The following is a 57671-nucleotide window of genomic DNA, read 5'->3' as shown; positions in this document are numbered from 1 at the left end:
AGGAAGACTTTGGTGGGGGCTGTGGCCCGAATCTTTGATCCGGGCTGCAAGGTGGACACGGCACTAATCCTGCAAGGTGCCCAGGGGTTTGGTAAGTCGAGTTTCTTTAGGGTTCTGGCTGGCCAGCCGTGGTTCGATGATTCGATGGGCGCGGCTACCAGCGAGAAGGACGAACGGCTCAAACTTCACCAGTTTTGGTTTCTGGAATGGGGAGAACTTGAAGCTGTCTTTAAACGGAAAGACATCGCGGCGGTTAAGGCGTTTCTAAGCTGTCAGATAGACACTGTCCGCCCGCCTTATGGCCGTAACGCCATCAGCCTTAAGCGGCGGTCAATTATCGTCGGCAGCACCAATCAGGATGAGTTTTTGACGGACAACACCGGCAACCGGCGGTTTTGGGTGGTGCCTGTACGCAAGCGGGTAGACCTGGGGCTACTGGCTCAGGAGCGCGATCGCATTTGGGCGGCGGCGGTTGCTCTCTACCATGCGGGCGAGGCTTGCTACCTCAGTGCCAACGAAGAAGCGATCGCGGCTGAGTTTAACGAGTCATATAAAACTGATGACCCATGGACAAGCACGATCAGCCTCTACCTAAAGGAAAACTCACGGGGCGAAATTACCACAGCAGAAATCCTAACCCACGGGCTACGGATCGAGGTTGGGCAGCAAAATCGCTCTCATGAAATGCGTGTGGGTGAAATCCTAAAAACGCTGGGATGGTTACGGACAGAACGACGTACTGAGTTTGACGGACGACGGCGGCGGGTTTGGGTAGAGCCAGATCCCGTCCCACATCAGATCCCAACCTCTGAGGTTGGGCCAGGTAGGGACAACGTTGGGACAGCTCCAAAATCCCCAGCTTATATAGGGTTTTCGGATTCGTCCCAACCTACCCAACCTCAAACCCCGAACTTAGAAGTTTGTTCTAACGGACACTCTCCCCCTCCTCCCCCAGACAAGTTTGAACCGCTGACCGACCAGGAGTATGCAGAGCTGATAGGGGGCAACTATGGCCAAACATGACCCCGCCGAAATCTGCTCCGACATCCACCGGGTATTGCTGACCATCGTTAGAGGCTATGGCCGCGATCGCCACGGGGCAGCTAATGAGATCTTTGACATGCTGGGGCGGCTTGACCCAGACGATAAACAACAGCTATGGGTCTGGCTTGACCAGCGCGATCGCAACTTAAAGCAGTGGCTGATGACGCAGGGTAACCAACGGAGGGCAGCGTAGTGGCTAAAGATTTGAAAGCTGAGGTCGAGGCACTCAAGGCCCAAGTGCAGCAGCTGGTACAGACCCACCGGGCGCTGGGGCTGCCCACCTCTCCCTGGGTCTCTCCCCAGCAGGCGGCTCAGTTGCTGGGCACCAGCCGAACGCGGATCACCTCTGAAATCGAGCGGGCGGAATACGCCAGAATCCACGGGCTAGCCTACGATCTGACCTGGGGCACCCACTACCGCAAGAATGGGCAACACTGGCAGATTAACCCCGTCGAGTTTGAGGCGATCGCATTTCTCCCCCCTGAGCAACGGCCTTATATTGAGTTGCCTAGCTGATTAGCCCGTCGCCAGATCGCCTCGTGCTGCAATTGGTCAATCGCTGCGTGGTAGGTCTTGGCATGCACCGCCACGCTATGCCCCATCCACCGGGCGGCAATGCTATCAGGCACCCCCATCACCGCTGACCTAATCGCCCATGCGTGGCGAAGGGCATAGGGGTGATGGGGGATTTTTCTGTCTTTGGGGCTGCACAGATTTGCTCCTACCTTTTCACCCAGCTGCTGGTTATCTAGTAGTGTGCCGTCACGTCTCTCAAAGTGAATTTTTGGGAATACAACATCAGCTAGATTGAACTGCGATCGCCACCTATCCGGCAGAGGCCAAACATCGCGGCGGCCCGTTTTGCTATCGCCCAGAATCGATATCTTGCCAGTGTCAGTAGCGACGCCCTTGGTATTGGCAATTCTAAAAACCTCGTGGGGGCGTAGACCATAAGTGGCCAGCATTCCATAGACCCACTTCCAGCCAGGGTTAGCGATCGCGGCCCAGATGTCCTCTATCTCGCCATCGCTGGGCACATCGTCGGGGCTTAAGGGTTTGGGCTCATACCGTCCTTTGACACTGCTGAAATCCACTTCTAGGCCCGCAAACTTGGCGAGCTGCCCAAAGGCGATGCAATCATCGCGGCGGCCTTTGGTATTTATTTTGGAGCGCTGCTGTACGTGGCTGAGTAGCAGCTCTTCGGTTAGAGGCTTGTCAGGCAACGACTCTAAACGCTCTTGGTAGTTCTTGCGGTAGGTGCTGGCCTTGACCGTATCCACCTTCACCGCTGCATACTCTTTGCCCCAGTCGGCTGCACTCTTACCTTCTGGGCTGCCCCCGCATTTCTCCCAGTCGGCCCAAGCGAAGCGCTCCATATTCAGATCAGACTCTAAGCGCTGGGCCTTGGCCAAAGAAACCTTTACCCCGCTAGGGTTGGCAAACACCCCCAGGGCGATCGTTGTCTGCTTATTGCCCCGCCCCTCTCCAGGGCGCTTAGGGAGAGAGCCCCGCAAGGCCAGCTTGCGCCCTCGGCGCATGATGGCAATCCGGCTGAGTCCCTGGTTAGCCTGCTCGATGGCCTGGTCTATGCTGTCCATGGCGAAAATTTGATCTAATTCTGATCTAATTTTCCACGCAAACAAGGCATTTTTAGTATAAAAAGCTGCTCTAACTGCTGTTGAGCTAGTTGCAGTCGAAAGGCCGAAAGCCTTGAAAGTCAACGGAGAGGGAGGGATTCGAACCCTCGTTGGGTGTGACCCCAAAGCAGTTTTCGAGACTGCCGCATTCAACCACTCTGCCACCTCTCCAAAGGGGCTTCGCTATTCTACCGCTGAATCGGGTTCGCAGGCGACCCCAGAGCCGAAAACCCTCAGAAAACTGGCAACGAAGCGGGTGTTGTGAGGGGACTATCTAAAATTGCGCCCTTTGCAGGGGTACCGCAATCCGGGAAGATGAAGTAGCTCTGTTACGCCCCTGCTCACTGACTGCTATGGTGCCTGGTCTTACCGACGATTCGCTGGCTGAGAAACTGATTGACCTGGCCCTACAGCGGGGAGCCGAAGCGGCGGAGGTGCTGCAATCGCGATCGCGATCGCGCCCCGTCTTCTTTGAAGCCAACCGCCTCAAACAGCTCGAAACCTCTGCGGCTCTCGGTACGGCCCTGCGCCTGTGGGTCAACGGACGACCTGGGCTGGCGGTGGCCTACGGCAATGTGGACCCCGAAGCCATTATTGATAAGGCCCTGGCGATCAGCGCCCTCAACGACGCTGAAACCATTGACCTAGTTGAAGGCAACAGCCGCCAATACCCCAACATGGGCCAGGAAGTGCCGGTGGAGCAGCTGATCGAGTGGGGGCAGGCCATGATCGATCGCATTCGCAGCGCCTACCCCGAGGTGATCTGCGGCGTCGATGTGGAGTGCGATGTGGAAACCACCCGCATTCTCAACACCAAAGGGCTCGACTGCCGCTACAGCGACGCCACTCTGAGCGGCTACCTGTCAGCCGACTGGGTGCGGGGCGACGACTTTTTGAGCGTCAGCGATGGCCAAACCCAGCGCGATCGCCTAGAGGTAGATGCTTTGACTGACCAGGTATTGCAGCGGCTGGCCTGGGCTGAAGAATCTGCCGAGGTCAGTACCGGGCGCATGCCGGTAATTTTTACCGCCAAGGCTGCCGATATGATTTGGGGCACGCTGCAATCGGCCCTCAGCGGCAAGCGGGTAGTCGAGCGATCGTCGCCCTGGAGCAGCGCCCTGGGGGAACAGATGACCTCACCCCGCATTACCCTGCGACAAGACCCGGAGGCGGGGCCGTTTAGCTGCCCCTTTGACGATGAGGGCACCCCCACCCAGCGGCTAGTGTTTATCGACAAAGGGGTGGTGACGCTGTTTTACTGCGATCGCGCCGTCGGCCGCACCCTAGGGGCCGGGTCTACGGGCAACGGTTTTCGGCCCGGTCTCGGCAGCTATCCTACCCCCAGCCTCTATAACACCCTGGTTGAGCCAGGGTCACAGTCCCTAGAGGAAATGATTGCCGACATTGACAACGGCTTGCTGGTCGATCAAATTTTGGGCGGTGGCCCCGGCATCTCCGGCGATTTTTCGGTGAATATCGACCTGGGCTACCGCATTCACCAGGGCAAATTGGTGGGCCGTGTTAAAGACACCATGGTGGCGGGCAACATTTACACCGCCCTCAAAGACAATGTAGAACTGGGCAGCGACGGCGACTGGAATGGTTCTTGCTACACGCCGTCGGTGCGGCTAGACGGCCTGTCGATTACGAGCGGCTAATCGGCTGACACTGGGGGCAAACGTAGCAGCGCCTGCCGCCGATGGCGATCTTGGTGATGGTCTCACCGCAGCGGTGGCAGGGTTTGCCCTGGCGACTAAAGGCCCAGTGGCGGTAGTCGCGGCGGCGGTAGCCGGTCTGCTTGAGATGGGTCGCCAGGGCCAGGTCGTTGGTAATGCCGCCGTGGCGGTACGACTGCTGAGGCAGGTCCAGGGCGGCGGCGGCAAAGGCGGCAATTTGCTCAGGCGTACAGTCTACGGGCCGCTGGCTGGGGTGAACGCCCGCCACGTAAAGAATTTCGGTGCGCAAATAGTTGCCGATGCCGCCGAGGAACCCCTGATCGAGCAGCAGGGTGGCAAACTGGCGACGGCGAAAGGGGGCGCTCAGGGTGCGTTCTGTCACATCCTCTGGGGTTAGGGCGGTATCGAGGGTGTCGGGGCCAAGTTTGGCAATGTAGGGATGGGCGGGCACTGCGTCTGCCGGTAGCACCTCAATGTCTGAGGCACTGTAGAGCAGCGCCCACCGGCTGGGGGTATGCACCGCAAAGCGCAGCTGACGGCGGCTGGCGGGAACGGCATTGGGTTTGCAGATCACCCAAATGCCGTAGAGCTGGTTGTGGCTGTAGACCCCCAGCCCGTTGTCGAAGTAGGTGACCATGGCCTTGCCGTAGGGCTTGACCGCCGTCACCGTGCGGCCCACCAGCTCATCCTCGTAGGGTTTGAGGTGGTCAAAGGCAAAAAACACATCGGCGGCGATGTTGCCTGCGATCGCCCGATGGAGCTTATCGGCCGCCCGGCGAATTTCGGGGCCTTCGGGCATGGTCTACTGCTCGTAACCCCAGAAGGCCATCAGCTCGCGGGCGCGGGCCGCCCCTTCGGTATCACCCTGACGGCTGTACAAAATGGCCGCCAACTCCAGATTCGAGAGCGCCTGGGCCTCTAGCCCCTGCCCGTGGAGGGCCAGGCCTAGGTTGTAAAAGGCGGCAGGGTCATCGGGCAGAGCGTCGGCCACCTGGCGGTAGGAGAGCACGGCTTGGAGGTACTGCTCCCGTTCGAGCAGCAGTTCGCCCAGCAGGGCGTGGGCAGCCACTAGCTCGGGGTCAAGGCGCACCGCCCGCAGCAGGTAGTCAAAGGCCGCCTCGCGATCGCCCTGCTGGTAGAGCACGTAGCCCATCTGGTGCTGGGCATTGGCGTTTTGAGGCTCTACCCGCAGCGCTTCGCGCAGGTTTTTGGCGGCTTCGGGGTAGTTCTCTTGCAGTAGGTAGATGCTGGCAATGCTGACGTGGAGATCGCCGTCGTTGGGGTTAGTGCGCAGCCCTTCGTTCAGATAGGTGAGAGCCTGGTTGTAGTCTTCTTGCTGAATGTACAGCGACCCCAGCGCCTCGTAGACCTGGGCGTTGCCGGGGGCAATGCGAACCAGACTTTGGTAAGTAGACAGCGCTCCGTCGAAGTCGCTGCGCTCGATTTGAATGCCGCCAATGCCTAAATGGGCGTTGACCTCGCGGGGGTTGGTGCTGAGAATGCCCTGGTAGGTGTCCAGCGCATCGTCAAGCTGGCCGTTTTTGTACTGGCTGTGGGCCAGACCGTAGCGAAAGGCCAGATTGTCGTCGTCGAGGGCGATCGCCCTTTGGTAGGCGTCAATCGCCTCGCCGTAGCTGCCCTGCTGCACGTAGAGATAGCCAATGCCCGAAAACAGCCGGGGGTTTTGGCTGTCAATGGCCGCCGCCTGCTGATAGATGGCGATCGCGCCGGCGTAGTCGCGGGCCGTGACCTTGGTCTGGCCCTGGCGCAGCAGTTCATCCACCTGCTCTTGCTGGGCGGTGCTGAGGCCGTTGCTGCTGTTTTGCGCCAGCCACAGCGGGGGCACAGGCTCAGGAGCCTCGCCCAAGGTGGTTAAGGCTGGGGACGGTAGCGCTGGAGCCGCCGCCTGGACGCTGGGAATGGCTACCCCACCGCCCATTAGCCCGCACAAAATAGCGATCGCCGCGTGACTGCGTTTCACAGGAAACTCTCCTTACTGTTAAGCCAAATCGTTAAAGGTGCACTCTATATATTACAACTTGCCAACCGCTGTAAAGAATGGTCACTGTCGCACCGCTAGCCTCGGGTGATCCCGTAGCATTTAGGTATCAGGGTACACCAAACAGCTAAACCCTGACCCGCTACACCGCATCGCTACAGTCTGCCAACATCAATATCCTTAAGCCGCGAGGTGCCAGTCATGAAAGGTCTGAATCTCTCAGTATTTGGCTACTTTTTAGAAGGGTTAATACAATATCTTGCCGAGCCCGTCGGCAGAATTTTTGGCCCCGACGATGACAACTATCCCAAAACCGGGGTACAGCCCTTTGATGGCGACGCCTACGCCGAAACGGTCGAAACCCTCTAGACCATCCATCGATTTTTGTAACCCATTCTGTACCTAACGCCCCTCACTGCCGCAGTGGGGGCGTTAGCTGATTGTGTCTAGCTGAGCTAACGCACCGTATGTGGTGCAGTAAATATGGCACGGCAAAGTTCTTCGCCGTGCGCTACGGTCTTGGGGTTCCATCCTGAATAATGGCTTTGCATTTCAAAGCCCATAGGGCTCGGGTTGAAGGGCTACCTGGTTAGCGATCGCCGCATAGAGCCGGTCAGATATCAGCGTATAGGCCTCATCGGTTAACCCCGCCGGGCTTTGAAACGCCTGCCCCGCAAAGTCTTCGTAGAGCGGGTAGAAATTCAGCACCTGGGCATTGGCCGACTGTGTCTTGGCCTGATTAGCGACGGCAGCTAATCCAGCAAAACCAGTGCGCATTTGCTCTAGGTAGGTATTGTCTAGCTCGCCTAAAATTGCCGATTCTTCAGGAGTCAGAGACTCTGGCTTGCGGCTAGAGATTTCTGGCTCAATGGCGATGATCAAGCGCTTTTTGTTGGCCGCCGCCCAGCTCACCATCTGCCGCATGTGGCGACCGTAGCGATCGATGCGCTGCTCAAGTTCGGCTTGGTCAGCGGGTAGGCGATCGCTGAGAGTAGCCTCCAGAGTGGGCGAGTAGAGATTGAGCGGTTCTGCTAGGCGCGGCTCTGCCTGCTGCCGTTGCAGACCGTAGCGTTTAATCCCCTGTACCACATAGAGCTGATCAAACCAAGCCCGCGTCTGCTCGCTGAGCTGAGCGCCAACCGACTGGCTTTCCCCAGCCAAATATTGCTCTAGCCCCGGCACATCGCTGCCCCGGTCAGCGCTGGGCAGCATCAGGTCGGCATAACCCCCCATCACCACCACAAAATCTGGATTGTAGGCGGCTACCCGCTGGGTCAGCATGGCCAGCTCATTGCCCGAGGCGTAGCCGGGTACCGCCGCATTCACCACCCGGTATTGCCCATCGCGAATGCGCGGCGGCAGCGCCAGCGCCTGTTGCACCTGGTCAGCCCGAAAAGGCAGGGCGCTGGGCTGAAACTGAGCGGGGTTAGCCCGCTGCTGGGCAACTTGGTCGTTGAGACGGGTTTCTAGCTTGCTGGCAAAGGTGGTCTGGTTGTTGGAGCTGAGCTGGCCAAAGGCCGTCGAACCACCGAGAACAAAAATTCTGATCTCCCCTGCTGCCTTAGTGCTGGGCACGGCTTCGTCGTCGCGAAACCCGCTGTCGTTGATTTGCCAAAAATTGCTCTGCTGGTTGCCCGCCAGCCGATAGCCCAGCAGGGGGTCGCGCACCGCGTTCAATTCGCCGTCGTCGGGCAGGCCCGCGTAGGGCTGCCCCTCCCGGCTGACAAATCGCAGGTGGTAAGACTCGATCACATCAGAGGCCGGATTGGTGGTGAAGCGATCGCTCGTGCCCGTGGCGTGGGCCACCAGTCGCGTCAGCAACTCAATGCCAACAGGAATGCCAATTAGCAGCAGAAGAAACATTGCCAACCGTAAGCGGCGACGCGATGCCTTCTTCTTGTATTGGTAACTGCTGTACATAAATCCGCCACTCTCAAGTCCGACACATCAATGGGCAAATTAGCAGATCGATTGTAGGCGATCGCTGCCCATTCACAGCAACGGCCCTCGAATTGCGTTAGAAAAAAATCAGCTAATCCATCGGTGCAGAGCCGCGCCATAGCTTAACCCCGTGTCTCAGAAGTTGAAAGGGCAATTTATGTTCCGCAATGGCCTAAATTGCTAAGAATCTACACAAACTGGGTGCTTTATGCTTACCTAAAGATCATCTTGTCGGCGTCTATCTACTTCAATTGGAGGATTGTAAAAATCTCGCCAGTGAAGTAAGCGATCAAATTTATGCACTCTTCGACAGGTTTCAGATCAGGCAATTAAATTTATTTGGGTCGCAAACGGCAGCGGTTGGTCAGTCCTGATCTCAGGACTTGTAAATAGCAAAATAGTGGGTTTGTTTGGCGAGATATGGGCTAAGACGCCTAAGCTGTTCTACGCTGCTCTGGCCTGCAATCTACAGCTTAGAAAAAGCGGTCTCAGCGGGAATTTGAACGACCGTTGCAGGATGGCGGTAGCTTAGCAGGCGATAGGCCGAGGGAATGTAGTAGAGCGCCAGCAGGGTCGCGCCGCCAAGGCCGCCTGCAATCGCGATCGCCAGCGGTGGCCAAAACCCGGTGGGGTCAACCATCAGCGGCACAAACCCGATGATCGTGGTGACGGTAGTGGCAATTACGTGGCGGGTGGCCTGAAACACGACATCTTCCGTAGCCTGGGGATGGCCCAGGCGGGCCTCAGGGTGCTCGCGCAGGGCGGCCAGCACCACAATCGAATCGTTGATGGCTAGGCCAATTAGCCCCAGGGTGCCGAGAATGGCGGTGAAGCCAAAGATCGAGCCAAACAGCTTTAGCGCCAGGGCGGCGAGGCCCACCGCCAGCACCGCCACCGACCCAATCAGCGCCGCCAGCCCAAAGGAGTTAAACGACAGCACCAGCGTCGCCGTCATCAAAATGCCGAGAACGCCCACGGTGGAGAGCAAATTCCCCACGGCGGTTCCCCTGGCATCGGCTTCGCCGCCGTACTCAATCCTGTAGCCGGGGGGGAGTTCAAAGCCCTGTTCCTGTAGCCGAGTTTGGAAGGCAGATAACACCGTGCTCGGCAATGCCCCGGCGGTGATGAACCCCTGCACGGTGTTGATGCGCTGGCCGTTGCGGCGGCTGATGCTGGCGGTGTCGGGCACCAGCTTCAGGGATGCGATCGCATCCAAAGGCAGTTCTCCCTGGGGGGTGACTAGATCTAGCGAGGCGATCGCCCCCAGATTCCCCTGCTGCTCTCCCGGCACCCGCACCCGCACCGGAATGTCGCGGCTGCCGTCCAGCACCGAACCTCCAGTCCTCCCATCGAGAGCGGCACTGAGCTGACCTGCAATAGCCTGGTTATCGAGTCCCAGACGACGGGCCTGGGTTTCGTCCACTTCCAGCGCCAGCTTGGGTAGCGCTTCAGTGAGGGTGGCGCGGGTATGTACCACGTCGGGTACCTGGGCAAGTTCGGCGCGGAGGCGATCGCCCACCGCCCGCAGCCCCGCCAGGTCTGCCCCATAGACCCGCAGCTCAATCGGCGCATCAAAGGGTGGCCCCTGCTCTAGCTGCTTCACCAGCACCTGGGCCTGGGGAAAGGCCGCATCCAGCTCGGTTTGCAGTGATTGGATGGTTTCCCTCAAATTATTGGTGCTGACCAGGTGAACGATACCCTGGGCGTAGTTTTGGGCGTTGCGGCGGTTGTCGAGCACGTTGTAGAAAAAGGGCGGCGCGCTGCGACCCATAAACCAGTGCACATCGTCAATCTCGGGATGCTGTAGTGCTAGCTGCCGCACCTGGCGAATTTGGGTCTGGGTGGCATCCAGCGTGGCCTGGGTGGGCAGCTCAAACTCAATCTGAAACTGGTTGCGGTTGGTGGGCGGAAAAAATTGCTGGGGCAGCGTGGCAAATACCGCAAAGCCAATTACCGGCAGAATTAGCGACAGACCCACGCCGAGCCAGGGTCGCCGAAACACCGCCCGCAGCGTCCACCGATAGCCGTTAGCCAGCGCTGCGTTAGAGAAACCGTGCTGCCACCAGCCCCAGCGCCAAGGTAACGGGTTCCACCGATGCAGTCGGGCCACCAGCGAGACAATCACCGTCAGCGATAGCGCCAGGGAACTCAGCAGTGCCAAAATTACCGTCAGCCCAATGGTGCCAATAAATTCCCCCACGCCCCCCGGCGACGATGCGATCGGGATAAACGCCAGCACCGTGGTCAGAGTTGAGGCCAGCAGCGGCACCAGCAGGTGGTGCACCGTTTGGGCCACGGCCTCCCCCGGCGCCATGCCCGCCCGCAGCCGCCCCTGCACCTCATCCACCACAATGATGGCGTTGTCGATCAGCAGCCCCAGGGCGATAATCACCCCGGTCACTGACATCTGGTGTAGCGGCACCCCCAGCACCTTCATGGTGCCAAACACCATCAGCGTGGTCAGCGGCAGGGCCAGCCCCACCAGCAGGGCCGACTTCCAGCCCAAGATCAGCAGCGACACCCCAATCACCAGCAGCGACCCGGTAATCAGGTTGCTGATCACCCCATTCAGCCGCTGCTGCACGTACTGGCTTTGGTCGAGTACGACCTGGAGATCTAACCCGTCGGGCAGTTCACGGCGAAAGTCGTCTAGTACGGCTCTGGCCTGCGCCGCCCACTGGTCTACCCGCTGGGCTGACTCGACCTTGGCCGAGAGGGCGATCGCCCCCTGACCATTCACCAATGCCAAATCCGTCGGCGGGTCTTGCACCGCCTTGGTGACGGTGGCAATATCTCCCAGGCGCGCCACCTGCCCCTCGCTTCCTGCTGCGATCGGAATGGCGCGAATCTGCTCCAACGAGCTGAGGCTGCTGTTGACCTCCAGCAGAAATTCTGAGCTGTCGCTGCGAAACTGCCCCGCCGACACCTTGGCATCGCTGGCGGCAATCTGCTGGGAAAGCGCCGCCGCCGACAGCCCCAGCCGCGACAGCTCCGTGGCGGCAATATCCACCCGAATTTCTTCATCGGGTTCGCCAAAGATCTCCACGGTCTCCGTACCGGGAATGGCCCGCAGACGATCTTCTAACGCCGCCGCCAGCCGCCCCATGATCGCGTAGTTGGGGGCATCGTCTCGTGTCCAGGTGAGCCCGACGATCAGGGCGCTGGCCTTAGTGGAGCTGTCGGCATACTCGGGTACCGAAGCGGCGGCGGGCAGCTCGGGCACTGCGTCATCCACCTTGCTGCGCACCTTGGCCCACACCGGGTCAACGTCAGGAATCGTATCCTTCAGCTCCACCGTGATCACTGAAATGCCAGAGCCGCTGGTCGATCGCAGCGACTCAATTTCCTCTAGCTCAAACAGCCGATCCTCAATTTTCTCTGTTACCAGCGTCTCTACCCGCTCCGGCGTCGCCCCCGGCAGAAAGGTAGTAACGCGGGCGAACCGCTGCACAATCTCCGGGTCTTCTAGGCGCGGCAGGGTAAGAAAAGCCGACAGGCCCCAGACAACGATTAGCACCAGGGTGAGTAGAAGGAGTTGGCGGTTGCGGTAGAAGAGGTTCATGGGAGGAGGGTGGGGAGTGGGGGATCAGGGAGATGGGGAAGGTGGGGGGGAGGGAGTTTTAAGTTTTGAATGAGAGCTGTCGGATTGAGAATTCAGAATTCAAAATTCAAAACTTGCCCCCGGCAATATCAGCCTCCAATCCCTACACCCCTAGGCTGGTGCGGGTGCGGGAGCCGACGACGCCATCGACCGTTAGGCCTCGGCTGGCCTGATACTGGCGCACGGCGCGATCGGTGCCGGGGCCAAACACCCCGTCGGCCACTACTGGAATGCCGGCGCGGGCGATCGCCTGCTGAACGGCCCGCACATCGTTGCCTCGGGTGTAGGGGTTGGCCAGCCGCAGCACCCTGATAAAAGAGGGCGCAGGTTGGGCTGGGGGGGTAGCGGGAGCCTGACTTTGTAAACGAGCCCAGGTCTGGGGGCCGACGACGCCATCGGCAACTAACCCCCGACTGGCCTGGAATTGACGCACGGCGCGATCGGTGCCGGGGCCAAAGATGCCGTCGGCGGTGACGGCGATGCCCAGGCGACCGAGGGCCTGTTGCAGCGTCAGCACGTCGCTGCCCGAGGTGAGGGGGTTGGTGAGCCGCAGCAGCCGGTTTTGGCCCGGGGGCGGGGCGGGCGGCGACTGTTGCAGCCTGGCCCAGGTTTGGGGGCCAACGATGCCATCGGCGGGGAGGCCCTGCGATCGCTGAAACTGCTCGACGGCGATCGCCGTCGCCGGGCCAAAGTAGCCATCGGCCACCACATTCGCCCCCCAGCGCACCAACGCCTGCTGCACCTGCTGCACATCCTGACCACTGAGGTAAGGGTTGGTGAGCGATAGCAGCCGCGACCCTGGGGCGGTAGGCACGCCGCCGCCCCCTCCCGACACGGTGGGCCGGTTAGCCAGATAGGCCTGGGCCTCTTGACTGAGGTAGCGGTTGCCGCTGGGAGTGCGACCGCCCGCCAGGTACCGCTGCCCGGCAGCACTCAGGGCCACCCCCGGCGTGCCCGCCAAAAACACATTGGCCTCCGACAGGCGGCGGCGCAGCAGCCCTTCTTCCACATTGGTGCCGGGATTGCGGTAGAGAATTAGAGCCGCCTCAATGTTGTGCCACTCCTGGTTGCGCAGCACCCGCGAAATGGTTTCAAAGCCGCTGGCCCCGTAGAAATAAGCTCCCAGGTTGTAGGCAAAGCTGAGAATGGCTCCCCGCTGGTTATCGTTCATCGCGGTCCAGGCGGCGATGCTCTGCTGAGGGGGTAGGTAGTTGTTGGCGACCTGCGCCATTAGCAGTTCGTCGGCCTCTTCTCGGGTGATGCGATCGCCCAGTTTAAAGGGCTGGCCATTCTTATTGCGGGTCGAGCCCCAGCCAATGGTGATGGGCAAATTCCCGGTTTTGGGGTCTGGGTAGGCTTGTAGACTCAAGCCTTCAAAGGTTTTGATCAGGTCTAGACCTGGCATGGGCACCCCAGCCATAGCAATTACCTCGCGGAAAACGTCAGAACTTACCGCAAGTGTATCGATCTGGGGTGTCCTAGGGCGGGTTTGAGGTTGCACAGCAAGCATGGCAGGCTCCTACAGGGTGTGATGTTGAATCCGCTTGAGCTAGCCCCGATTGTGCTGGGCAAACGGTGTTTGCCCCTACGCAAGCTGTCTGATTGACATTGGGGTTATACAATGCGGATTTGCTATGCGCTGGCAACCCCAGGGGGCTGACCAGCCCTTGATGCTTTAAAGGAGAAAGTTTCTTACGGCACGCTGACGGTTTGGCCGGGCACCACCCGATGGGTACCGGCGGTGATGACGCGATCGCCCGCTTCCACCAGCCCTGCAACGAGCACGCGATTGCCCTCGGTGTGGACAATTTCCACCGGCTGGCGGGCCACGGTAGCGGCGGTAGAATTCTCACCAGTCGCCGCCACATACACCGACCACAATTCCTGCTCTCCCTGCACCAGAGCGGTAGCGGGCAGCCAGAACCCGGCGGTGGGCTGGGTATCTTGTAGAACTAACCGGGCGGTCTGGCCCAGGGTCAAATCCTGGCTGGTATCCAGCGTCAGCACGGCGATGACGGTGCGGCTGGTCGATTCCAGCTCTGGCAGCAGAGCGGTGACGGTGGCGGAGAAGGTGCGTTCACCGACCTCAACAGTTTGGGCACTGCCGAGGGCTAGGCTGTCGGCCACCTCAGCCGGTACGCCAATGCGGGCTTCGGTGGCCCCGCCCTCGGTCAGTTGCAGCACGGTCTGGCCGCCGCTGACCACAACGCCCTCATCCACCAGGCGATCGCTCACCCGACCGCCAAAGGGCGCGGTAAGCACCGCCTTCGACAGATCCACATCCACCGATTGAATAGTGGCTTCTAGCTGGCGCACCTGGGCCACCTGGGCGGCAATCTGCTCGGGGCGAGTTCCGGCCAGCAGTTCATCGAGCTGGCTCTGGGCCTGGGCCAGGCGGTTTTCGAGCGCCCCGGTGCCAAAGGTTTGCTGGTCGAGTTCTTCGCGAGAGATCGCGCCGCGTTCGTAGAGGTCGGTGCGGCGATCGCGCTGGGCCGTTGACAGCGCCACCTGCTGCTCCAGATCGCCCACGGCAGCCTGGGCAGCAGCGATAGATTGTTGACGGGGGCCATTTTGCAATTCGTTCAGGGCGGCGATCGCCCGATCGCGCTGGGCCACAAGCTGCTGGCGCTGGCTGGCCAAACTGCGGGTGTCAAGCCGGGCCAGGGGTTGACCGGCTGAGACGCGATCGCCCTCCTGCACCAGCATTGCCACCACCGTACCCCCCTGCTCAAACCCCAGGGCGCTGCTGCGCTGGGCGACAATTTCGCCCGTATACTGCCGCGCTACGGTATAAGCGTCTACCGGGGTGAGGGTCACAACCTCCACCGGCAGCGCCGCCGCTAAGGCTGGGGCATCTGCGGGCTGGTTTAACTGGCGCATGCCTAAGGCGATCGCCAGGGGCAGCGTGGCCAGGGGCACCAGCCACCAGCGCCGCAGTCGCAGTCGCCAGCGGCGGGGCTTTGGCTGGTCTTTATCAACCTGGACTGTCGGTTCAGCGGTTAGCGTTTTGATGGGCAAACGATTCGCAGAAGCGGGAGCGTCGGTCATGACGGCACCTTTGACGAAGAAAGGAAGTAGGAAAAGCTCGGAACCAGCCCAGCAACCTAGACAACAAGGCACTGTGCAATTAATAGTTCTACAACAAGTAGATATTCAATTTGTTGTACATTCTGTCCAAAGAGTATACTCAAATAGTTGAGTATGTCAACAGCACTCCTTCAAACGCCCCTGTTTCGTTACCCATAGCAGATGAAGACTTGGGTTACGACACCCAAAACGCTAAGATTCAAGCCTATGGAACGGGGCATTTTATTCACTTTTCGCTCTTCTATTTTCGTTTTTTTTGCCATATGGCTTTGTCCCACACGATTTTGGCGGTACTGTCGCAGCAGCCCTACAGCGGCTACGACATCAGCAAACGCTTTGAAGAGAGCGTTAGCTGCTACTGGCAGGCCAGTCAGCAGCAGATCTACCGCGAGCTGGGCAAAATGGAGCAGCAGGGTTGGGTCGTTCACGAAACTCTGCCCCAGGCGGGCAAGCCCGACAAAAAGATTTACAGCCTTACCGAGGCGGGCAAAGGCGAGCTGGTTCGCTGGTACGCCGAGCCCACCGAGCCCACCCCCATCCGCGAAGACCTGTTGGTCAAGGTGCTGGCGGCTCCCTACGTGGCCGACGGACTGCTGCTACAAGAATTGCACCGCCGCCGTCAGCTCCACTGCGAGCGGCTGGCCAACTACCAGGCGATGGAGGCGTTGTATAGGGCGATCGCCCATCCCCCCCGCATTGAGCAGTTTCGCTACCTCACCCTGCGCCGGGGCATGCGTTACGAACAAGACTGGATCGACTGGTGCGACGAAGTGCTGGATTTTTTGAAAACAGAACGAGATCTCTAAGCAAGATTTGCAATTGCCAAACCTGTCGCCGGACGGCTAAGGCCAAATTGTCCCCGCCGGACGACAGTGACGAAAGACCTTGTGCCAGTTTACAACTGAGCCGATGACGGCGATCGCAGGGGCTTCAAAACCCGTTTCAGCCACCTGGGTCACAATGGTGGATAGGGTGCCAATCAACGTTTCCTGCTGCGGGTAGGTGCCCCAGCGAATCAGCGCTACGGGGGTATCGGCGCTGAGGTCGGCGGCCAATAGCTCAGCGGTAATCGTCCCCAGATTGTGAATCCCCATGTACACCACAATGGTTTCAGACCCCTGGGCCAGGGCGCGCCAGTTGACCCTGGGGCGATACTTGCCGGTAGACTCGTGGCCCGTCACAAAGGTCACCGACGAACTCTGGCTGCGGTGGGTCACCGGAATGCCCGCATAGGCCGGCACCGCCACCCCGGCGGTAATGCCCGGCACCACCTCCACCCCAATGCCTGCTGCGACCAAGGCCGCCATTTCTTCGCCGCCGCGCCCAAACACAAAGGGGTCGCCCCCCTTGAGGCGCACCACCACAGCATGGGCCTTAGCCTGATCGACAATCAGCTGGTTGATCGCCTCCTGCCCTAGGGAGTGGCGACCTCGCCGCTTGCCCGCATTGATCACGGTGGCCTGGGGGTTGATCATCGCCAAAATAGGAGCACTGACCAGCGCATCGTGGATGACCACATCGGCACATTCCAGCAGCCCTTTGCCCCGCAGGGTAAACAGGCCCGGATCGCCAGGCCCAGCACCGACTAAGTAAACCGTGCCGCAGGGCTGAGCCCCATTCGACGGAGACGCTTGAGGCTGAGAGGCTGGCGACACCATAGGCGTTATCAAACCCAAACAGTAGAAAACAAAGCAAGGATGACTCGGGAAACTTGCCATCCCTAGGGTAGAGCGTTGCTGAACCAGGTACGGCTTGGCTTGGCCTAAGACACCATCGACGACTGGTAAACCGCGTGGCGAAAGGCCGCCCGCTGGGCAGGAAACAGCGATGGCTGGGGCTTGGTAAGCACTCGGCCAAGGGCAAGATCAACGACTAGACGGGCCAGCTCAGGCGAAGGCCCCAGCGGCGGCAGCAGATGAAACCCCATCTGAGGAAAGCGCTCGGCTAGCTCTTCGGTATGGTGGGTAATGGCATCGGTAGTACTGCCCGCAAATAAAAAGTAGGGCAAGATAGCCACCCGCTGGATGCCACTCTGGATGCACTGAATGACCTGGGTGTCTAAGCTGGGAGCCACAGCCCAAAAAGCGGCGGTGCCCCCCAACCCCTGGGCTAGGGCGCAAACAGGCCCATTACCCCCCGGTCGGCGACTGCCGTGGGAGATTACAATCAGCGATTCAGTAGCGGTGGTGCGCAGCTTGTGGCGCAAAAGCTCTTTAAGGCCCGGATGGCTGCCCAGGTGTTGGCAAACCTCTAGGGGTAAGCCCGGCAGCGCTTCGCGGGCCAGCTCGACCTCCGCCGGAATATCTTCCATCACGTGGACGCCGGCCAGCAAAAACAAGGGGATCACCTGCACCCGACCCACTCCTGCGGCCTGGGCGCGCTGGCTAAAGGCGACAATTTGTTGGTGCAGCGGCACAGCCCCAACTTCTAGGCAAGCGGTGCCCACCAGCGGCCCACTTACGGTTTCGGGCTGGGAGACTCTGCTGCGAAAAATACCCGATTCCTCACCAGCGAAATGGGCTGTGGTGGGGTGCAGCCAGTCCAACATCGGCGCGCGGAGCAGAAATGATGCGGCCTGACTATCGGCCGAGCGTCCTGCCATCGAGCGCCTGCTGCGCTCGATACGGCTGTCTGGGCGGGGTTGGGAGCCAGGGCGACTACCCCACAGCCCGGATTCGTGCGATCGCACAAATTGAGCTAACCGCTCCATGCCCTGCCCAGGCCGAGGATCACGGCTACCGTGAGACACCAATAGATAAGCTGTCGATGCAGACACAGGCAAACTCTAGCTCTCCAGATAACAGCAGCGAATCATCCACCACCACACCGCTCAACACCTTGGCCAGCAAACTACTGAGGCTAATAATTTGTGCCTCGTAACGGCCAGTGCAGGCACTCCATTATAAAGATTTAATTCAGGGCATCTGGTATCGTATCCATCAAAAGGCGGGGGGGTTGGTTACACTTGCCTTTGAGCTGGCCAAAAAAGCTTAACCCCCGCTGCCCACTATGATAAAATTGACACCAGTGCGCGGGTGTAGTTTAGTGGTAAAACCTTAGCCTTCCAAGCTAATGATGGGGGTTCGATTCCCCCCACCCGCTTAGGATTTTGTACAGTGACAGGCTATTGGTCATCGGCGACACGCTAATGACATCAGGGCCAGGTTGATGCTATTGAGACACAGTTCTGTCGTCACCAATGGTCATGCGGACTATAGAGCACAGCTGTACTAACAACTCTGGGTCAAGTGTGGTCATTTTCGTGCACCGATCCATATGCACGGCATGGGGGAAGCGGTAGGTTGCCCTGACGCTGTTTTGCGGCCTTGTCGGAGAAACCAAAGCCTGGACGTATGGGGAACCTCAAACGGGAATTTTTTGGCCCGTTGCAAGTTACTTTTTCCAAGCTACTTTTTCCAGTATTTATATCAACTCCCTCAATTAAAATTAAATTACCTGCGCTGGCTTCGACTCCACTGAGGCAGCATTTCTGGACGGAGTCAACAGAGATATCATTGGCACCTTACAGAGAATTGGTATAAGGAGATTTTGAAGAAATAAATTCCCTTCTTAATTCAAGAATTCTGGGCACTGCCTAATATTTGACAAGACATTTTTAAGGCATTGCCCAGACCGATTCGCCCGTAGGCTAAAACCACGGTTTGGGGTGCATCAATCAAGGCAGCGACGTCGCCAATACCTTTTGCTTTGTTGGTATCGGCACCAGGCGATCGGCAGCAGCATCCCACAAAATAAATTTGGAGCAGTGGAGCAGATCGCCAAATCTTAGGATGGTCACCTTCGAAAGCAGGTGACGATTAGCCCGATGGCAGGCGGCTAAGTTGTAGTTAGGAATTCTCTCTGAGAGGTGGTGAATAGTGTGGTAACTGATGTCGGCAGTAAACCACCGCAGCAGGGGCGGTAAATCTAGGTAACTGCTGCCCTCGATCGCCCCTCGCAGGTAGTCCCAATCGGCGGTTTTGTGGGCATAGGAACCTTCAAAATTGTGCTGCACAAAAAAGACGCAGATGAAAATCGCCCCAGCTAGGGTTAGAACAGTGGCATACAGACCTAGAAATAGCCTTGGTCCAATCAGGTAGCTCAACAGGAACCAGCTACCCACCACAAAGATATTGTTCAACAGCACATCCCAAAATTCCCCGCTCGTCTGCCAATGCTTAGATCTATGGGAGGAAACAATAGTCCCCAAACTTTTGACGCCACTGCTTTTTAAGCAGGTCAACCCATGCCCAATAAATTCATGAATGCCCAATAGCAAAGTCAGTCTGGGCTGAATGGCAAGGTAGAAAAAGCCCCCTGGCAGGGTCATGATGGGCTGCCGGAGTAGGCCATAGAGTTTCTGATCAAAGGCGCTGAGTTGAGCAAACTCTTCTGTCGAGAGAAAGTCAGCAATACCGCGATACCGCTGCCAATCGCCATTGGTTTTGTGGTGGTAGGCGTGATCTCTCGACCAAGCATATTGAGGAATGGCGTTGATGCCCCCCAGCATAAAACCCACCACTCTGTTGGCCCATTTAGACCGAAACAAAGCATAATGGCCGCAGTCATGCATTAGCGAAAAGCAGCGCAGCAAAAACAGCACCATTAACATCACAATGGGCGGCAACAGCCAGAGGGAAATTGAGGCTGCCTTAACCGCAAAAATCCATAGCCCAACATAAGGAACTACCGTGTTGAAAATTTGGTAGGTGGCACGTAGGTCACTGCTCTTCATGTAGGGTGCTAAAACAAAATCTGACTTTTTAACCATGGTGTTTATTTACTGTTGTCAAGGCGCGCATTTAAGATCATAGCTGTCTGAGATTTTTTCTGGAGATTAAACAGGCCAAAATTCCCACTGTCTGCCCAGAGACCTGGGGTATGGGTGAGGTTTAAAGACCTCGACACAATGGCTCTATGGGTCATCCAAAGATGAGTTCCAGTGGCTTGATCAGGGAGATCATCCGCAGTTCATTACCAGGAAGCTCGCCATAGTCATTGTGAGGCATTGTTGTACATCTCCTGAGGGGTTGGTTTTGGGTTGTACATCTCCTGAGGGGTTGGTTTTGGGGTAGATTCTGCCCGGCGATCGCAGCCAAACATCAAGAGTTTTAGGTTGTTTTTGAGCCGCGATCGCCAGCTTTGCCTTTCTAAAAAAGAACGTACATTGCTGCACGACGACCATCTGTGCCTTCAGTTCCGTACCTCGCAGATGTTGTGGAACATAACCGTACCATCGGCGAGCATTCTACTCGGTCAATTTTGGCTTGGCCACTTTAGATATAGTTGCCTGCGATCAAAAATCGACAATCTGAAGCCCACAACTGCCTTACAGCTGCGAGACAGCGGCAGATTTTCACCAATCTTTCCCCGTTTCCTCCAGTGGCTGATTCTCGCTGAAACCGATAAGCGGTTTACATGGTAACACTCGCCCAGGTACAGGGGGCGATCGCTGCCGCCAAATGAGTTTGGGCTGATTCCTTGGAACCAGCCCAGAGCAGTTGCCCCAGGCAGGAGGGCTACACCCTGCGGACTTAACCGCCAACTCCGCTATCTAATCGCTGATGGAATCAATCGTTCAACTGGGTTCCATCTCGCTGTCGTTGGGGGTCTTGTCTAGGGTTTTAATCCTAACCAAGGCGCATCTTTGACCCTGGCGAGTTAGTGCCGTCAAAAAGCTCTAAAGGGCTGCTTCCACAGCTTTTTCGGCTTGCTTAAGAGGCCCTTGATTCCCAGTGGCAGCCTGTTTGATGGCTAGGACGGCGGCGGCAGCGATAGGATCGGCGGCAGTTGATAATGCTCTGACCTTAACAGTGGGCGGTTTCTGCTACCCTTCCAATCGTGCCCTGCCTTGACTTTGGGAGACTATGCCTTGCCGCTGACCCACCACGGACGCTACAACTACTCGGCTATTACCCAGCGGCCCGACTATCGCTGGCCCGGCGGGCGACGGCTGGCCGTTTACATTGCCCTCAACCTGGAGCATTTTGCCTTTGGTGAAGGCTTGGGGGCCGAACTGGCCCCCGGCGGCCCTCAGCCCGATGTGCTGAACTACGCCTGGCGCGACTACGGCAACCGGGTGGGCGTCTGGCGACTGCTGGAGCTGTTTGATCAGCTAGAGTTGCCGGTGGCGCTGCTGGTGAATTCGGCGATCTACGACTACTGCCCAGCGGTGGTGGCGGCCTTTCGCGATCGCCGCGACGAGATTGTCGCCCATGGCCGCACCAACTCCGAACGCCAGAGCACCTTGAGCGAGGCCGATGAGGCCGCCCTGATCGCTGAAACCACGCAGACCATGACAGAGCAGGAAGGGCAGCCGCCCCAGGGCTGGCTCGGTCCCTGGATTGCCCAAAGTCCCGTCACCCCCGACCTGCTCCAAGAGGCGGGCTACACCTACCTGCTCGACTGGTGTCAAGACGATCAGCCTATTTGGTTTGAGACCCGGCGCGGCCGCATTCTCTCAGTGCCCTATCCCCAAGAAATTAACGATATACCGGCCATTGCTGTGCGCCGGGTGAGCGCCAAAGACTTTGCCGAGATGATCATCGACAACTTCGATGAAATGCTAGAGCAGTCTCACCAGCAGCCCTTGGTGTACGGCATTGCCCTGCACCCTTACATTGTGGGGCAGCCCTTTCGGCTGCGGCACCTGCGCCGAGCGCTGCAACACATTGCCACTGTGGCCAGCAATCAGCCCAATCGGGTGTGGCTAACCCATCCCGGTGCGATCGCCGCCCACATCCATAGCGGTTTAGCCGACATCATCCCCTAGCAGCGCTTCCCCCACGTCGTTTGATGAAGGGTGGCGCAGCATTCGTTACAAACCCCCGAAAAGCCCAGCACTCCCGCCTATGATGGAGCAAAATTGGCTTAAATCTTATGAAACACTCTAAAACGCTCTATCTATCTGTCCTGCTGGCGATCGCCACCATTCTCACCACCAGCAGCGCCTTTGCCGCCGCCCCCACTGGCCAACGCGGGGTGCTCAGCGCTAGGCCCGGGACAGCACTCAAGTGTGACGAGAGCGAAATTAGCCAAAATTACGCCCAGGCCGAGCTAGACACCTTTTTTAGCAGCGGCTACAGCTACTGGGATGCCGCTCAGCTAGCCAGCTATTGGGGCCAAGATGTTGATGAAGCCAAGGCCCGCATGGGCAGCAAAATTCTGTGGGGGCCTGCCGATGTCGCCCTGCTGGAGCAGTTTTTGCTCGATGCCCGCCTAGAGTCGCTTCAGTCGGTGAATGACCTGCGCTTCTACGGCGAAAGCCGCTACACCTACGATGATGCCGCCGTACTGGCCGAGTTTTGGGGCGATGCCACCCCCTACGACGCCAAGCTCCGCATTGAGCGCAACTTGATTATGGGCAACGCCGACGAGGTTGACTACGCCCTGGAGCTGGCTGCACCCGAGCCCTAGGCTATGACCCTAGCGGGCAGAGTTGGTTTAGAAATTGAGCTAATGGCTCCCAGGGGGGCTAGCCGCCAAACATTGGCTGAGGCGATCGCCTCAGCCCACGAGGGCAGCGTCAGCCGCATATTCTATCCCCAGTCAGAGCACAGCCAGATTGTCGGCACCCCGGTGCTAGAGAACCTCACCCTGGGGTTTGAGGTGCGCGATGCCCAGCACCGGGCGATCGTCTGGTGCGTTGATGACTTGACCCTGCAAGCTGACTGCGATCGCGCCCGCCCACCCCAGCCCGGTTGGTACCGCATCGTCGGCGACGATATTCGGTTTATGCAGATCATTGGCCGTCTCACCGATGCCAACCTGCCCCTGGCCGAGGTGTTGCAGCCGGTCGCCAAGACCCTGGGCCTAGAGTTGCAGCAGGGGCCTCAGGGCATGGTCAAGCTGGCCGACGACCTGGGGCCACCCATTGCCATTGCCACCACCTTACCCGGCGAGCGAGAACGCCCCTGCGAACTGATTACCCCACCCTTAACCTATGCTCAGCTGCCCCAGCTAGAGGCCTACCTTGAGGTTGCCCGTCGGCTCAACTTCTATGCTCCGGTGGAAGGAGCCACCCACCTGCATTTTGACGCGGCTCCCCTCTGTTCTGCCCCTGCTATGCGCAATCTGGTGAACCTGCTGTGGGCCTATGGCCCTACCCTAAAATGGCTGTTGGGCAGCAACCCTCACTGCCAGCGTTTGGGGTTGTGGCCCCCAGAACTGCTGACCCTGGTGCGAGAACCAGGCTGGGGCAATCTGCCTTGGGATCAAGCGAGAGAGCAGCTCAAAGCGATTCCTCTCACCAAGTACTGCGACTTTAACCTCAAAAATATTGTCTACTCTCTCCGCCACAAGCACACCTTTGAGGTTCGCATTTTGCCGGTGCATCTGACTCTGCCACCGCTCTTAGAGGCGATTGATCTAATGGCCGACCTGGTGAACCGAGCCCTCGACCCAGCGCCCGTGCTGCCCCATGAACCCTGGCCAGTGGGGGCAGACAGCGTTAACGCCCTGCGTCATGAGCTGCCGCTATCTCAGGGGATGCTCCGGCGCGATCGCGCCCTACCTAAGCCAACCTGAATCAAGGTCAGCGGAAAGCCTGCCAAGTTGCCAATTCTTTTTCCCGGCATCCACACACAAAAAAGGGATGCTCAATAGCACCCCTTTTCGAGTAGTCAGGCTAACTTGCGCTAAACCCCTATCCCTAAATGCGGGGATCGGCAGAGGTGGGGGTGGTAACGCGATCGCCAGTGCGATAAGCCGGTGCCGAAGCCCGGCTGCGCCCAGCCAAGCCGCCCAAACCCAGCAGCCCCAAAAGGCCAAGCCAACCCCAGCTCAACCCGTCGTCCTCAGTGGTGGTCGTAGTTGCATTAGGTGCCACCGGGTCGGCGTAGGTCTCGTTAGGCACGGTTGCATCCGGAGCGACTGGGGCAGATGGGTCAACGGTGCCCGGAGCGGCTGGGGTTACTGGGTCAGAGTAGGTTTCATCCGGAACAGTTGAATCGGGCAAATTACCTTCGGGAAGGGTTGGGTTAACCGTTCCGGGGGCGGTAGGGGGCACAGAGTCCGTCGCTGTCTGGGCAGAGGCCGGTAGTGTAGACGGCAAAACTGCTAAGCCCAGCGCCAGTGCGCTGCCGCCAACCCATTTCGACACAACATTGCTTTTCATAGGTCAAATTCCTAAAAACAATTAGCACCTGATCTACCTATGGCATCTAGACCTTGAAAAAACACCACAATTCAGGACGCCACCGTAAATCTTTGTGCCTACAGACTAAAGAGTTTATGCCCCAGTGTTATTCATCCTTGGTTAGATGTTTGACGTTTCAGCAGAATGAGACTTTAGGCATATGCTGTGAGCTGTGTAGCGCCTTAAGTGTAGTAATGTTTCATACTAAATCCCGAATGAATACCCCCGATTTGTAGGGGCGTAGCATGCTACGCCCCTACAGGGTTCCTGATCATGAATTGGGGTTTACCAAATCGGATTTCGTATCACCTCTTAGGTCATGATTGTGCCGCCCATCAGCTTTTCGTAGCGACGCTGAAGTTCCTTCGCCAGTTTGGGCCAGCGGGCTAGTTGTGGATCTTCCTTCAGCATGGCTTCTGCCGCCTCGCGGGCCAGCATGAGCACGTCCTGGTCTTCGATTAGGCTGGCTAGGGCAAAGTCGGGCAGGCCGGACTGGCGGGTGCCCAGCACCTCCCCAGGGCCGCGAAAGCGCAGGTCCATCTCGGCGATAAAGAAGCCGTCTTGGGATTGCTCTAGCACTTTGAGGCGCTGAATGGCATTTTCGCTACGGCTGCTGCTGAGCAGTAGGCAGAAGGATTGCGCGGCACCGCGCCCGACGCGGCCTCGGAGCTGGTGGAGCTGGGAGAGCCCAAAGCGCTCGGCATGCTCAATCAGCATTACCGAAGCGTTGGGTACGTCTACCCCCACTTCTACCACCGTGGTCGATACCAGAATGTGGGACTCCTGATTGCGGAAAGTGGTGATGGCGGCGTCTTTTTCGGCGGAAGACATGCGACCGTGGAGTAGGCCAACGGTAAATTCTGGAAAGATCACCTCCGCTAGCCGCTGGTGCTCCTCCACGGCGGATTTAAGATCGAGTTTTTCGGATTCTTCGACTAAGGGAAGCACCACATAGACCTGGCGACCCTGGGCAATTTCGCGCCGGATCAGGTCGTAAGCGTGGGTGCGCTCTTTATTTGTCAGCAGGGTAGTTTGAATCGCTTTGCGCCCCGGCGGCAGCTCGTCGATCTGGCTCACATCTAGGTCGCCGTGCATGGTCAGCGTCAGCGTGCGGGGAATGGGGGTGGCGGTAAGGGTCAGTACGTGGGGGTTTGCGCCTTTTTGGGTCAGCCTGGCCCGCTGCTGCACGCCAAAGCGGTGCTGCTCGTCGATTACCACCAGGCCCAGGTCGCGAAACTGCACCGGGTCTTCGATCAGGGCGTGGGTGCCAACGAGGATCTTGAGTTCGGCGGTGGCCAGTTCGCCCAGCATTTTGCGGCGTTTGGCGGCGCGAGTGGAGCCGGTGAGCAGTTCGACGGGCAGGTGGAGCTGGTTAAACCACTCCACCAGTTTGCGGTAGTGCTGTTCGGCGAGCACTTCGGTGGGGGCCATTAGGGCGGCCTGGTAGCCCGATTGAATGGCCGCCAAAATAGCGACAACTGCGACGACGGTCTTACCGGAGCCGACATCCCCCTGCACCAGACGGTTCATGGGGATGGATTTTTGCAGATCAGCGAGAATGTCGTTGACCACCCGCTGCTGGGCACCAGTCAGGCTGAAGGGAATAATGCCGTAGAACTGGTCGATTAGCTCCCCGGTGGGGGCGAGGGCGATCGCGGTTTGTTGAGCCTGCTGCTGCTGGCGGCGGCGCAGGAGACCCAGCTGAAGGTAGAGAAATTCGTCGAAGACCAGGCGGCGGCGAGCTTTGGCCAGATTCTCTTCGTCGTCGGGAAAGTGGATTTGGGCGATCGCATCCTCCACCTTCGCCAGCTCATACCGCTGCAGTAGATCCACCGGCAGGGGATCTTGCAGTTCGGGCACCGCCGGTAGGGACGCGGCGACAGCTTTGCGCACCAGATCCGCCGCGACGCCCTCGGTGAGGGAATACACCGGTACCATGCGGCCAATGGTGAGCGATTCAATGCGATCGCCCAAACTGTCCAGCACCTCCAGGTGCGGATCTTCCAGCGTCACCCCAAACTTACCCTGCTTCACCAGGCCCGAGGCGGCGACGACCGCCCCCTGGGGATACTGGCGCTTTTGCTGCTGCTGCCAGCCGGGGGTAGCGTAGCGGTTGCCGGGGTAGAAGCGGTTGAGCTTGAGGGTGCCGCTGCCGTCAGACAGCTGAAGCTCAAAGATGGTGAGCTTTTTATTGCGGGGGCTGGTGAAGCAGTTGACCCGCTTGACGGTACCGACAATGGTGACGGTTTCACCGGGCTCTAGGTCACGAATTTTGACCTGCTGGGCGTAGTTGATGTGGTCGCGGGGGTAGTAGTAGAGCACATCCTGCACGGTGAACAGCCCCAGTTTGGCCAGGCGTTCACTGTTTTTTGGCCCAATGCCCTTCAGGTAGGTGACTGGCTGATCGAGGCCAAAGCGAAAGCTGCCCGTCCCGGTTGCCTCTGCCAGCTGAGTGGTCTTAGGCGCAGCTTTGGCCTTGCGGGGTGTCTTAGCAGACTTGGATTCTCCAGCGTCTGGGGCAGCACTTTCTCGAGTACGGAGGGATTTGGTTTCGGCAAATTTTTCTAGCAGGCGCTGGGTGCCGTGGAGAAAGCGGCGGGTTTCGGCCACCAGGTGCTGGCGCTGGGCAAAGCTGAGGTCGATGTAGCCGTCGTACTTTTGGGCCAGGCTCTGCCAGGATTGTTGCTGATCGCCAGGGAGAATGGCTGGAGGCTGTTGCAGGCTATCGCGCAGAAATTCACTGAAGCTCTGCTGTTTGCCCACCAGATTGTTAAAGCCGGTTTCGGCCTCGACTGAGAGGGCTCGCTGGAGCCGCACCCAATCGGGTAGGGAGGTCTGTGCTTCTGTCATGGCTTCTTCCCCAGAGCCCTACCGGGAGGAGTCGTCAGACCAGACCGATCGCCAGGCTTGCTCGGCCTGGGCGATCGCCAGCTCGCGTTCGGCCCGCTGGTACTGTTTGCCCAGCTTGCGCAGCCGGCCCACAGCAGTGCGCAGCTTGCTGCGCCACAGGGCGGTCTGCACATCCCCAAATTCCAGATCGCTCAAGCGCAGCTGAATGGCGGCCAGATGGGTCATGCTGCTCTCTAGAGCCTCGTCGTCATCCTCTAAGTCATCAGTTTCGCCTTCGTCGTCCGTTTCCTGGCGGTCAAACTGGGCGGGCATATCGCCAGCCATTGCCACCAGCACGTTGAGCACATTGGGTACGGCGCGCCCTTTGGGAATGGCCATATCGGCATCGGCGGCGGCCTCCAGTACAGGCTCGGGTAGGTCAGGAATCACCTGGGCCTTACGCAGCAGTCGGTTGGCCTTTCTAGAAACTCGCTGGAGGACGTCGCGAATGCGCTGCTCCAAAATTAAGTGGTGTTTGGCAACCAGGGTGGGCGTCAGCGGGTCGCCGGTAAAGGGGCGATCGCTAAACCGATCCTCTATATCGCCGGAGATAGCGGCCATGATGACAGACTGCATAATCTGCTGAGGGTTTAGAGCCGGGGCTGCGCTATCGGCATTGTCAGAGGAAGATGCGTCTGCTAAGGATAGCGGCAGGGCTTCGAGGGATTCGGCAGCCGGGTTGGCGTCAAAATCGGCTGCGATCGCGTCCTCAGAGCCTTCCTCAATCGCCTCAAGATCTGGCTCCTCGGCACTGTCTTCCGGAGCACTGTCTTCTGGGGTAATAGCCTCTGGCTCCGAAGGCGCATCGTCAGAGGACTCTTCAGCCTCTGTCGAGGGCTGGGCCAGAGCCACCAGGGCCGCCTCTAGGCGATTGAGGTCGGTGGGGTCGAGGTTGGGTTCGGCCAGGGGCGGGTCAGCCTCCATCAGCTGCTGTAGCCAGTCTTGGGCTTTGTGGCCCAGGGTTTGCAGGCTCTGCTGAAGTCGGCCGCGATCGCTCACCGCCAGCGTCAAAAATTCTTCGGGATAGACCTGGGTGCAGAGGTGATAGGCCGCCATAATCACCTGCCGCCGCAGGGTCTGCCCCAGCACCGTGAGATACGTGGCATAGACTTGGCTAAACTCGTCGGCCAGGACGGCGGTGGCACCCTCTAGCCCTTTGAGATCTTTGCGAATGCTTTCAACTGGCCTTACCATGCCTCTCTGCCCATGCCATACCTGATTATAGGGAAATATTGAAAGCGGGGGCGCGATACCTGCACCCCCGCTATCGGTGGCTAAGGGCCGGTCTGCGACCACTGCTAACTCAGCCGTTAGCCCCTAGCCTGAAGCTGGCTTATCCAGCCTTACTTCTTCTTCTTGCCCTTTTCTTTTTTAGGTGCAGACTCCGCCTTCGGCTCGGCTGCGGCTGCGGGCTCCTCTTTCTTATTGAGACCGGCCTGAGCCGCGACTTCTTCAGCGAAGTTGCTCTCTTCTTTCTCAATGCCCTCACCCAGCACAAACCGCGCGAAGCGGCGCACCTGAATGTTTTCGCCCAGCTTAGAAACGGCTTGCTTGATCAGCTCTTCCACCGAGATATTTTGATCTTTGATGAAGGGCTGATCCATCAGAGATAGTTCTTTCAGGCGCTTTTGAATGCGGCCTTCCACAATCTTCTCGCGCATCGCTTCGGGCTTGTTGGCGATGTCATCGCGCCCCATCTCGATGGATTTTTCTTTCTCAGATACTTCAGCCGGAATGTCGCTGACGCGTACGTACTCTACGTTGGGGCAAGCCACGATTTGCATAGCTACGTCGCGCACTAGACTCTTAAATTCGTCTCGGCGAGCGACAAAATCTGTTTCACAGTTGATCTCTACGAGCACGCCGACGCGATCGCCCGTGTGAATGTAGCTGCCAATAATGCCCTCAGCCGCAACGCGACCCTCTTTCTTAGAGGCCGAAGCAATGCCCTTTTGGCGCAACCACTCGATCGACTTCTCGATATCGCCGTCGTTTTCTTTAAGGGCTTTTTTGCAATCCATCATGCCCGCGCCAGTCTTGTCGCGCAGGTCTTTAACGAGCTTTGCAGAAATGTCTGCCATGGTGATTTACCGTCCTAACGCGCTATCGTCAAACTCAATACAAACTTAAAGGGAAACGCCCTAGTTAAGCTTAAACCCCAGGGGCCACCCTCGCTAAGGCAACCGCTGGGCAAAGGCAGAATATTCTGCCTTTGCCCAGGGAAACCTAGATGTTCAAATCCCTATCCAGTGGGAGAGCGAAGTGACTAGACTCTAGTCGTCGCTATCGGCAGCGGGGGCGTCGTAGCCATACTCGTCGTCTTCGCCACCGTCGTAGTCTTCGTAGTCGTCATCGCCACCACGGCCCTTGGCACCGTTTGAGCCTTCGTAGATAGCGTCGGCCAGCTTGCCGAGAATCAGCTTGATCGAGCGAATGGCGTCGTCGTTACCGGGGATGGGCACATCCACCAGGTCAGGGTCGCAGTTGGTATCCAGCAGCGAAATGATCGGAATGCCCAGCTTGTGACACTCTGACACGGCGTTGTACTCGCGCTTGATATCAACGATGATGGCGACATCGGGCACCTTGCGCATGGTTTTAATGCCACCCAGGTACTTTTGCAGCTTCTCTAGCTCGCGGCGCAGCACGGCGGCCTCTTTTTTGGGGCGCAGGTCAATGGCCCCTAGCTCTTCCATGCGCTCTAGCTCTTTGAGGCGGTTGGCGCGAGACCTAATGGTTTCCCAGTTGGTCAGCATGCCGCCCAGCCAGCGCTGGTTGACGTAGTGGGAGCCACAGCGGGCAGATTCTTGGGCCACAATGCCAGCGGCCTGGCGCTTGGTGCCAATGAACAGAAACTTCTGGCCCTGCTCTGCCGCCGTGCGGACAAATTTGTAGGCTTCTTCCATCAGCTGGGCGGTCTGCACCAGGTCAATGATGTGAACGCCGTTGCGGGAGGTGAAGATGTACTGATCCATCTTGGGGTTCCAGCGGCGGGTTTGGTGGCCGAAGTGAACCCCAGATTCTAGTAGCTCAGGGAGAGTAATAACGGGCATTTGGTTTTGACTCCTTTCGGGTTAATCCTCCATTCGAACGTGCTCTCAGCTAAGAGAGACCCGAAAATTCGAATGTGTGGTTTTTTGACAACTTTACTAGGGTATCACAAAAGAGTTTGGGGTTTTAGATTCAAGAGCTATACCTGAAACCCCAAACCTCAGTTTCATTGGCTAGTCATCAAAGTGCTTGACGATCGCCTCGGCAAACTCCGAGCACTTCAGCGGTGGATTGACCGGGGGCTCCATCATGCGGGCGAGGTCGTAGGTGACTTCGCGGGTGGCGATCGCTGCCCCCATGCCTTTCTTAATTAAATCCGCCGCCTCTTGCCAGCCCATGTATTCCAGCATCATGACGCCGGAGAGGATGACCGAGCCGGGGTTAATGCGGTCTAAACCCGCATGCTTGGGTGCCGTACCGTGGGTGGCTTCAAACACCGCGCAGGTGTCGCCAATGTTGGCCCCTGGCCCCATGCCCAGGCCGCCGACGATCGCCGCTGCCGCATCCGAGAGATAGTCTCCGTTCAGGTTCATAGTGGCGAGAATCGAGTACTCGTCGGGCCGGGTCTGAATCTGCTGGAAGATGCTGTCGGCGATGCGATCGTTCACCATGATCTTGTCCTTCCACTGACCGCTGCCGTGGCTATCCCAGATAGCGGCGAGAATACCCTCTACCTCGGTGTGGATAGCGGCTTTTTTCTCTGGAGTCAGGGCATCGTAGCCGGGTTCGATTTGGCGGGCATTCTCTTCGGTGGAAAGGTCAGGATTGGCCTCTTTATTGCCCAAAATCCAGGATTCTCGCTCGGTAACGCAGTCGGCACGAAATTCTGAGGTGGCCAGTTCGTAACCCCAGTCGCGGAAGGCCCCCTCGGTGTACTTCATGATGTTGCCTTTGTGCACCAGGGTGACCTGCTGTTTGTCTTTGGGCAGGCGCAGGGCGTGCTTCATGGCGCGGCGCACTAGGCGCTGGCTGCCGGTTTTGCTGATCGGTTTGATGCCAATACCTGCGTCGAGGGGAATCTGCTTCTTGCCATGCTCTGGGGTAGCGGGGATCAGCTCGGTGTTGAGGTACTTGATCAACTGGTCGCAGATTGGGTCGCCCTGCTTCCATTCGATGCCTAGGTAAATGTCCTCGGTGTTTTCTCTATAGATAATGACGTCGAGCTTTTCGGGGCTGCGGTGGGGGGAGGGGGTGCCGGCGTAGTACTTGCAGGGTCGCACGCAGGCATAGAGGTCGTTGATCTGCCGCAGGGCCACGTTGAGGGATCGAATGCCGCCGCCGACTGGGGTGGTGAGTGGCCCCTTGATCGCTACGCCGAATTCTTCGATCGCCTTGAGGGTGTCGTCGGGCAGGTATTGGTAGGTGCCGTACTGCTCGCAGGCTTCGTCGCCCGCGTAGACCTTAAACCAGACAATCTCGCGCTTGCCGCCGTAGGCCGCGGCCACCGCCGCATCAAACACTCGCTGGGCGGCGGGCCAAATGTCTACCCCCGTTCCATCGCCACGGATGTAGGGAATGATAGGCGTATCTGGCACAACGGGTTCGCCATCTTTGAAGGTGATGCGTTCGCCTACTGCCGGGGGAGTGATCCGTTCGTACATCGCAAATTGCCCGCAAACGACAAAACATCCCATAGTCTAATGCGCTTTAACCCACAATTTTGCTCGTTTAGCAACGATTTAGATCTGGGTGTAAACAGTCTGGAGAGTCGTAGGCCCTTAGCTCTCTCTCGGCAACGAGATGCCAATCCTTTGATGCAGCCGTTGTGGGCGGCGGTGGCGGTGACGCTACAGCTTGCTGTCGCTTCGCTTTAAAACCCATGCCCTCAGCCCTAGTCTGACTTGCCGTTGAGATCTTGAATGTATGAACACGGTTCTAATTGTTGATGACGATCCCGTCCTGCAAATGGCGTTGACCCGACGCCTGGAGGCTCAGGGTTTTGAGGTGATGAGCGCGACCTCAGGCCAAGAGGCGCTAGAGCTGTTGGGCAACAAACCCGCCGATGTGGTGGTGTCAGATGTGATGATGCCGGGCATGAATGGGTTCGAATTTTGCTATCACCTGCGCTCTAGCCCCGCCGGAGAAATGGTGCCGTTTATCTTTCTTTCAAGTCTGGGGGAGCTGACTAACCGAGTGCAGGGCCACCTGCTGGGGGCCGACGATTACTTGGTAAAGCCCTTCTCGGCCCAAGAGCTAATTGCCAAGGTGAAGGGGGCGATCGCGCGATCGCAGCGCCTCCACAGCGCCCTAGAGCGCATGCTCGAACAGTCAACCCTCCAGCCCAATCCCCTACCCCTCACCCCCGCTGAAGAGCGGGTGTTTTGGGAGGTTGTTCAAGGCTTCACCAACAAGCAGATTGGCGAACACCTCTTTCTCAGCCCGCGCACAGTACAAACCCATCTCAGCAACATGCTGGCCAAGCTCAACCTAGAGAACCGTTCGCAGATCGTGCGCTTTGCCTTTGAGCAAGGGTATCGGATGCCAGAGGAGTCGGGGAAAGGGTAGGGGATGTCGTTGGGCAGATGCACCCGCTCACCCAACTCGCTCACTCACTCCCTACTTCACCTCCCTGCCCAACACGTTCTATCATTGAGAACGGGCTCTCTCTTGCGGTATCTATGGTTTCGGACATCGACACACTGGTGGATTTGCGCGCTCAGCTGCGGGGCGATTCGCTTAAAAAACAGCTCTCGGCGGTGCATGAGCTACTGGCTCTGGGGCAGGCGGGGCTTGAGGCATTGACCGCTACCCTCGTAGAGCGCAAAGACGAGCAACCGACAATTTTAGACGGCAAGATTTTTCAGGTGCTCTACGCTACGGGGCAGGACGATCTGCGCGGGTTGCTGACCCAGCACTGGCCCCAGGGGCGACTAGAAATGCCCTCGGCCCAAGGCGTAGACTATGGGCCGCTGCAAGACCTGCTGATTCAGCAGGATTTTGAAGCGGCCGATCGGCTGACCCTGGCAAAGCTGTGTGAGCTGGCGGGGCCGACGGCGGTAAAGCGCAAGTGGGTGTACTTTACCGAGGTAGAGCAGTTTCCGGTAGTCGATTTGCATACTATCGATCGCCTGTGGCTAGATTACTCTGAGGGCAAATTTGGCTTCTCGGTACAGCGCCGTATCTGGCTCAGTCTGGGCAAAAATTGGGATAAATTTTGGCCCCGTATTGCCTGGAAAGACGACAATATTTGGACGCGCTACCCCGGCGGTTTTATCTGGGATTTGAGCGCTCCCGATGGTCACCTACCCCTGTCAAACCAGCTGCGCGGCGTGCGCATGATGGCTTCGCTGCTGACGCACCCGGCCTGGAGTGAGGAGGGGTAACGGTGCCGAAGCAGCGCGCTAAAGCCGACCTGCCGACGAAGGTTTGCCCGGTGTGTCAGCGCCCTTTTACCTGGCGCAAAAAGTGGGCCGACTGCTGGGATGAGGTGAAGTATTGCAGCGATCGCTGCCGTCGTCGCCGCTAGCAGCTGACGTTCCAACCGTCTTTGTTTCTGGCTAGGCTCCGGGATGGGCTCTCTGGGGAGATCAGCGCTCTGAGTTTGCTGTGCGATCGCCACTGCTACAGTTACCCAGCGATCGAGCCCTTAAGATAGGGAAGCATTCTCAAGGACAGCTGCCATGACTCAGGGTGTACCCAAGGTAATCATTCATGGAGGAGCCGGTAGCTCAGTGGGCCATCAGGAAAGACTGCTGACCCTGCGGGAGGATATGCACAGTATTGTCGGCCAGGTCTACAGCAAGGCTGAAACCGGGGCTAGCGCCCGCGATTGCGTCGTGCTGGGATGCCAGCTGATGGAAGATTCGCCCCACTTCAATGCGGGCTATGGCTCGGTACTGCAATCTGACGGTCAGGTGCGCATGAGCGCGGGCCTGATGGATGGCGACGCCCAGCGGTTTAGCGGCATTATCAACGTGTCGCGGGTGCGGCACCCGATTGATCTGGCGGCCTACCTGCAACCCGCCGCCGATCGCGTGCTGTCTGACCTGGGCGCGGCTGAGCTGGCCCGAGAGATGGGTATAGTGCCCTTCGATCCGGTGACCGATGTGCGCCTCAAAGAATGGATGCGGGAGCGGGCCAACAACTTTCAAAGCGCCATGGCTGGGGTGGTGGCGGAGACGGTGGAGATTCCCGCTGACCCCGAAAGTCGGCGGGGCACCATTGGGGTGGTGGTGCTAGACGCAGAGGGACGGCTGGCGGTCGGTACTTCAACAGGCGGCAAGGGCCTGGAGCGGCTAGGGCGGGTGAGCGACTCGGCTACCCCGGCGGGCAACTACGCCAATGCCTTTGCGGCGGTGAGCTGCACCGGCATTGGCGAAGACATTCTCGACGAATGCCTGGCGGCCCGGATTGTGGTGCGGGTGACCGATGGCCTGGATATTTTGGCGGCATTGGAGAAATCCTTTAGGGAAGCGACGGCGCACGGGCGAGATTTTGGGGCGATCGCTCTCAGCCGCCAGGGCCAAATCGCCTGGGGAAAAACCAGCGATGTGCTCATAGCGGCCTACCATACGGGCGATGGCGTGGGTGATACCCTAGAGCTAGACTTAGGTACCCTAACCGGAGTGGTACAACCGCTATGACTGACCCCAATTCACCTAAGCGCAACCCTTCAGCTTCAGAGAAAAACGTCCTCAAAATCGACGTGCCAACCCTGATGGTGATTTTAACCGTGCTAATTTTGCTGCCCCTGCTAGTAACAGGATTTATCTCTCAATAAAAGTTACATGGTTAGATTTTCGGGAGATGTTGCCATGGCCCAACAGCTCATGGTAGCCATTGAGGAATGCTTAGAACGCAATTCCTTATTGCCAAAGTGGGATATCCCCATTCCCCAATCTCAGGATAATTCTTTCTTTCAGAAAGCTCCTGATCGGTGGAACGTTACCGGGATGAAGGTAGAGCCTTACCCCAGCCTCAAATTTTACAGATTGCTTAACAACTGAGTAAGGCTGTGCGGCGTCATACTGACTCCTGCTTGATTACCCCTGGTTCGACAGGGCGAAGGCCATAGAGCCTCTGGCTCGGCTACGCCTACGACCCTATGAACTGGCCTTTTAGAAACCGGGGCTATGGGATTCCAATTTGGTATTAGGACTTAATTTTGAGATTGTCGTGTTTCAAAAATCTTGCCCAGCAGGAATTTCAGAGATCGTCAACCCCAACTCTTAGTGCTGAAAGAGTACTGAGCCAACTCTACTCTAAGAAATTGCGATCGTCGTCAAGGCAGGCATCCCAGCTAGCGGAGAGGGCGTCGGCGACCATGGCCTCAAAGGCGGCGGTGTTGACCGATCGCGTAATGTGCTCATGCATCGGATCCGACAGGGGAATTAAACGCAGCCGTCGGTTGTCTTGCACCAGGTCAAAATGGTTGCCGTCAGCGTCGGTCTTGCCGATTTCTAAGCAATCAAAACTGTAAACGTTGATATAAAGTGTATGATTAGCCACGAGCGTGGCCTGTTGCCCGTCAGCGAACACCTCCATGACCAACCCTTGGCCCTCTGAGAGCGTGATGCCGTCTTGAAAGTGGCGGTACTGTACCTGACCTAGGTCTTGCAGTAGCCTGAGCATGTCGTTTTTGTTGACAACGACCCCGCTATCGATTAAACAAGGAGCGGGGATGCTCAAATTGCTAGCACGCTCGTGATTCATGGGTTTTTAACCACGCTACGTTGGCGGGTGGAGCAAGGCCCGTGGCGATCGCTCCTGTGGGTCTATATCCACGATACTCGATATCGCTGGGAATGATCTGCCCGGCGATCGTTCAGCTCTGTGGAAAACCCTGAGCTAATTCTGCCAAAGGCCCAACAGCTAAGCATTCCGCCAGAATGCTGAAGTCTCGGTATTTTTGCCCAAATGTTTTCTCCAGCGCAGAGGTGGATCCGTGACCCCATTGCCCCCCGCGCGACCCGGTGAGACTACCCCTCGCCCCGGCTGGTTTGCCCGTCTGGGGGGATCGATTCTCTTCTACACAAAGCTGCCTTTACCTCCAGGTTGGGAGCCACGCTTTGAGGGCATTGCCCCGCTGGCTCCGGTAGTAGGCCTGGGCCTGGGCCTGGGTTTAGTCGCAGTCGATTTGGCCCTGGCTCAGCTGGGTGTGCCAACCCTGACCCGCAGCGCTCTGGTAATCGGCCTCGGGGTGTGGCTGACCGGCGGCCTACACCTGGATGGCGCGATGGATACCGCCGACGGTCTGGCAGTGATGGATCCCCAGCGCCGACTGGCGGTGATGGGCGATAGCCACAGCGGAGCGTTTGGCGTGATGGCGGCGATCGCCATTCTGGGCCTCAAAACCCTGGCTCTGGCGGAGATAGCCACCGGACGCGGCTGGGTGCTGGTGGCGGCGATGGTGTGGGGCCGCTGGGGGCAAGTGGTGGCGATCGCCCGCTACCCCTACCTGCGAGCCGAGGGCAAGGGGGCATTGCATCGAGAGCACATGCGATCGCCCCAGGACTGGCTGTTGGGGTTAGCACTGGCCCTGACGCTGCACGGTGGCTGGGGCTTGATCCATCCCAACCAACTTTGGGCCGTGGGTATCAGCCTGGTTGGTGGCCTGGGCCTGGCGCTGGCTACGGGGGGGTGGCTGCATCACCGTTTAGGAGGCCACACTGGCGACACCTATGGTGCCACCGTAGAGTGGACGGAAACCTTACTGCTGTGTTTGGCTACGCTGGCCTAAGTCTGGGGTTGTCGCCATGTTACGGGGCGCTGCTCAAGTACGACTTAACTCTTCCTTTAGACATAGAAACGTTAGACATAGAAACCGATAGCTGCCGCTCTTCGTACTGAGGGTGGTTCTGGGCAAGTGCTGACCCAATACCCTCTGTCTAGCAAAGTCATGCCTCTGATCATGCCTCTGTGGCAGCCGACTTAGAGCTTTAAAGGCTCTTGACCACATAGCATTTGATTCGGTTGTTACATCGTCAGACTGAGCCTTAATCGGCTGGGTCTCACGTTGTGCTGAGCAGCCTGTGCTGCTCCTCTGACTTTGCTGACATGGCCACAACAGCACCGCGAGATTGCTTAAGGCAATTGAAAGCCCATTCAACGTTCGATGCTGCGTCTACAAACAAGGACATCTATGCAACGTCTTATTGCTCTAACTGACAACAACTCGCTCATTTCTATTGATCCCGAAGACCTCAGCTCGGTGACATCGACCCCAGTCACCGGCATCGACGGCACCCTAATTGGCATTGACACCCGCCCAGCTGACGGGTTGATCTATGGCCTCACCACAGCTAACCAGCTCTACACCCTCAACCCGGATGGGTTCAGCTCCGGCGACTTCAGCGGTCTGTTTACGCTGACCCAAGACGAAGCCGCCGTGCTGCTAGACGACGGCTTTTATCTCAACCTGCACACCGCTGCCTTCGGCGGTGGCGAGCTGCGCGGGCAGCTCGATGTTCATCCAGAAGACGATATCGTTGCCTATGGCCTGCCCCTAGAGGAAGCTCAGCAAGTCGGAGCCATGGCCCCACCAGATGGCCCGGCCATGGGTAGTTTCGATGTGGTCTATGACGACGCCTCCAATACCCTGCGGATCAGCGGCACCTTTAGTGATTTAACCGCAGGGCTCTTGCCCGTTGGTGACACCGATATTGAAGGGAACCCCCAGAGTTCTATTCATCTCCATCGCGGTGCAGCGGGTGAAAATGGCCCCATTGTTCGCAACTTTACGGTGAATGATGACGGTACCTTTGGCGGCACCTTTACCCTGACGGAAGCAGAAGAAGCTCTGCTGCTCGATCAGGCCTTTTACGTTAACCTTCACACCGATAACTTCGGCGGTGGCGAACTGCGTGGGCAGGTAGCTGTGGCAGTAGAAGGCGATGTGGTCGAACTGGGGACTCCTATCGCAGAAGGGCAGCAGGTTGGGGCTGTGGTGCCCGATGGCCCCGCGACTGGCTCCTTTGATGCTGTTTATGACGTTGCTACTGGCCAGCTGGGCGTGGAGGGTACCTTTGCTGGCCTAAGCGCCCCTCTCCTGCCCGTGGGTGCTGTAGATGGCGAGGGCAACCTTCAGAGCGCCATTCACCTGCACCAGGGTATGGCCGGGGAGAATGGCCCTATCGTGCGCAACCTGTCTGCCACTGATGATGTGGCCACCCTCGTTAGCACCCTGTCGGTACCCTTTGAAGGAGGTGTGGTGTCGGGCTTTGACTTCAACCCCGTAGCCGATCGCCTACGGCTGGTGGGCGACAACGACCAAAACTTCCGCATCAACGTGGAGACTGGCGCGGTAATCGAGGACGGCACCCTGGCCTTTGATGTGGCGGATGCCAACGCTGGGGTCAACCCCAACATCACGGCGGCAGCCTATACTAACTCCTTTGACGGCACCACCAGCACAGCGCTGTACAACATCGATCCGCTGCTCGATCAGCTCTTGTTGCAAAGCCCGCCTAACGACGGCACTCTGGTGACGGTCGGCGATCTGGGAGTTGATTTTGACGTGGTCGGCGGGTTCGATATTTTCTCCACCGCAGAGGGGAACAACGCTGCCTTTGCGGTGTCTGATAGCATTCTCTACGCCATCGATCTTGAGACTGGATCCGCCACCAGCCTGGGCACTCTTGGCGCTGGGTCTGGCAATTTGCTGGGTTTTGTGGCTATGGCCAACCCGATGGTGAGCGAGGAACCCGATGACTTGATGAACCCTGGGTATGGTGGTGTGGAACTGCCCCTTCCCGAGGGAATTCCCGGTGGGCCAGCGATAATCGACGGCCTGGGAGACCTGCTAGAGGCTCTGTCTATGTCGCCTCTGGGGATGGACTTGGCGGCACTCGGCTCGACAATCGCTAGTAGCAGTACCGATTTGGCGGCACTGCTGCCTACTGAGGCTGAGGTTAATGCTGCGATCGCCGATCTGTCTGCATCGTTTGGCTTTTAACAGCTGAGACTCAAGTTACAGCGAACTGGGGGCTAAGCAGCGGCGAGGCCCCTAGTTCGCTGGTTCAGCTGTGACATCGCCAGCGCTCACAACCACCCTACCGAATCGCCCCCAGGGTATTTTTCCAGCTCAGCTCTTTGCCCAGCACCATCAGCGCCTTTTGATCGGCCCCGGTGAACAGGCCGCTATCCACTAGCTCAGCCAGCACCTGCTGGGCTAGCTGGGCGGCAAACACCCCCCCTGACCTGAGCAAGTGGCTGTAGTAGCTAAACTGCGTCTGCCCATCCTCGTTGCAGTGGAAACAGTGCACTTGCTCTGGCGTCAGGCCATAGACCGGCGTATTGGCGGGTACCACCACCCGAGGAATACCGTGTTTCCCATGGCGCTGGTTGCCCTTGCCCTCCAGGGTGCCCACCAGCACCACCCCTAGCAACGTGCGGGTCTCCTGCACTAGATCGGGGGTAAATAATGGATCTGGCTCGCTGGAAAGCCGTGGCCCGCTGTTAAAAAACAGCGGGTTGAACAGCTGCGAGTTATACACCAGCCCCACCGCCCAGTGGCGGCTGTCATTGTCAAAGCTGACAAATTGCCCAAAGCCGCAATCTTCAGGAGAGGGCGGCGAACAGACATCCTGGGCATCGTCAACCTGCACCACATAGTCGCAGTGGGAATTTGACTTCACCACTTTGCCGAGACGACAGGGGGGCAGGGCCGTAGAGAACAAATCCATAGGGCACTCTAGGGTGAAACATGGGTACTTATTGTAGACCGTTCCGCCCTGGGTGAGCACCCTGGCTTCGACTCCGCTCAGCGATCGCCACAATTTTGAAAGTCGAGCGGAGTCGAAGCCGCCAGAACGTTCCTACAGCTCAAAGCCTTCGTCAAAATCGCTGCGGGTCATGGGCTGACTCACTTCCAATCCCTCGCCCCCTAGGATGGTCAAGGGCTTGCCATCCACCGAAATCCACACCGGGGCGGCGGGGTCAAAGGCGGTGGCGGTGTAGATCACCTGGCCTAGGCGGCCCATCATTGCCGCGCTGCCGCCGCCGGTTTCAAAGCTGCCCGACAGATCGACGTGCACCCCGTCTGCCTCCACTGAGGCCGCAATCAGCTGGGTCTGTTCGGGAATTGTTGTGAACGCCTGCTGGCTCGGGTCGCCCGACTTCGAGAGCAGGTCATTAAAGACGGCGGTGACTTTCTCTGAAGGGGAGGCATCGGCCGCGACGGTAATGGGCTGGGGCACCAGCGCAAAGCCTGTACCCTCATCTTTTAGCCAGTAGACCTGGCCGGTAACTTCTGCCGGGGCAGGCTGACTGACCGGGTCTTTGGGGGCGGTGTCTTCAACCTTGGATGGCTCGGCGGGGGCGGTGACCTCCGGCACGGTCATGATCGGGTCGGGGTCGATGTCGAGGTTAGGAAACTCTGCCACCGGGGGGGTGGGGTTGAGGGCCCGCCAGGTAAACCACGCCACAGACCCGCCCGAGGCCACTACCAGAGTGGTTAATCCGGCCAAAACGCCGAGGGGAATACGTCTTAGCTTGCTTTTGAGATCCATGGTGGGGGTCCAAATGGGGTCACAACCTTAGCCTAGGGTAGTTCAACCGGCCCTAGGGCGCGGGGGGGACAGCTTCTTGAGCTGGCTGCCGAGTCAAGAGCGGGGAGGTTGGCTCTATTCTGGCAAAGATGGCAATATCCAGCTCATTGTCTCGGACTTTAAAGTTAATGACGCGGGCCACTACCCCCAACGCCTCTAGCCGCCGCAGGGTAAGCCGCTCTTGGGCACCCTGCACAAAGGATTCGAGCAGCTGGGGCGGGGTGTCTTCACCATCGACGGTAATGCTGGGTTCAATTAGGGCAAAGCGATGGCCGTTGAGGATGGCCAGTCCTAGCTCGACTACGATCGCAATATTCTCCTGAGTCACCCGGTCTTGCAGGTCGACCACAATGCGAAAGCGATCGCCCTCTAGAAACTCCAGCGATGGATTGGCGAGGCCGTAGCGGTTTTGCTCGCGTTCGCCCGCGGCTCCCGGCAGGCTAAATTGCAGGGTGTCGAGCCAGCCCTGCACCAGGGGTGACTGAAAGAACGCATTTAAATCGTCATCGTTGAGGCGCAGGCGCAGGGCTGCCTGGGCAGGTTCATCCAGCACTAGCTGGCCCTGCTGTAGACGACCTAGATCGACATCCACCGCGTCAGTCTCTACATCAATCGAGTCAATCCGCAAGCCGGGCAGTTGCCGGGTCTCTACCCCCCGAGCGGCAATGCGAGTGTGCTCAATGCGGCCGCTGGCCAGCTGATAGTTGGGCACGTTGTCGATGCGCACCTGCAGCGCCTCGGCCCCGGCGAGCTGGTTGCGCAGGGCGGCCTCGGCCAGGGTATCGACCACCACACCCCCGCTACCCAGTACCCCGAGCAGGGTTGAAAAAATAATGGTGATCAGTTCCATAGTCTGTTCTGGGGGTAGGTGCTAGCGGCTGGCCAGCAGTTCGTCGACAATCCAGCCTTTGACCAGGGCGACTACCTCGGCCAGGGCCACTTCCTGCACAATGCCTGTGGCCCGATCGACCACCTCGACCTTGCCATCCCTTAGGGCTCGCCCGGTGACAATGCGGTAGGGAATACCAATTAGATCGGCGTCTTTAAACTTGACCCCGGCCCGCTCATCGCGATCGTCGAGCAGGGCCTCGACCCCCACCGCTAGCAGCTCTTTGTAGATCGCCTTGGCGGCTTCAACCTGTAGATCGTCGCCCATGTTGGGAATCACCACGATCGCCTGGTAGGGCGCGATCGCCACCGGCCAAACAATGCCGTTTTTGTCGTAGGACTGCTCCACCGCCGCCTGGGCCAGGCGCGAGACGCCCACCCCATAGCAGCCCATGACCAGGGGCAGCTCAGCCCCGGTTTCGTCGGTGAAGGTGGCCCCCAGCGCTTGAGAATATTTAGTGCCGAGCTGAAAAATGTGGCCGATCTCAATGCCCCGCGCGGTTTGCAGGGTTTGGCTGGGGTCGTGGAGGGCGCGATCGCCCACTGCTGCCTTGCGCACATCCACCACAATTTTGGGCAGGGTGAAGTCTTTGCCCCAGTTGCCGCCTACGGTGTGGCAACCCGCCTCGTTGGAGCCGGTGACAAAGTTCTTGAGGTCGCTGGCGGTGCGATCGGCCAGGCGCAGAAACTTGGCCTCTACCTCTTTGCCACCCTGGATGTAGTCATCGCCCAGGTCGGGAGCCATATAGCCCAGGGGCAGGGGCTTGGCGGCCCACTTTTGCTGGGCTGCTTCGTCAGGTACGGCCAGGGCGATCACGGCGGTGCCCCCATAGTTGACGGCTAGCTTGGTGAGCTCATTGGTGAGCTTGACCTCGTTGACATCCTGGTCGCCGCGAATGCTGACCACCACCAGCACCGTTTTGCCATTGTCGAACTCAGCTTGGTAGAGCACGTTCTTAACGATCTGGGTGGGCGAACACTTGAGAAACTTAGCCAGCGACTCGATTGTGGGGGTATTAGGAGTCTCCAGCTTCTCAAACTTGCTGAAGGTTGAGGGCACCGCATCCATCGGGCGAGACACGGCCTTTTCAACGTTGGCAGCGTACTTGCCGTCTTCGGTGTAGAGCACCTCGTCTTCGCCCGCATCGGCCAGCACCATAAACTCGGTCGAGCCCGACCCACCGATCGCCCCCGAATCCGCATCCACCGCCCGAAACTCCAGGCCGCAGCGGCGCAGAATGGTGCTGTAGGCGGTGTACATCTCCTGGTAGGTCTCCCTCAGGCTGGCCTCGCTGGTGTGAAAGGAGTAGCCATCCTTCATGATGAACTCGCGCCCGCGCATCAGGCCAAAGCGGGGCCGAATCTCATCGCGAAACTTGGTCTGAATTTGGTAAAGGTGCAGGGGCAGCTGCCGGTAGGAGCGAATCATGTCGCGGGCGACGGCGGTGATCACCTCCTCGTGGGTGGGGCCGAGGCTGACCTCCTGCTGGCGGCGATCGACGAGGGAAAACATAATGCCCTCCGCCTTGGTGTAGGTGTCCCAGCGGCCCGACTCGCGCCACAGCTCAGCGGGCTGAAGCTGGGGCAGCAGGCACTCCTGCGCCCCCGTGGCGTTCATCTCTTCGCGCACAATGTCTGAAATTTTGTTGAGCACCCGCCACAGCAGAGGCAGATAAGCGTAGACCCCGCTGGCAATGCGACGCATGTACCCCGCCCGCAGCAGCAGCTTGTGGCTAGGAATTTCGGCCTCTGCCGGCTCTTCCCGCAGGGTGACAAACAGCATTTGGGATAGACGCATGGGGGCTCCAGAGGTGACGGCGAGGCTCAGTAGAAACGACTCATAGGTCATAGTAAACGAGGACGGGCAGCCCTGAGCTAGACTTGGCGGCCCTAACGCTGGGTGTTGGCGATCGATTTCCTCCGGATGCCAATCGGGAATGGTAAAGAAATCCGCTACAGTGTCTAAACAGCCATTCTGGAATAGGCGCGGGGCGCTGAAATCTGGCCAATCTTCCACCATTGCCCCAGGTCACCCAGAATTGTTGTACCGCAAAAAAAGCGGCCTCTGCCTACCGTTCCTGAAAATAGCCCCATCGCGAGCCCAACGCTGTAAGAGCTAATATCTTCAAGCGTCTCTAAAAGCGTCCCTCGGTCGGGCCTACTGTCTCCACTCTTACTCCTCTATGAAAAAAGTTTTTGTCCTCGACACCAACGTATTGCTTCACGATCCGATGGCAATGTTTAGGTTTGAGGACAACGACGTGGTGTTGCCGATCACCATTATTGAAGAGCTAGACCGCTTCAAGAAAGGCACCGCCGACAATGGCCGCAACGCCCGCTACGTGTCGCGCACCCTTGATGAGCTGCGCCAGCAGGGCTCACTGGTGCAGGGCATTCCCTTAGAAAAGGGCGGCACCCTCAAGGTGGCTCTGTGCCACCGCGACACCCTACGCCAGCTGCCCGCCGAGCTGGAGGGCGACCAGGGGGACAATGCCATTCTGGCTGTAGCGCTGGAGTATAAGCACCACCACGACATGCCCGTGGTGCTGGTCAGCAAAGACACCAACCTGCGGATTAAAGCCGACGCCGTGGGGCTGGTGGCCGAAGACTACGAAACTGACAAAATTGACTACGACGATCTCTACACCGGCACCCTAGAGGTGATGACCTCCGCCGAGGCGATCAGCCAGCTGTTTGGCGACGGCCACCTCCAACTCGACATTCCCCTTTACCCCAACCAGTGTGTCACCCTGGTGGATGAAACTAACCCGACCCACACTGCCCTGGCTCTGGTGCAGGGCAGCAGCGGCAAGCTGGTGCCCCTGGGCAAGCTGCCCCACGCTGGGGTGTCGCGGGTGCAGCCCCGCAACCGCGAGCAGCGCTTTGCCTTTGAGCTGCTGCTGCAAGACTCAATTTCGATGGTGACGCTGGTGGGCAAGGCGGGCACGGGCAAGACCCTGCTGGCGATCGCCGCCGGGGTGCAAAAAGTGGCCGATGAGCGCCTCTACTCGCGCCTGCTGATCGCTCGCCCCATCGTGCCCCTAGGCCGCGACATTGGCTACCTGCCCGGAGACATGCGCGAAAAGCTCAACCCCTGGATGCAGCCCCTCTACGACAACTTTGACCTGATCTTTGGCACCCAGGACATGCGCGGTAAGCCCGAACACTGGCGGCGCGGCCACGAAGAAATGATCGACCAGGGGCTCTTGCAGATCGAGCCGCTGACCTACATTCGGGGGCGATCGATTCCCAAGCAGTTTTTGGTGGTAGACGAGGCCCAAAATCTCACCCCCCACGAGGTCAAAACCATTCTCACCCGCGCCGGGGAAGGCACCAAAATTATTCTGACCGGCGACCCCGAGCAGATCGACAACCCCTACGTCGATGCCTCAAGCAACGGCCTCACCTATGTGGTCGAGCGGTTTAAGCGGGAAGGTTTAGCTGGGCACATTAGCCTCTGCAAAGGGGAGCGGTCGAGCTTGGCCGAGCGGGCGGCAATGCTGCTGTAGAGCTGGCAAATTTGTGGTGCCCAAGTCCTGCCTGTGTACCCACGATTTGTAGGGGCATTGCACTGCAATGCGCCCTACCAGGTATCGGTATGAATCGGGGTTTTGTGAGGCGGATTTAGTGTTAGCCCTGCGATCGCAATCTAATCGAGATCTATCGGTGAGCGGTGGATGATCTTTATGAGTAGCCTTCATATTCATTCATTAAACCCTACTTAAATCATCGTCAAATGGCATCTACGACAACAGAAGTGCCCCATAATTGTTCGCGTTTCCTAACCTTTTTTGGGAATAAATTAATCTTTAGCGCTTCGCCCCATGGATCCTTTTTAACTTGTTAGGATCACCACCAAATCTAGCAACGGGAGATTCTTTATGACTCGCTTCCTGGTGGCCGTCGTAGATGGTGCTAAAGCTAAGTTTTTGACCCTAGAGCCCGTGGCCGTGCCCGAGGTAGAATCTGGCCCCGATTTAATCGAACGCTGCCAACTGCTAAATCCAGCAGCAGAAACGCCCGGTCAAGACCCAGGGGCCAATGCAAAGGCCAGCCGCAACCGGGGCAGCGGCAGCCGGGGCCACAGCTACGACGATCGCCGGGGTAACTATCTAGTCGAGTTTGAGCGCCGTTTTGCCCAGGCTATTGGAACGCAAATGGAAACCTTGATCAGCGCCTACGATCTCAATACTCTGGTGCTGGTGGCCGAGCCGCAGATTTTAGGCACATTGCGCGACTGTTTAGCCGGAATAAGCGGTCGATTGCCGGTGCAAGAACTAGCCAAAGATCTGTGCAAAATGAAGCCCCGACAGCTGCAAGATTACCTGGCCCAGAGGGGCGTGCTGCCGACTCGCCAGGTGGCGTGGGCAACCGTGCGATCGCGCTATAGCAACAGCTAGCGCCTTCTAGTTCAGCCTAGCAACGCCATGGCCTCAACCAGCGGCAGCGGATGGCTGAACAGAAAGCCCTGACCAATGTCGCAGCCCATCGATTTTAGGGTCTCCATCTGGGCGGGGGTTTCAATCCCCTCGGCCACGGTGGGTAGTCCCAGCTTGCGGGCGATATCGATAATTGAGCCGACCAGAATTTTGGCGCGATCGCTGCTGCAAAGTTTTTGAATAAATGACTGGTCAATCTTTAAACAGTCAATCTCACAGCGCTCTAGGTAGTTCAGGCTAGAGTAGCCCGTGCCAAAGTCGTCGAGGGATACCTCAAAACCGGCGGCGCGGCACTTGCCGATGGAGTCAATCGCCTCAACCTCATTTAGAAATATGCGTTCCGTGACCTCTAGCTTAATTTGCCGAGCGTCAACACCGTGGCGCTGGGTGCAGGCAATCAGCCGCTCAAAAAAGTCGGGCTGCTGAAACTGGCGCACCGAAATATTGATGCTAATAAAAAAGTTGGCGCTGCTCTGGCCACGGCTCTCTAAATGGGTTTGAAAGCGGCGCAAATCGGCACAGGAATGCTCTAAAATCCAGTCGCCCATGGGTAGAATTAGCGACGTTTCTTCCGCTAGGGTGATAAAGCGCTGGGGGGTGACGGCACCGCGCTGGGGGCACTGCCACCGCAGCAGCGATTCAAAGCCCACAATGGTGCCGGAGGCGAGGTTGAGAAGGGGTTGATACACCAGCGACAAATCATTGTTGCGGACGGCATTTTGCAGATCAGACTCCAGCCTAATATCGTCTAAAATTTGCTGGTATTGCTGACTTCTGGCGTAGGCCTTTTCGGTAACAGCGGGGCTGGGTACGCTAATTTGAGGGGTGGCCAGGGTTTTGAGATAGGCATTGTAGGCCCGGTTGCGGTGTAGCGACATAGAAATAAACAGCCGCACCATAGGCGACGACGACTCGATGCGCTCGGCCACCTGAGCCATCGACACCACAAGGCAGCGACAGGGGCTCAATGCTTTGGCCGAAGCCGATCGGGGCGAGGCATCGATAATCCCCATCTCCCCAAAAATATCCCCCGCTCCCAGCACATTGAGCTGGAGGGAATCGTCCCCAGCGCCCACGAAAATTTCAACATAGCCCGACTCGATGATGTAGGCCTTATCAGCGGTGCTGCCTTCGGTAAAAATGGTTTCGCCAGCCGTAAACAGTCGAATGTTGCAGTCAGGGGCGATCGCAATGTCAGCCATCAGACCAGTACCGTCGCTGTCCTTGGGAGCGGATTCCATAGAAGCTGATGAACCGGGTGGTATAGAGCAAGACACAGCAGGAATATTCTTCATGGCAAGAACGATTTTTCAGGGGGTTGCTTTAGCATCCCCTATTTTTTAGAGGGTGTTCTTACTCCCATTGTGAAGTGTCAGTAAGCCTTTCTAAAAACTATAGCCAATCACAGAATCATCTGGTAGCTGTCACCCCCAGCCATGATCTAAATCACAACAATCGAAGGATAAATACCCTAGCATCCGCCAAAATATGAGCGGTGCTCTGGGTTCAATCGGGGGCATCCTCAAGCCAGAGGCACCACTAGGAGCCCAGCCCAGTCCTTTCGCTGCGTCAACGCCATGACTGCCCATTCTGCTTCCTCTGTTTGCGGCCCGGTGAACCAGGTTACTGTGGTGGGGGCGGGCAACGTTGGCAGCACCTTGGCCCAGCGCCTGCTGGAGCGCAATCTGGCCAACGTGGTGCTGGTGGATATTGTCGAAGGCCGACCCCAGGGCGTTGCCCTCGACCTGGCCCAGGCGGCGGGCTGCGAGGGCCATAACCGCACCATTGTGGGCACCAACGACTACCGCGACACCGCCAACTCAGACATTGTGGTGGTTACCGCTGGGCTACCCCGCCGCCCCGGTATGACCCGCGATGACCTCACCCAGGTGAACGGCAAGATTGTCGTCGATACCCTGCGCCAAGCCCTGGCCGTATCGCCCCAGGCCAGCGTGATAGTAGTGACTAACCCGCTGGATGTGATGACTTACCTGGCCTGGAAAGCCAGCGACCTGCCCCCCCAGCGGGTGATGGGCATGGCCGGAGTGCTCGACTCGGCCCGGTTTCAAACCTTTATTGCCTGGGAGTTGGGGGTGCCGCCGCGCGATGTCTCGGCCATGGTGCTAGGGGGCCACGGTGACTTGATGGTGCCCCTGCCCAGCTACACCACCGTCAACGGCATTCCGGTGGCTGAACTGCTACCCGCCGCTCGGCTACAAGCGCTGATCGATCGCACCCGCAACGGCGGCGCTGAAATTGTGCAATTGCTCAAGCAGGGCGGGGCCTACTACGCGCCCGCTTCCTCGGCCTGCGTCATGGTGGAGTCGATGCTGTTCAACCAGCGGCGCATTTTGCCCCTGGCGGCCCACCTCACGGGCCAGTACGGCCTGGATGGCCTGTATCTGGGAGTACCCTGCCGCCTGGGCCAGGGCGGTGTTGAAGAGATTCTAGAATTGTCGCTGACCCCGGCAGAGCAGGCTGCCTTGGAGCGATCGGCGACCTCGGTCAAAGAGCAGCTGCCGCAGGCCCTAGCCCTGTTAAATGCGTAATTTTTGGGACGACGAGTATTTTAGTCTAATCTGACGTCTCTAGCGCTGGCCGTCTCAAGCCAGCAGAATAACTAGCAGCAAAAAGCCAAAGACGGAAGCGCCAGACTGCAAGAAAATTTTAGAAGCGGTGTTGTTGATCATGGCTCTCACCTTACAGGTTAAGGATAGAAACACTGTGTAATCTAAGCATTCCCAAATCTAACCTTAGAATCTTTGGGATTCAGACTACCAGGCTCTACTCTCACGGTAGGTCTCTGGGCCTAGACCCGCCGTGATGGATGTGCCAAAACTTTGGTGAGTCTAAAGCCCAGCGGCGGTGACCTCGATCAGCTGTTTCGTCAACTACGTATGAATTCAACCGCCCTGCCCGAGTTTTTGCAGCGCTCTGCCGCTCACTACTGGCTACAAAACGCCCGCCTGCCCCTGACCTGCATAGATGGGTCGGTGCAGTGGAAAACGGCGATCGCCCCCCTATCCGCCCCCCCAATATCCGAAGAACTGGTCGCCGCTCACCTAGAAATCCAGGACGGGCGGATTGTCGCGATCATTCCAGCCAGTCAGCCCCTTGCCCCCGACCAGCCCGCCTGGGATGTGCGTCAGGGTATGGTGTGGCCCTGCTTTGCCGACTGTCACACCCATTTGGATAAAGGGCATACCTGGTTTCGCAACCCCAACCCCGATGGTACTTTTGACGCTGCTCTTAAAGCCGCCGAAGCCGACCACAGTAACTGGAGCGCTGAAGATCTCTACCCCCGCATGAGCTTTGGCCTGCGGTGCAGCTATGCCCACGGCACCCAGGCCGTCAGAACCCATCTGGATTGTCTGGATGGACAGGAGAAGGTGAGCTTTGCGGTCTTCGATCGGCTGCGGCAGGAGTGGGCGGGCAAGATCGCGCTCCAGGCGGTGTGCCTGGTGTCAATGGACTACTACGACCGCCCCGCAGCCGAAAGCCTGGCGGATACCGTTGCCCAGTACGACGGCATTTTAGGCGGGGTGATCTATCCCCAGCCCGGTCTAGATGCCCAAATCGATCGCGCCTTTGAGCTGGCCGAGGCGCGGGGGCTTGACCTCGATTTTCATGTCGATGAGAGCCTGAACCCCCAGGCGGAAGGGCTGCGGGTGGTGGCCGAAACCAAGCTGCGGCGAGGCTTTCAGGGTAAGGTCAACTGCGGCCACTGCTGTAGTCTGTCGATACAGGGGGGCGATCGCGCCCAAGATACCCTGGCTCTGCTCCGGCAAGCCGGCATCAGCGTCGTCAGCCTGCCGATGTGCAACCTCTACCTGCAAGATCGCCAGCCGGGCCGCATGCCCCGCTATCGCGGCGTCACCCTGCTGCCCGAGCTACGCCAGTTTGAGGTGGCGGTGGCCCTGGCCAGCGACAACTGCCGCGACGCCTTCTTTGCCTACGGCGACCACGACATGGTGGAAGTCTTTACCCAGTCGGTGCGCATTGGCCACCTCGATCGCCCCATTGGCGACTGGCCCCAGGCGGTGACCCGCACCCCGGCCCAGACCATGGGGCTTGATGCCGGGCTGCTGGGGGTGGGTCGTCCCGCCGACCTGGTAGTGTTCAAAGCCCGCAGCTTTAGCGAACTGCTGTCGCGGCACCAGGGCGATCGCATCGTGCTTCGCGATGGCCACCCCATCGACACCACCCTACCCGACTACGCCGAGCTCGATGCCCTGGTTGGGATCGCCTAGCCAGCCCCGCCCCAACCAGGAAAACCGAACTTCCCTCAGGCGTAGGGTTTGCTACGCTAAACCCAGAGGTAGAAACAGGTCTGGGGAAGTAGCGGTAGTGCCCCTCGGGCCAGAGTTAACTACAATAGTCGCCAGCTTGAGCGCGGGTTTTTAGGAGGACAGGAATGGCTGCTACGGGCTTTAAAGACTACTACGCGGTGCTGGGGGTCAATCGCACGGCAAGTGCCGACGAGATTAAGCAGTCTTTTCGCAAGCTGGCCCGCAAGTACCACCCCGATGTCAACCCCGACGACAAGACCGCCGAGGCCAAATTTAAAGAGGTGAGCGAAGCCTACGAGGTGCTCTCCGACGCCGACAAGCGCAAAAAGTATGACCAGTACGGTCAATACTGGCAGCAGGCCAGCCGAGCTGGGGGCGGTACCCCCTACGGCAGCCCCGGCGACATGGGCGGCTTTGACTTTAGCAACTACGGCAGCTTTGACGAGTTCATTAACGAGCTGCTGGGTCGGTTTGCCACCCCCGGTGGCGGCAGCGCCCGCTCTTACCCCTACGGATCTCCTGGGGCTGGGCCGGGTGGCCCTGGCTTTGGCTACGAGACTGCCCCCACCCAGTCCTTTGATCAAGAGGCCAGCATTCGCCTCACCTTTGGCGAAGCTTTTAACGGGGCGCAGAAACGGCTGCGCATTGGCAACGACAGCGTCGATGTGCGAATTCCATCGGGGGTTAAGCAGGGCAGCAAAATTCGCCTCAAGGGCAAGGGGCCGATCAACCCCTACAGCAAACAGCCCGCCGACATTTACCTGGTAGTGCAGCTAGAGGGCCACCGCTTCTACACCCTAGAGGGCGACAGCCTCACCGCCGAGGTGCCCATTGCCCCCGACGAGGCCGTGCTGGGGGGCAAAATTGATGTGCCCACCCCCGACGGCAGCGTGACGATGAATTTGCCTGCGGGGGTGCGATCGGGCCAAACCCTGCGGCTGCGGGGCAAGGGCTGGCCCCGACCCAAGGGCGATCGCGGCGACCTGCTGATCAAAGTAGTGATCACGCCTCCCACCAGCCTCAGCGACAGCGAGCGCCAGCTCTACGAACAGATTCGCGACGGCCGCACCACCAACCCTCGCCAAAGCCTGGCCAACACGCGGCTGTAGAACTGCGACGGTAAAACGGGGTTGCGATCGCAATATAGCTATAGCCAGTCTGGTTAAGACAGAATCCTCAGAAACGTTTGAACGTTCAAACGTTTCTGAGGATTCTGATTGTCCCAACCCAGGTGACTATGGCTATATCTCAATATCGCAATAAAAAAAACCCCAGGATTCCTCTCTTTTCAAAGAACCCTGGGGGCTAGCTTAGCCGAGACAAGATTACAGGTCTTCAGCCCGACCGAGATCGCCGTAGAGCAAGCTCAGCAGCGCGCCACAGCCCAGCAGCTTGACGGCCTCTAGGCCAAAATACAGCCCGTGCATCTGGTTCATGGCACCGGGCACCTCAACGGTGGCGGCAAAGGGGTCTAGGGTTGCGCCCAAAGCGCCCATGGCCGGGGCTACTGCGTAGGTGAGCACCAGAGTAAGCGCCAACAGCCCTAGCCCTAGCTCCACCGCCCAGCGGCTGCGCAGGCCGCTGGCCACCACGGGGCGCTGGGGGCGAGACTGCCGAGCCGCCAGCAGCCCCGTCAAAATAACGCCAGCGCAGAGCAGCTCTAGGCGGTTAAACACCCAAAACATGGCGTAGCCCGCCGAGCCAAAGTCGGGCTGGCTCATCATGCCGCCGACAAACAGCCCCGGCATAATCACAAAGTCCATCAGCAGGCTGCTGCTGAACCAAAACATCAGCGCAAACAAAACCGCCCCGACCCAGGGGGTGGTTCTAGCGGTGGGGTGAGACAGCGAATTCATGAATATATGCCCTGTGAACGATCATGGCTAAAGCGTCAGTTTCAGACCGCTTGGTTGAATCTGAGCCCCTTATGTATCAATAATTTCAGCCTAGCTAACTTGGCTGGCTGTCGATGTGAATTATTCTTTCAGTGCCGTTAGGTTTACGCTGCTGTAACGTTGAGACACAAAGGCCCAAGGTATTGCAGGATAAGGATTCCAGAGGTTTTGGATGCTTCCCGAACAGAGCCTGGCGAGAAGAAACGTAATCTCCCGTCATAGATGGTTACCGGCAAAAGCTGGCGCGGCAGCACCGACACCGGGGTTACGGCCCGCTAAGGTGAGGGCTGAGGATATTGCCGAGAGATCACAACAATGACCATTACGCACATTGTGTTGGACATGGGCGGGGTGTTGATTGAGCTGCGATGGCTCGATCGGGTCAAAACCCTACTCGGCCGCCCTGTCGCCATCGATGAAGTGCATAAAATTTGGGTGAGCGCCCCCAGCACCGTCGCGTTTGAGAGCGGCCACATCGATTTTGCTGCTTTTGCCGCCGCATTTATCCAAGACTTTGATCTGGCGATCGCGCCCGAGGTCGTGCAGCACGAATTTCTTGAAATTGTCCAGGCACCGCTGCCCCAGTGCAACGAGATGCTCAGCACCCTCAAGCCTCGCTACCACCTCTCGCTGTTGTCGAACACTAACCCCGCCCACTACGAGCGCCTGCGCGATCGCTACAGCTTTTTTGACTACTTCGACCAGCTATTTCTCTCCTACAAAATTGGCCTGATTAAGCCCAGTGCCGCTATTTTTGAGCATTTGCTCACCGTTCTCAACACCCCTGCGGACACTGTCGCCTTCTTCGACGACAGTGTCCGCAATGTCGAAGCCGCCCGCGCCCTCGGCATCCACGCCTATCGTGTTGACTCTCCCACCGACATCATGGCCGTAGTAGATAGATTTTCCTAATCCCCCGCTCTTGCGCTATGGAAACCGACAGACCACCCGCCCCACAATTTCTCTCCAGGGCACCAGGCCAAACTCGCGGCTGTCGGTGCTTGCCGCAGCATTGAGCCCCTTTAGAAAGCAGCCGTCATCATCTACGTACACCACCCACTTAATCAGCCTCAGCCCCGGCTGGCGAGGATGGTAGGCTATGACCAAGTCTCCCGGCTGCGGGCGTTGCTGACGATAGGCGTTGGAATCGATCAACACCTCGGTGTCCGGCACCAGCAAGGGCAACATCGATGCGCCCACAATGCGAAACCGCCGCCGCTGGCGCAACAGCCAGAGCACCACATCGGTGATCTGACTATGGCGCAACTGCGACGGCGGGGCCGTTTCAATGGGACTGTTCACCTTTAGCGAACCAAGTCAGGGAGATGGGGAGGTTGGGGTAGAGGAGAAGACTCTAGCAAGGTCTGCTTCACCCGCGCCACTCGCCCAATATCCCTCTAGCTCGCGGTGTACCAAGACACATCGCGGTTCTTGGTAGCCCAGAACATATTGTGGACTTTCTGCACTGCTTCCATCAGTTCGGTGGCGTGCTGCACGCTGACTTCGACTTTGCAGGCAGAGCAGAGTTTGGCCGCTTTCCAGAAGGTGTCGTGCAGGTCAGGGAACTGATCGAGGTGCACGGGCTTGAAGTAGTCGGTCCACAGAACCAGCAGTTCATCTTTGGCGATCTGGGCCTGTTCTTCTTTGATGGCGGTAAAGCGAGCAAAGGTGTTGTGGTAGGCCACAGAAGCTGCCTTATCGCCACCGGCGGGCATCTCGAGATCCACCAGCTTTTTGGTCATTGACAGCACTGCCTCAGCGGCTATGCGAGCCGAGGAGGGGTCGTAAACGCCGCAGGGGCCGTCACAGTGGGCGTGCACCGCTTCGGCGGGGAACCATGCCTGTAGCTTGGCGATTGCTTGGTTGAGCATAATCATCCTGGTAGTGAATGGAAATACGGGCAAAAAACGGAAATTTTCTTGCGCCTGGCCCTAGCAGAACCCCTCACTCCGGCAGGTTAACATCCCTATGCCGGGCAGGGGGATAAGCCAGGCCACGTCTCACATTGTTAACGCTATTGAGCCCTTCTGCAACCTTCCTTCCTCTGCCTGGGGATAGATTCGCCCCGAAAGATGGCCTCGACCGTTGCGCCCTGGGGCAATCTAAGTACATTTGTATGAGTACCCCAAGGGAGATGACCATGTCATCTAGTCGTCGATTGGCTAGGGCTTTTGCCCAGACTTATTCTTGGCGTCGCGCCCTGGGGCTGGTTGCCCTGGGCATGGGGCTGACGGGCTGCGGCGACCTGCTGCTGCTGGTAAATAACTGGGTGACCCCTGTCGATGTGTCAACCCTGCCGCCCTGTGTGGATGACGACTGCAACTGCGGCGACTTTGCTAGCCAAGCCCAGGCCCAATTGGTACTCGATGCCTTTGCGGGCGACCCCTACGGCCTCGATGGCGACGGCAACGACAGGGCCTGCGAACGGCTGCCCGCCGAGTTGCCCACCTCTGACCCGCCCGCGCCGCCCTCCAGCAATCCTCACCTGGTGCTGGGTAACCCCAGTCAGGCGGGGACGGCGAACCCCAACAACTACTTGATTCAGCGCGATCAGTACGTGCTGAGCTACAGCCGCGATCGCAACGGGCTCAACTGGGCCAGTTGGGAGGTCGATGCCGCCTGGCTAGGCAATACCGACCGTCAAGACAACTTTCGCCCCGACGGAGCACTGCCCGCTGGGTTTTACCAGGTCACTCCCAACGACTACCGGGGCAGCGGCTACGATCGCGGCCATGTGGTGCCCTCGGGCGATCGCACCGGCAGCGTGGGCGATAACGCCGCCACCTTTTTAATGACCAACATCATTCCCCAGGCTCCAGAAAACAACCGTGGCCCCTGGCGAGAACTGGAAGAGTACGGGCGATCGCTGGTCTATCAGTACGACTACAGCTTGCATGTCTTTGCTGGAGCCTACGGCAGCCAGGACAGCGTGGGCAACCGAGCCATTGCCGTACCCTCCCGGCTGTGGAAAATTATTGTGGTGTACGATCGCCTCCCCAACGGCGACCTGGGTATTGGCAGCGATACCCAACTGATCGCCGTCGATCTGCCCAACACCAACCAGGTCAGCCCCGACTGGCGACGCTACCAAACCTCAGTCCAGCGCGTTGAAATAGCCACTGGCCACCGCTTTTTTGAGACCCTACCCCCTGAGCTTCAGACGCTTCTCAAAGCCCGCACCAGCACCGCGCCCCTGTAATTGGGTGCTCCAGCACTCCAGAATGGGGGGTTAGCGCTTATACTATTAGAAAGATAAAGTTAAGTTTTAGGTCTAATTCCTATGGTATTGAAGCTAACTCTTAAGGCTAGGCCACAGTGATTCTATGGGTGTAGCCAATTCAGCAGCGTAGGTATTTTTAGGTGAAACAGTTGCCTTGACAGATAGTTTCTAGCGCTATTTCTAACCTTACCCCACTGATTTCGCAACGTATATTTACTCAGAGTGCAAGCAATAGAGCCACCCAGTCCTGCGACGAACTGCAAAGCCACTTAGCCTTAACGCAGGCAAGTAGGTAGGGATCAGCTGTAGGGTTGATAGAGAATTTAGCGGCGTGGATAAGCTATTGCCCACCCACCATGCTCTTCACCCTTAGACCTGACCAAACTCTAGATTTTTTTGATGGAAACGGCTACACTCTTACCCTTAGTTCTCTGGATAAACGGTTTAGCTAGGTCTAGTCTTATTAAGTAAATCCACACCATTGATGGAGTGATTAGTCTACTTAATTAACTAGAATTGGCATCTACACTGCTTATAAAATAGATGATTCGTTAAGTTGATTACTATTAATATTCATGGCAAATAGATACGGCTTGAAGCGTTTGTCGATCTTCGTAGACGGCAATAATATGTTCTATGCCCAGCAAAAAAATGGCTGGTTTTTTGACCCGAAACGGGTGCTCGAGTATTTTCTTAGCCTCGACGGTGGGGCCACCCTGGTAAATGCCTTTTGGTACACCGGATTGAAAGATCCTCAGGATCAGCGAGGTTTTCGAGATGCGCTCATTAGTCTAGGCTATACCGTTCGCACCAAAATCCTCAAGGAGTACTACGACGATACCTCGGGGCGATACTCCCAAAAAGCAAACCTCGATATCGAAATCGCCATTGACATGTTCAATACCGTTGAACAGTACGATGAGGTGGTTCTATTTAGCGGCGACGGTGACTTTGAGCGAGCCATTGAACTGCTCCGTTCTAAAAACACCCACATCACCGTTGTCTCTACTGAAGGGATGATCGCTCGCGAACTGCGCAACGCTACCGATCGATACATTGACCTCAATAGCGTACGCAAATACATTGAGAAAGATTGAGTAGAAGCGCGCCCTAGGTAGGGCTAATCCTTGGTGAAGGGTTGGTGGTGCGATCGCCTCACGCTGTTATACTAATTCACTGTGAACATCCATTGCCGATGTGGCTCAGTGGTAGAGCACTCGATTCGTAATCGAGCGGTCGCGGGTTCAAATCCCGCCATCGGCTTCCAGTAAAAACAGGCGTTTCGCCTATTTGACAAGGGTTTTGAGGCTCTCGGTTCTACCAGGGCTAGAATTGCATTGGGCATTTTTAGGGGTAATTAGGCAGGTTTAACACCCAGATTGAGATAAAGATTGAGATAAAGTACAATGCGCTCAATCCTCGATTCCCAGTGGGGAAGCGCCATGACTTCGACCACCACACGCAGGCATCGGAAAGCCAAGTCAGGCTCCGTCACAATCCGTAGCTCCAATAACCGGTTACAGCTGGTTTTCACCCATGGGGAGAAGCGCCATTTTGTATCGCTGGGCCTGTCCAACACGCCGCTCAATCGAAAGACGGCCCAGGACAAAGCCTTCGAGGTGCAGCGAGATATCGAGTACGGTGAGTTTGACCCGACCTATCAGAAGTACAAGATTCGTAGCCATGAGCCCACTTCTGGGTTGCTTGGTAAGGTAGCCAAGTCAGGGTCTAAACTGCTGACGCTCTGGGAGCGCTACGTGGAGTACCTGACGCCTAACGCCTCTCCTAAGACGATCAACGGCACCTACAACCCCGTCACCGCCCACATCGGTCGGTGTAAGACGGATGGGTTGGTAGACCCATTAAAGTTTCGTCAACAATTGCTTAAAGCCACCACCCAATCCCAGGCTCGGCGTACCCTGATGCAGTTGTCAGCGGCTTGTAACTGGGGAATCCAGCATAAGCTGGTGGCGAGTAACCCTTTCCAGGGTATGTATCTTGCTTTGGATCCAACCAAGCCACTGCCACCTGTGGCGTATTCGGTGGAGGAGCGCGATCGCATTATCGAAGCCTTTGAAGCCCACCAGGGCAAAGGTATGACGTTTCAGCACTACGCTCCCTTTGTGAAATTCCTGTTTTGGACAGGTTGCCGCCCCTGCGAAGCCATTGGCTTGCGCTGGGGCAGTGTGGCAGACGATTGCAGCAAAGTACATTTCCACGAAAGCATTGTGGAAGTGTCGGGCAAGAAGGAACGCCGCGAAGAAACTAAGGATCGTGGATTGAATAAGGTGTAATACTGCGGGTTGGGCTCCTAAGCTAGAGAGGTAGCGAGAGGAGCGGATAGATGATCACCCCCTACCCTGCCCCAATTGAAGCTCAAATGCAACGGTAC

Annotated in this window: 50 protein-coding genes and 3 tRNA genes (1 of these 53 running past the window's edge); 27 read left to right on the top strand and 26 right to left on the bottom strand. The window is 58.1% G+C overall.

Going from position 1 to position 57671, the window contains the following annotated elements; all coding sequences use genetic code 11:
• The 3 genes in view from VB780_RS25920 to VB780_RS25910 are tightly spaced (each overlapping or abutting the next) and all read left to right on the top strand, a layout consistent with a single transcriptional unit that may run on beyond the window.
• Positions 1 to 1023 carry the end of a VapE domain-containing protein gene (locus VB780_RS25920; protein WP_323354078.1) on the top strand. Its footprint begins 1461 nt before the window's first position, so 1023 of the gene's 2484 nt are visible here — the last part of the coding sequence; its start codon lies off the left edge, out of view; its stop codon occupies positions 1021 to 1023.
• Positions 1010 to 1237, top strand: coding sequence for a hypothetical protein (locus VB780_RS25915; protein ID WP_323354077.1), 228 nt, complete (start codon positions 1010 to 1012; stop codon positions 1235 to 1237). Before VB780_RS25920 ends, VB780_RS25915 begins: the two co-directional genes overlap by 14 nt.
• Entirely contained in the window at positions 1237 to 1560 is a 324-nt protein-coding gene (locus VB780_RS25910) for a hypothetical protein (protein ID WP_323354076.1), read from the top strand. Before VB780_RS25915 ends, VB780_RS25910 begins: the two co-directional genes overlap by 1 nt.
• Here VB780_RS25910 and VB780_RS25905 read toward each other — a convergent pair.
• Both VB780_RS25905 and VB780_RS25900 read right to left on the bottom strand, forming a co-directional pair.
• Positions 1539 to 2642: a site-specific integrase gene (locus VB780_RS25905; RefSeq protein WP_323354075.1), complete on the bottom strand. Its 1104-nt coding sequence runs from the start codon at positions 2640 to 2642 to the stop codon at positions 1539 to 1541. The two genes, VB780_RS25910 and VB780_RS25905, sit on opposite strands and share 22 nt — an antisense overlap.
• Before the next feature lie 123 nt (positions 2643 to 2765).
• A tRNA-Ser gene (locus tag VB780_RS25900) sits at positions 2766 to 2852 on the bottom strand.
• 182 nt (positions 2853 to 3034) lie between these two features.
• Here VB780_RS25900 and VB780_RS25895 point away from each other — a divergent pair.
• Entirely contained in the window at positions 3035 to 4339 is a 1305-nt protein-coding gene (locus VB780_RS25895; protein WP_323354074.1) for a TldD/PmbA family protein, read from the top strand.
• Here VB780_RS25895 and nei read toward each other — a convergent pair.
• Both nei and VB780_RS25885 read right to left on the bottom strand, forming a co-directional pair.
• A complete protein-coding gene (gene nei / locus VB780_RS25890) occupies positions 4326 to 5156 on the bottom strand; it encodes an endonuclease VIII (protein WP_323354073.1) in 831 nt (276 codons plus the stop codon). The genes VB780_RS25895 and nei overlap by 14 nt on opposite strands.
• Positions 5157 to 5159: 3 nt before the next feature.
• The gene (locus VB780_RS25885) at positions 5160 to 6338 is read right to left on the bottom strand and encodes a tetratricopeptide repeat protein (RefSeq protein ID WP_323354072.1); all 1179 of its coding nucleotides are present in this window, start codon (positions 6336 to 6338) and stop codon (positions 5160 to 5162) included.
• Between the two features lie 219 nt (positions 6339 to 6557).
• Between VB780_RS25885 and VB780_RS25880 the strand changes: the two genes are divergently transcribed.
• Positions 6558 to 6725 (top strand): hypothetical protein, encoded by a 168-nt coding sequence (locus tag VB780_RS25880; RefSeq protein ID WP_323354071.1) that lies wholly within the window; start codon positions 6558 to 6560, stop codon positions 6723 to 6725.
• A 183-nt stretch (positions 6726 to 6908) separates the two neighbouring features.
• On the opposite strand, the gene VB780_RS25875 is transcribed toward VB780_RS25880, so the two are convergent.
• The 4 genes from VB780_RS25875 to VB780_RS25860 all read right to left on the bottom strand — a co-directional run bounded on the left by VB780_RS25875 (position 6909) and on the right by VB780_RS25860 (position 14946).
• Positions 6909 to 8219 carry an SGNH/GDSL hydrolase family protein gene (locus VB780_RS25875; RefSeq protein WP_323354070.1) on the bottom strand — a complete coding sequence of 437 codons (1311 nt, stop codon included), beginning with the start codon at positions 8217 to 8219 and terminating at the stop codon, positions 6909 to 6911.
• A gap of 544 nt (positions 8220 to 8763) precedes the next feature.
• A complete protein-coding gene (locus VB780_RS25870; RefSeq protein ID WP_323354069.1) occupies positions 8764 to 11859 on the bottom strand; it encodes an efflux RND transporter permease subunit in 3096 nt (1031 codons plus the stop codon).
• Between the two features lie 142 nt (positions 11860 to 12001).
• Positions 12002 to 13408 (bottom strand): peptidoglycan-binding protein, encoded by a 1407-nt coding sequence (locus VB780_RS25865; protein ID WP_323354068.1) that lies wholly within the window; start codon positions 13406 to 13408, stop codon positions 12002 to 12004.
• A gap of 182 nt (positions 13409 to 13590) precedes the next feature.
• Positions 13591 to 14946 carry an efflux RND transporter periplasmic adaptor subunit gene (locus tag VB780_RS25860; protein WP_323354067.1) on the bottom strand — a complete coding sequence of 452 codons (1356 nt, stop codon included), beginning with the start codon at positions 14944 to 14946 and terminating at the stop codon, positions 13591 to 13593.
• Positions 14947 to 15248: 302 nt separating this feature from the next.
• Here VB780_RS25860 and VB780_RS25855 point away from each other — a divergent pair, with 302 nt between their 5' ends.
• Complete coding sequence (locus VB780_RS25855) at positions 15249 to 15791, top strand: PadR family transcriptional regulator (RefSeq protein ID WP_323354066.1); 543 nt, start codon at positions 15249 to 15251, stop codon at positions 15789 to 15791.
• A 36-nt stretch (positions 15792 to 15827) separates the two neighbouring features.
• Here the strand turns inward: VB780_RS25855 and cobA are convergent, their stop codons facing one another.
• Positions 15828 to 16643: a uroporphyrinogen-III C-methyltransferase gene (cobA, locus tag VB780_RS25850; RefSeq protein ID WP_323354065.1), complete on the bottom strand. Its 816-nt coding sequence runs from the start codon at positions 16641 to 16643 to the stop codon at positions 15828 to 15830.
• 104 nt (positions 16644 to 16747) lie between these two features.
• The gene (locus VB780_RS25845; protein WP_323354064.1) at positions 16748 to 17761 is read right to left on the bottom strand and encodes a sirohydrochlorin chelatase; all 1014 of its coding nucleotides are present in this window, start codon (positions 17759 to 17761) and stop codon (positions 16748 to 16750) included.
• Between the two features lie 255 nt (positions 17762 to 18016).
• On the opposite strand from VB780_RS25845, the gene VB780_RS25840 reads away from it, so the two are divergent.
• Positions 18017 to 18087, top strand: a tRNA-Gly gene (locus VB780_RS25840).
• 574 nt (positions 18088 to 18661) lie between these two features.
• Here VB780_RS25840 and VB780_RS25835 read toward each other — a convergent pair.
• Positions 18662 to 19756: a fatty acid desaturase gene (locus tag VB780_RS25835; protein WP_323354063.1), complete on the bottom strand. Its 1095-nt coding sequence runs from the start codon at positions 19754 to 19756 to the stop codon at positions 18662 to 18664.
• Between the two features lie 1086 nt (positions 19757 to 20842).
• On the opposite strand from VB780_RS25835, the gene VB780_RS25830 reads away from it, so the two are divergent.
• The 3 genes from VB780_RS25830 (at position 20843) to VB780_RS25820 (ending at position 23511) form a co-directional block, all read left to right on the top strand.
• Positions 20843 to 21757 (top strand): polysaccharide deacetylase family protein, encoded by a 915-nt coding sequence (locus VB780_RS25830; protein WP_323354062.1) that lies wholly within the window; start codon positions 20843 to 20845, stop codon positions 21755 to 21757.
• 107 nt (positions 21758 to 21864) lie between these two features.
• The gene (locus VB780_RS25825) at positions 21865 to 22401 is read left to right on the top strand and encodes a hypothetical protein (protein WP_323354061.1); all 537 of its coding nucleotides are present in this window, start codon (positions 21865 to 21867) and stop codon (positions 22399 to 22401) included.
• Between the two features lie 3 nt (positions 22402 to 22404).
• Entirely contained in the window at positions 22405 to 23511 is a 1107-nt protein-coding gene (locus VB780_RS25820; RefSeq protein WP_323354060.1) for an amidoligase family protein, read from the top strand.
• A 124-nt stretch (positions 23512 to 23635) separates the two neighbouring features.
• Here the strand turns inward: VB780_RS25820 and VB780_RS25815 are convergent, their stop codons facing one another.
• From VB780_RS25815 to VB780_RS25790, 6 genes are all read right to left on the bottom strand, one after another.
• The gene (locus tag VB780_RS25815) at positions 23636 to 24100 is read right to left on the bottom strand and encodes a WGxxGxxG family protein (protein WP_323354059.1); all 465 of its coding nucleotides are present in this window, start codon (positions 24098 to 24100) and stop codon (positions 23636 to 23638) included.
• A 333-nt stretch (positions 24101 to 24433) separates the two neighbouring features.
• Positions 24434 to 26971, bottom strand: a complete 2538-nt coding sequence (gene recG, locus VB780_RS25810) for an ATP-dependent DNA helicase RecG (protein WP_323354058.1) — start codon at positions 26969 to 26971, stop codon at positions 24434 to 24436.
• A gap of 18 nt (positions 26972 to 26989) precedes the next feature.
• Positions 26990 to 28204, bottom strand: coding sequence for a hypothetical protein (locus tag VB780_RS25805; protein ID WP_323354057.1), 1215 nt, complete (start codon positions 28202 to 28204; stop codon positions 26990 to 26992).
• A 149-nt stretch (positions 28205 to 28353) separates the two neighbouring features.
• Entirely contained in the window at positions 28354 to 29091 is a 738-nt protein-coding gene (tsf, locus tag VB780_RS25800) for a translation elongation factor Ts (RefSeq protein WP_323354056.1), read from the bottom strand.
• Between the two features lie 192 nt (positions 29092 to 29283).
• Complete coding sequence (gene rpsB / locus VB780_RS25795) at positions 29284 to 30063, bottom strand: 30S ribosomal protein S2 (RefSeq protein WP_323354055.1); 780 nt, start codon at positions 30061 to 30063, stop codon at positions 29284 to 29286.
• A gap of 171 nt (positions 30064 to 30234) precedes the next feature.
• The gene (locus VB780_RS25790) at positions 30235 to 31662 is read right to left on the bottom strand and encodes an NADP-dependent isocitrate dehydrogenase (RefSeq protein WP_323354054.1); all 1428 of its coding nucleotides are present in this window, start codon (positions 31660 to 31662) and stop codon (positions 30235 to 30237) included.
• A 262-nt stretch (positions 31663 to 31924) separates the two neighbouring features.
• On the opposite strand from VB780_RS25790, the gene VB780_RS25785 reads away from it, so the two are divergent.
• The 5 genes from VB780_RS25785 to VB780_RS25765 all read left to right on the top strand — a co-directional run bounded on the left by VB780_RS25785 (position 31925) and on the right by VB780_RS25765 (position 34781).
• Positions 31925 to 32566: a response regulator transcription factor gene (locus tag VB780_RS25785; RefSeq protein WP_323354053.1), complete on the top strand. Its 642-nt coding sequence runs from the start codon at positions 31925 to 31927 to the stop codon at positions 32564 to 32566.
• Positions 32567 to 32679: 113 nt separating this feature from the next.
• A complete protein-coding gene (locus VB780_RS25780) occupies positions 32680 to 33384 on the top strand; it encodes a GUN4 N-terminal ARM-like repeat domain-containing protein (RefSeq protein WP_323354052.1) in 705 nt (234 codons plus the stop codon).
• Positions 33385 to 33386: 2 nt separating this feature from the next.
• Entirely contained in the window at positions 33387 to 33527 is a 141-nt protein-coding gene (locus VB780_RS25775) for a DUF2256 domain-containing protein (protein WP_071527445.1), read from the top strand.
• 154 nt (positions 33528 to 33681) lie between these two features.
• Positions 33682 to 34644 (top strand): isoaspartyl peptidase/L-asparaginase, encoded by a 963-nt coding sequence (locus VB780_RS25770; RefSeq protein ID WP_323354051.1) that lies wholly within the window; start codon positions 33682 to 33684, stop codon positions 34642 to 34644.
• Complete coding sequence (locus VB780_RS25765; protein WP_323354050.1) at positions 34641 to 34781, top strand: hypothetical protein; 141 nt, start codon at positions 34641 to 34643, stop codon at positions 34779 to 34781. The genes VB780_RS25770 and VB780_RS25765 overlap by 4 nt, the downstream gene beginning before the upstream one ends.
• A gap of 476 nt (positions 34782 to 35257) precedes the next feature.
• Here the strand turns inward: VB780_RS25765 and VB780_RS25760 are convergent, their stop codons facing one another.
• Positions 35258 to 35713, bottom strand: a complete 456-nt coding sequence (locus VB780_RS25760) for a hypothetical protein (RefSeq protein ID WP_073611197.1) — start codon at positions 35711 to 35713, stop codon at positions 35258 to 35260.
• 232 nt (positions 35714 to 35945) lie between these two features.
• Here VB780_RS25760 and cobS point away from each other — a divergent pair, with 232 nt between their 5' ends.
• Positions 35946 to 36740, top strand: a complete 795-nt coding sequence (gene cobS, locus VB780_RS25755; RefSeq protein WP_323354049.1) for an adenosylcobinamide-GDP ribazoletransferase — start codon at positions 35946 to 35948, stop codon at positions 36738 to 36740.
• Between the two features lie 402 nt (positions 36741 to 37142).
• Positions 37143 to 38954 (top strand): DUF4394 domain-containing protein, encoded by a 1812-nt coding sequence (locus tag VB780_RS25750; protein WP_323354048.1) that lies wholly within the window; start codon positions 37143 to 37145, stop codon positions 38952 to 38954.
• Between the two features lie 97 nt (positions 38955 to 39051).
• Here the strand turns inward: VB780_RS25750 and VB780_RS25745 are convergent, their stop codons facing one another.
• The 4 genes from VB780_RS25745 to VB780_RS25730 form a co-directional block, all read right to left on the bottom strand.
• Positions 39052 to 39684: a hypothetical protein gene (locus tag VB780_RS25745; RefSeq protein ID WP_323354047.1), complete on the bottom strand. Its 633-nt coding sequence runs from the start codon at positions 39682 to 39684 to the stop codon at positions 39052 to 39054.
• Between the two features lie 132 nt (positions 39685 to 39816).
• Entirely contained in the window at positions 39817 to 40509 is a 693-nt protein-coding gene (locus tag VB780_RS25740; RefSeq protein WP_323354046.1) for a GerMN domain-containing protein, read from the bottom strand.
• 52 nt (positions 40510 to 40561) lie between these two features.
• Complete coding sequence (locus VB780_RS25735) at positions 40562 to 41398, bottom strand: DUF2993 domain-containing protein (protein ID WP_323354045.1); 837 nt, start codon at positions 41396 to 41398, stop codon at positions 40562 to 40564.
• Positions 41399 to 41419: 21 nt separating this feature from the next.
• Positions 41420 to 43285 (bottom strand): proline--tRNA ligase, encoded by a 1866-nt coding sequence (locus VB780_RS25730; RefSeq protein WP_323354044.1) that lies wholly within the window; start codon positions 43283 to 43285, stop codon positions 41420 to 41422.
• Between the two features lie 334 nt (positions 43286 to 43619).
• On the opposite strand from VB780_RS25730, the gene VB780_RS25725 reads away from it, so the two are divergent.
• Both VB780_RS25725 and VB780_RS25720 read left to right on the top strand, forming a co-directional pair.
• Complete coding sequence (locus VB780_RS25725; RefSeq protein WP_323354043.1) at positions 43620 to 44945, top strand: PhoH family protein; 1326 nt, start codon at positions 43620 to 43622, stop codon at positions 44943 to 44945.
• 372 nt (positions 44946 to 45317) lie between these two features.
• Positions 45318 to 45836: a host attachment protein gene (locus VB780_RS25720; protein WP_323354042.1), complete on the top strand. Its 519-nt coding sequence runs from the start codon at positions 45318 to 45320 to the stop codon at positions 45834 to 45836.
• Positions 45837 to 45847: 11 nt separating this feature from the next.
• Here VB780_RS25720 and VB780_RS25715 read toward each other — a convergent pair whose 3' ends face one another.
• Positions 45848 to 47116: an EAL domain-containing protein gene (locus tag VB780_RS25715; protein WP_323354041.1), complete on the bottom strand. Its 1269-nt coding sequence runs from the start codon at positions 47114 to 47116 to the stop codon at positions 45848 to 45850.
• A gap of 336 nt (positions 47117 to 47452) precedes the next feature.
• Between VB780_RS25715 and mdh the strand changes: the two genes are divergently transcribed.
• From mdh to VB780_RS25700, 3 genes are all read left to right on the top strand, one after another.
• Positions 47453 to 48424 carry a malate dehydrogenase gene (mdh, locus tag VB780_RS25710; protein ID WP_323354040.1) on the top strand — a complete coding sequence of 324 codons (972 nt, stop codon included), beginning with the start codon at positions 47453 to 47455 and terminating at the stop codon, positions 48422 to 48424.
• Between the two features lie 348 nt (positions 48425 to 48772).
• Positions 48773 to 50125 carry a cytosine deaminase gene (locus tag VB780_RS25705; protein WP_323354039.1) on the top strand — a complete coding sequence of 451 codons (1353 nt, stop codon included), beginning with the start codon at positions 48773 to 48775 and terminating at the stop codon, positions 50123 to 50125.
• Positions 50126 to 50289: 164 nt separating this feature from the next.
• A complete protein-coding gene (locus tag VB780_RS25700) occupies positions 50290 to 51273 on the top strand; it encodes a J domain-containing protein (RefSeq protein WP_323354038.1) in 984 nt (327 codons plus the stop codon).
• Between the two features lie 216 nt (positions 51274 to 51489).
• Here VB780_RS25700 and VB780_RS25695 read toward each other — a convergent pair whose 3' ends face one another.
• Positions 51490 to 52020, bottom strand: a complete 531-nt coding sequence (locus VB780_RS25695) for a hypothetical protein (RefSeq protein ID WP_323354037.1) — start codon at positions 52018 to 52020, stop codon at positions 51490 to 51492.
• A gap of 354 nt (positions 52021 to 52374) precedes the next feature.
• On the opposite strand from VB780_RS25695, the gene VB780_RS25690 reads away from it, so the two are divergent.
• A complete protein-coding gene (locus VB780_RS25690) occupies positions 52375 to 52971 on the top strand; it encodes an HAD family phosphatase (protein WP_323354036.1) in 597 nt (198 codons plus the stop codon).
• Positions 52972 to 52986: 15 nt separating this feature from the next.
• On the opposite strand, the gene sodX is transcribed toward VB780_RS25690, so the two are convergent.
• Together sodX and sodN are read right to left on the bottom strand one after the other, a co-directional pair.
• Positions 52987 to 53361, bottom strand: a complete 375-nt coding sequence (gene sodX / locus VB780_RS25685; RefSeq protein ID WP_323354035.1) for a nickel-type superoxide dismutase maturation protease — start codon at positions 53359 to 53361, stop codon at positions 52987 to 52989.
• A 95-nt stretch (positions 53362 to 53456) separates the two neighbouring features.
• Positions 53457 to 53930: a superoxide dismutase, Ni gene (gene sodN / locus VB780_RS25680; RefSeq protein WP_323354034.1), complete on the bottom strand. Its 474-nt coding sequence runs from the start codon at positions 53928 to 53930 to the stop codon at positions 53457 to 53459.
• 269 nt (positions 53931 to 54199) lie between these two features.
• Between sodN and VB780_RS25675 the strand changes: the two genes are divergently transcribed.
• The 4 genes from VB780_RS25675 to VB780_RS25660 all read left to right on the top strand — a co-directional run bounded on the left by VB780_RS25675 (position 54200) and on the right by VB780_RS25660 (position 57573).
• Entirely contained in the window at positions 54200 to 55258 is a 1059-nt protein-coding gene (locus tag VB780_RS25675) for a DNA/RNA non-specific endonuclease (RefSeq protein WP_323354033.1), read from the top strand.
• A 596-nt stretch (positions 55259 to 55854) separates the two neighbouring features.
• Positions 55855 to 56376, top strand: coding sequence for an NYN domain-containing protein (locus tag VB780_RS25670; protein WP_323354032.1), 522 nt, complete (start codon positions 55855 to 55857; stop codon positions 56374 to 56376).
• Positions 56377 to 56470: 94 nt separating this feature from the next.
• Positions 56471 to 56542: transfer RNA gene (locus VB780_RS25665), tRNA-Thr, on the top strand.
• 179 nt (positions 56543 to 56721) lie between these two features.
• Positions 56722 to 57573, top strand: coding sequence for an Arm DNA-binding domain-containing protein (locus VB780_RS25660; RefSeq protein WP_323354031.1), 852 nt, complete (start codon positions 56722 to 56724; stop codon positions 57571 to 57573).
• Positions 57574 to 57671: the final 98 nt, after the last annotated feature.

Source organism: Leptolyngbya sp. CCNP1308 (assembly GCF_034932455.1).
Classification (GTDB): domain Bacteria; phylum Cyanobacteriota; class Cyanobacteriia; order Phormidesmidales; family Phormidesmidaceae; genus Nodosilinea.
The sequence above is the reverse complement of the archived record's forward strand: the minus strand, read 5'-3'. Positions and strand labels throughout refer to the sequence as shown.

Coding starts and splice junctions, on each gene's coding strand:
- VB780_RS25915 (WP_323354077.1), top strand. CDS start 1,010: ATGGCCAAACATGACCCCGCCGAAATCTGCTCCGACATCCACCGGGTA.
- VB780_RS25905 (WP_323354075.1), bottom strand. CDS start 2,642: ATGGACAGCATAGACCAGGCCATCGAGCAGGCTAACCAGGGACTCAGC.
- VB780_RS25895 (WP_323354074.1), top strand. CDS start 3,035: ATGGTGCCTGGTCTTACCGACGATTCGCTGGCTGAGAAACTGATTGAC.
- nei (WP_323354073.1), bottom strand. CDS start 5,156: ATGCCCGAAGGCCCCGAAATTCGCCGGGCGGCCGATAAGCTCCATCGG.
- VB780_RS25880 (WP_323354071.1), top strand. CDS start 6,558: ATGAAAGGTCTGAATCTCTCAGTATTTGGCTACTTTTTAGAAGGGTTA.
- VB780_RS25875 (WP_323354070.1), bottom strand. CDS start 8,219: ATGTTTCTTCTGCTGCTAATTGGCATTCCTGTTGGCATTGAGTTGCTG.
- VB780_RS25870 (WP_323354069.1), bottom strand. CDS start 11,859: ATGAACCTCTTCTACCGCAACCGCCAACTCCTTCTACTCACCCTGGTG.
- VB780_RS25865 (WP_323354068.1), bottom strand. CDS start 13,408: ATGCTTGCTGTGCAACCTCAAACCCGCCCTAGGACACCCCAGATCGAT.
- VB780_RS25860 (WP_323354067.1), bottom strand. CDS start 14,946: ATGACCGACGCTCCCGCTTCTGCGAATCGTTTGCCCATCAAAACGCTA.
- VB780_RS25855 (WP_323354066.1), top strand. CDS start 15,249: ATGGCTTTGTCCCACACGATTTTGGCGGTACTGTCGCAGCAGCCCTAC.
- cobA (WP_323354065.1), bottom strand. CDS start 16,643: ATGGTGTCGCCAGCCTCTCAGCCTCAAGCGTCTCCGTCGAATGGGGCT.
- VB780_RS25835 (WP_323354063.1), bottom strand. CDS start 19,756: ATGGTTAAAAAGTCAGATTTTGTTTTAGCACCCTACATGAAGAGCAGT.
- VB780_RS25825 (WP_323354061.1), top strand. CDS start 21,865: ATGAAACACTCTAAAACGCTCTATCTATCTGTCCTGCTGGCGATCGCC.
- VB780_RS25820 (WP_323354060.1), top strand. CDS start 22,405: ATGACCCTAGCGGGCAGAGTTGGTTTAGAAATTGAGCTAATGGCTCCC.
- VB780_RS25815 (WP_323354059.1), bottom strand. CDS start 24,100: ATGAAAAGCAATGTTGTGTCGAAATGGGTTGGCGGCAGCGCACTGGCG.
- recG (WP_323354058.1), bottom strand. CDS start 26,971: ATGACAGAAGCACAGACCTCCCTACCCGATTGGGTGCGGCTCCAGCGA.
- VB780_RS25805 (WP_323354057.1), bottom strand. CDS start 28,204: ATGGTAAGGCCAGTTGAAAGCATTCGCAAAGATCTCAAAGGGCTAGAG.
- tsf (WP_323354056.1), bottom strand. CDS start 29,091: ATGGCAGACATTTCTGCAAAGCTCGTTAAAGACCTGCGCGACAAGACT.
- rpsB (WP_323354055.1), bottom strand. CDS start 30,063: ATGCCCGTTATTACTCTCCCTGAGCTACTAGAATCTGGGGTTCACTTC.
- VB780_RS25790 (WP_323354054.1), bottom strand. CDS start 31,662: ATGTACGAACGGATCACTCCCCCGGCAGTAGGCGAACGCATCACCTTC.
- VB780_RS25785 (WP_323354053.1), top strand. CDS start 31,925: ATGAACACGGTTCTAATTGTTGATGACGATCCCGTCCTGCAAATGGCG.
- VB780_RS25780 (WP_323354052.1), top strand. CDS start 32,680: ATGGTTTCGGACATCGACACACTGGTGGATTTGCGCGCTCAGCTGCGG.
- VB780_RS25770 (WP_323354051.1), top strand. CDS start 33,682: ATGACTCAGGGTGTACCCAAGGTAATCATTCATGGAGGAGCCGGTAGC.
- VB780_RS25765 (WP_323354050.1), top strand. CDS start 34,641: ATGACTGACCCCAATTCACCTAAGCGCAACCCTTCAGCTTCAGAGAAA.
- VB780_RS25760 (WP_073611197.1), bottom strand. CDS start 35,713: ATGAATCACGAGCGTGCTAGCAATTTGAGCATCCCCGCTCCTTGTTTA.
- VB780_RS25750 (WP_323354048.1), top strand. CDS start 37,143: ATGCAACGTCTTATTGCTCTAACTGACAACAACTCGCTCATTTCTATT.
- VB780_RS25745 (WP_323354047.1), bottom strand. CDS start 39,684: ATGGATTTGTTCTCTACGGCCCTGCCCCCCTGTCGTCTCGGCAAAGTG.
- VB780_RS25740 (WP_323354046.1), bottom strand. CDS start 40,509: ATGGATCTCAAAAGCAAGCTAAGACGTATTCCCCTCGGCGTTTTGGCC.
- VB780_RS25735 (WP_323354045.1), bottom strand. CDS start 41,398: ATGGAACTGATCACCATTATTTTTTCAACCCTGCTCGGGGTACTGGGT.
- VB780_RS25730 (WP_323354044.1), bottom strand. CDS start 43,285: ATGACCTATGAGTCGTTTCTACTGAGCCTCGCCGTCACCTCTGGAGCC.
- VB780_RS25725 (WP_323354043.1), top strand. CDS start 43,620: ATGAAAAAAGTTTTTGTCCTCGACACCAACGTATTGCTTCACGATCCG.
- VB780_RS25720 (WP_323354042.1), top strand. CDS start 45,318: ATGACTCGCTTCCTGGTGGCCGTCGTAGATGGTGCTAAAGCTAAGTTT.
- VB780_RS25715 (WP_323354041.1), bottom strand. CDS start 47,116: ATGGAATCCGCTCCCAAGGACAGCGACGGTACTGGTCTGATGGCTGAC.
- mdh (WP_323354040.1), top strand. CDS start 47,453: ATGACTGCCCATTCTGCTTCCTCTGTTTGCGGCCCGGTGAACCAGGTT.
- VB780_RS25705 (WP_323354039.1), top strand. CDS start 48,773: ATGAATTCAACCGCCCTGCCCGAGTTTTTGCAGCGCTCTGCCGCTCAC.
- VB780_RS25700 (WP_323354038.1), top strand. CDS start 50,290: ATGGCTGCTACGGGCTTTAAAGACTACTACGCGGTGCTGGGGGTCAAT.
- VB780_RS25695 (WP_323354037.1), bottom strand. CDS start 52,020: ATGAATTCGCTGTCTCACCCCACCGCTAGAACCACCCCCTGGGTCGGG.
- VB780_RS25690 (WP_323354036.1), top strand. CDS start 52,375: ATGACCATTACGCACATTGTGTTGGACATGGGCGGGGTGTTGATTGAG.
- sodN (WP_323354034.1), bottom strand. CDS start 53,930: ATGCTCAACCAAGCAATCGCCAAGCTACAGGCATGGTTCCCCGCCGAA.
- VB780_RS25675 (WP_323354033.1), top strand. CDS start 54,200: ATGTCATCTAGTCGTCGATTGGCTAGGGCTTTTGCCCAGACTTATTCT.
- VB780_RS25670 (WP_323354032.1), top strand. CDS start 55,855: ATGGCAAATAGATACGGCTTGAAGCGTTTGTCGATCTTCGTAGACGGC.
- VB780_RS25660 (WP_323354031.1), top strand. CDS start 56,722: ATGACTTCGACCACCACACGCAGGCATCGGAAAGCCAAGTCAGGCTCC.